The sequence below is a fragment of the Azorhizobium sp. AG788 genome (assembly GCF_943371865.1).
Lineage (GTDB): Bacteria > Pseudomonadota > Alphaproteobacteria > Rhizobiales > Xanthobacteraceae > Azorhizobium.
The window spans coordinates 1-40,911 of sequence record NZ_CALRWL010000057.1 but is presented as its reverse complement, the minus strand read 5'-3'; the positions used below and the strand labels follow the sequence as shown (position 1 = coordinate 40,911).

Here is a 40,911-nt window from a genome sequence, read left to right as displayed (position 1 = left end):
GCCGCGCCGCCGGCCCAGATGGTAGATGAACGGCGCCAGCCCTTCGGAATTGAACCCGAAGCGGTTGATGACGCCTTCGTCCTCATCCAGGCGGAACAGCCGCGGCTTGGGATTGCCGGGCTGCGGGCGCGGCGTCACCGAGCCCGCTTCCACGAAGCCGAAGCCCAAAGCCAGCAGCGGATCGATGACTTCCGCGTCCTTGTCGAACCCTGCCGCCAGTCCGATGGGGTTGGGGAAGGCGAGGTTCCACACCCGCGTGGCCAGCACGGGATCGTCCGGCGTGCGGTCGGTGGGCACCAAGCCCTTCTTCAGCGCGCGCACCACAAGTCCATGCGCCCGCTCGGGCGAGATCAGCGGCAGGAACGGGCGGACGAGGGGGTAGAGATCCATGGTGGTGCGACTACTCGCTCAGCTGCGCCGCGCCGCCATGGGCCTTGGACCAGGCGTGCGGAGCGTTCAAAAACGACTCGATTTCATCCACCTGCTTGGCTTCGAAGCGGCTCATGGTCTTCACCGCGGCGAGGATGTCCCACCAGGTGCACAGGTGATGCAGTTCCAGCCCCGAGTCCTTCAGGATGGTCTTCGATTCCTGGAAGATGTCGTAATAGAAGAAGACGAAACAGTGGCCGCACTCGGCGCCCGCATTGCGCAGGGCATGCACGAAATTGACCTTGCTGCGGCCGTCGGTGGTGAGATCCTCCACCAGCAGCACCCGCGAGCCGGCTTCCAGATGGCCCTCGATCTGGGCGTTGCGGCCGAAGCCCTTGGGCTTCTTGCGCACATATTGCATCGGCAGCATCAGCCGGTCGGCGATCCAGGCGGCGAACGGGATGCCCGCGGTCTCGCCGCCGGCCACGGTGTCGAACTGCTCGAAACCGATTTCCCGATAAATCGTCGAAATGCCGAAGTCCACCAGCGTCTGGCGCACCCGCGGGAACGAGATCAGCCGGCGGCAGTCGATATAGACCGGGCTGGCCCAGCCGGAGGTGAAGATGAAGGGCTCGCCGTCGGAGAAGCGCACCGCTTCCACTTCCAGCAGCATGCGCGCCGTGAGCTGGGCGACGGTGGCTTTGTCGGTGAAAGCAGTGACATTGGTCATGGAGCGCGGCGCCTCGTTCAAGCATGTAGCGAGGCGCATATATCAGAGCCGGCGGCGGGGAACACGTCTTTGCGCGGCTTTGGCGCACTTTCCCGTCTGGCGACCGCCACCCATCGGGGCGGGACGCGCGTTGCCGCCCGGTGGGTGGCGTGCGGTGGCCAGCCTCAGGAGGCCCTGACGCGTGCCAGAAAGGCGCCCATTTCCGCCGTAAGCGCAGCGCTAAGGCTGGACAATTCCTCCGCAGCGGTCAGCACCTGGGCGGTCACCGCGCTGAATTCCTGATTGACCGCGTGGACGCCGGAGATGTTCGCGAACACCGTCGAGGTGCCGCTGGCGACCATCTCCACGCTTTGGGCGATCTCGCGGGTGGCGGTTCCCTGCTCGGTGACAGCCGCGGCGATGGCGGTGGAAATCGCCGCGAGGCCTTCGATGGTGGCGTTGATGCCCTGCACCGCGCTCGCCGCCTCGGAGCTGGAGCCCTGGATCGAGCCGATCCGCTCCCGGATCTCGGCGGTGGCGCGGGTGGTCTGCTCGGCCAGTTGCTTCACCTCGCTCGCCACCACCGCGAACCCCTTGCCGGCCTCGCCGGCGCGGGCGGCCTCAATGGTGGCATTGAGCGCCAGCAGATTGGTCTGGCCGGCGATGGCATTGATCAGATCCACCACGCTGCCGATGGTGCGGGTGGCTTCGGAGAGGCCGTGGATCTGCACATTGGTCTGTTCCGCATCGGCCACCGCCCGCGCGGCCATGTCGGTGGATTGCTGCACCTGGCGGTCGATTTCGCGAATGGAGCTGGAGAGTTCCTGGGTCGCGGCGGCCACGGTCTGCACATTGTCGGAAGCCTGCGAGGCCGCGGCGGTCACCGCCTCCGTCTGTTCCGACGCCTGCCGGGACGAGACGGCGAGGCCATGGGCGGAGCTTTCCAGCTCCTTGGCTGCGGTCGCGACCTTCAGCACGATACGGCTGACGGTGGCTTCGAACGAGGTCGACAGGTCGGCAAGCATTTCCTGGCGCTGCTGCATCGCCAGGCGGTCGCCCGCCTGCTTTTCCGCCTGGACCTGTTCGATGCGCGCCAGCGCGGTGCGGAACACTTCCACCGTCGCGGCGATCTTACCCAATTCGTTGTTATAGTCGCCGAACGGAATGGCCGAGGTGATATCGCCCCCTGCCAGTTCCTCCATGCGCTGGACGATGCGCCCGATCCCGGCCTTGATGCGGTAGCCGATGAGGGCGGCCAGGAGAAAAATGGCCACGCAGACCGCGACGCCCAGGCTGACCTGTCGCCATAAATTGGATTGGAAGCCGTCGATCCGCTCCGTGAGCAGCCGGGACAATTCAGCGGCGCCCGCGGTCCAGAACGGCTCTGCGGCGGCGTTGATGGCCGCGTGGGCCGCATCGATCAGACGGATGTCGGCGGCGAGATCGCCGCTGCGGCCGGCGGAGAGGGCCTCGTCCACGGCCACCAATGCGGCGACGCGCTCCTTCAGTGTCGCGGCGGCGGGGGTCATGACTTTCCCCAGCGAGCCATCGCCATGGGCGGCGACCGCAGACGCGGTCGCGTTTTGGACGGCGCCAGAGGCCGCGAGGAGGCGCGCCTTGGCGGTGACGGCGGCGACGCGGGTTTCGAAGCGAGGCGCCGCTTCGGCCCGGAGCGCGGCCGCGGCGTCGCGCATCGCCCGCGCCGACGCCACCAGTTCCGGCAGCTTCACCGTGGTGGCGTCCATCAGGTAGAAGCTGTCCAGGTCGGGATCGAGGGTCAGGTTGGAGCCGTCGTCCACCTTGGCGATGAGGGTGAGGGCGGCTTGCCCGATGGCCGCGCCCGAGCGGCTCTCGATGGCGGAGAGGAGGTCCTTGCGGGCGGCTTCGGTCTGCATGATGCCGTCATTGGCCGCTCCCGCCCGGCGCAGGCCTGCAGTCACGTTTTCCGGGATGGCGATCGGCCCCGTGCCGCCGCTCATGGCCAGCGACAGCGCCGGCCAGATCTGCCCCAAATAGGCCACACCGTCGCGCTCGCGCTCGGCGAAGCCGATGTCTTTGTTGGATTGGGAAACAAAGAGATGGCCGAACAAGCCGATCGGCAAGAGAAAGAGCGCGCAGATCGCAGCGATCTTTCTGCCGATGGGTTGGCCGTCAAGGGCGTGCACGATCTGGGACATGGTGGTTTTCCCTAAAAGCGCCGTCCCGTACGTCTCCTGCGCTAGGGTGCTGGCGATTTTCTATGGTGGTCTGATTTGAACTTTTGATAATAGTTGATAATACATCGATAAATAGAAGTAATTGTTTAAACGATAATTTTTTAATCTGGTTCAATTTCGCTAAATGACATATTTATTACGTCTAATCAAAGTCAGACGCATCCAAAATGGATATCTTGATCGGATACGCGCCCATCGTGCCCGGAGCGGTGGCAAGCGGCTGATAAGACTGGCGCCGGCGGTGGCCGCTGCCGCATAAAGCTGCCGACGGCGTGGGCGAGCCCATGGCGGATGCGGCCGGCAAGGAGAAGGCAGCGTGGCGGACGACATCTGGCAGGTGGTGGATTCGTCGACCGTCGGTGGCATCGAGACCCATATTGGCGTCCTGGCCCGGGCCTTGATTGCCCAGGGCGTGGCGGTCCGGGTGATGCGCCTGGCCGACCACGGCCCCAATCCCTGGCTGGGACAGCTGGATGCGGCTGGCGTCCCGCACGGCGTGATCGGCGGCGGGGTCATGGGCCTGGTTAAGCGGCTGCGGCGGGAGCGGCCACGCCTCATCCACACCCATGGCTACAAGGCCGGCATTCTCGGGCGGTTGGCGGCACGGCTGGTGGGCATCCCCTGCGTCTCCACATTCCATGCGGGCGAGCGGGGGCCGTTTCCGGTCTCCCTCTATCAGGGGCTGGATGCCCTGACCTCATGCCTTGCCCCGCGCATCGCGGTCAGCGCGGCCATCGCACAGGGCCTGCCGTTCGGGGCCACGGTGATCGGCAATTTCGTGCCGGTGCCGGCGACGTCGCCGGTCGTGGCGCGCCCAAACGTGGTGGGCTTTGTCGGTCGCTTCAGCGTGGAGAAGGGGCCGGACCTGTTCTGCGCCTTGGCCGAACGCCTTGCGGGGCAGGGTATCGCCTTCGAGGCGTTCGGCGACGGCGCGCTGCGGCCCGAGCTGGAGGCCCGCTACGGTTCGGTGGTGCGCTTCCATGGCCTGGTGACCGATCCGTCTGGAATCTGGCCGCGCCTGGGCCTGCTGCTGATGCCCTCGCGGGCCGAGGGACTGCCGCTGGCGGCGATCGAGGCCATGGCGGCGGGCATACCGGTGGCGGCCAGCGCGGTGGGCGCATTGCCGGAGCTGATCTCCAACGGCCGCAACGGCTGGCTGTTTCCTGCCGGCGATCTCGATGCCATGGCCGGTGCGGTTGCGGCGTGGCGCGCGCAGGAGGACGCGGCGCGAGCGGCCATGGGCGATGCGGCGTGGCATACGGCGCGGGAGGGCTTTGCGGTGGATGTGCTGGTGCCGCAGGTCCGGGCGGTCTATGCGGCGGCGGGTGCGCGCCTGCCGGCGCCCTGAGGACGGGGTTGCCTCGTGCGACACGCATGAGATGTAGTAGACTGTTGGAATACCACCGAAACGATGCGGCGTTGAGGCGAAGCGTGACCGAGGGCAGTTCTTCACAGGCCCGCCACTCCGCGCCCATGACGCCGGAGCGGCAGGGGCACTGGGTCCAGATTTCCATCGCCTTGGCGGTGGTGGGCGTCATTTCCTATGTGTGGTTGACCACGCCCGGCGTGGAGCTGCCGCTGGGCATCTCGCTGGGCCTCACCATGGTGGTGCTGGCCTTCAAGCGCCCATCGGTGCCGTGCATCATCTTCGTCTGCTTTTCCTTCCTGCGCATCCATGAGGCGTTTCCCTTCCTGAGCCCCATGCGCATTCCGCAGCTGCTGGCGCAGCTGACGATGGTGGTGATGTTCTGGCATCTGGTGCTGATGCGGTCCGTGAAGCCGTTCTGGTCGAAGGAACTCACCGCCTATGCGGTCTTCTTCATGCTCTGCACCGCCTCGGTGGCCACCTCCAGCGGCCGGGACCTGTCCATCACCTTCTGGTCCGACACCTTGGTCAAGGTGGCGCTGATGACGGTGCTCATCGCCTGGACCACGCGCACCGCGGCGGATCTCCAATTGGCGGTGCAGACCTTGATCCTGGCCGGGATCGCCGTGTCCTGCGTCGCCATCTACAACAAGGTCAACGGCATCGGCCTGGTGGAGGGCACCCGCGTCACCATCGGCCGTGCGGTGGGCTCGGTGCTGGGCGACCCCAATGATCTGGCGCTGGCGCTGCTGTTCCCCTTGAGTTTCGCCGGGGCGTTGGCGGTGGCGCGCACCGGCATCTTCAACCGCATGCTCGGGGTGATCGGCTTTGCGGTGGTGGTGGGGGCGATCGTCTGCACCCAGAGCCGGGGCGGCCTGCTGGGCATGGCCACCGTCGCCGCGGTGCTGGGCAGCCGCTACGTGAAGAACAAGATGCTGCTGCTGGGCGTCGGCGCCGTGGCGGTGATGCTGCTATTTGCAGTGGCGGGCATCTCCGGCCGATCGTCCGGCGGGGCGGCGGAGAGCGGCATCGACGAATCGTCCGAGGGCCGCCTCATCGCCTGGACCACCGCTTGGAACATGGCCAAGGCGCATCCGCTGCTGGGGGTGGGCATCAACACGTTTCCCGCCAACTATTTCTATTATACCGAGGCCTGGGACGGGCACGAACACGCGGTGCATTCCACCTGGTTCGGCGTGTTGGCGGAGACCGGTTTCCTGGGCTTCGGCGCCTTCATCACCATGGTGGTGATGATGATCCGCCGCGCCCTGAGAAACCTGGAAGCGGCCATGGCGCCGGGGACGGATCCCCGGCTTCAGACCGCGGCGCTGGCGCTGGCCTCGGGGCTGGCCAGCTTCTGCGTGTCCGGCACCTTCCTGACCCAGGGGCTGGCGTGGCCGCTCTATGTGATGCTGGGCATGACCGTGGCGCTGTCGCGGCAATTGAGCCAGTCCCAGGCCCCGCCGCAACTGGAACGCATGCCACCGCCCTACATCTCCAGCCTCCCCCGCACCTCGGGTGCGGACCTGCGGGCCGGCACATGAGCGCTGATCTGGTGGTCTTCGGCGAGGATTGGGGCGCCCATCCCTCCTCCACCCAGCATCTGGTGGCGCGCCTCGCCCGGCGACGGCGGGTACTGTGGGTCAATTCCATCGGCCTGCGCCGTCCACGGCTCGCCATGGGCGATATGCGCCGGCTGGCCGGCAAGCTGGGCGCGGTGGCGGGACGCGGGTCCAGGAGCACCGCCGGAACCGCACCGGCATTGACGGCGCCGGACGGCCCGGTGCGCATCCTCTCGCCTTTGGCAGTGCCGTGGCCGGGCAGTGTCCTGGCGGAACGCGCCAACCGCATGCTGCTGGGCCGGCAGGTCCGCCGTGCCATGGAGGCGGCGGGCATCACGCGGCCGATCCTGTGGACCTCATTGCCCAGCGCCATTTCCGTGGTCGGGGCCTTGGACGAGCGGGCGGTGGTCTATTATTGCGGCGACGATTTCGGCGCCCTGTCCGGGGTGGACCATGCCCCGGTGCTGGAAATGGAGCAGCGGCTCGCGGCCAAGGCGGATCTGATCGTGGCGGCCAGCTCGGTCCTGGCGGCGCGGTTTCCCGCCGAGAAGGTGTTGTTGCTGCCCCATGGGGTGGATTGCCGCCTGTTCAGCACCCCGGCCCCGGCGCCGGGCGATCTGCCGGAAGGGCGGGTGGCCGGCTTCTACGGCAGCATTTCCGATTGGCTGGACCTGGGCATGATTGCCCGCGCCGCGCGGACGCTGGCGGATTGGCGCTTCGTATTCGTGGGGCCGGTGCGCACCGATGTCTGCGAACTGGAGGCGCTGCCCAATGTGCTGTTCCTCGGACCGCGCGCCCACGGGGAACTGCCGGGCTATGTGCAGCATTGGGACGTGGCCTTGATCCCGTTCCGCGACACGCCGCAGATCCGCGCCTGCAATCCGTTGAAGCTGCGGGAATATCTGGCCAGCGGCACGCCCATCGCCGCCACGACGTTTCCGGCCCTGCTTCCGTACGAGCATCTGGTCTCGGCGATCCCGCCGGGGGGCGATCTGGCCACGGCCATCCTGGCCGCCGTTGGCAACGGCGGCGCCGCGCGGCGTCGTGCGGCGGTGGCGGCGGAAGACTGGGATGCGCGGGCGGCAACCCTTGATGCCGCCCTTGACCGTCTCTAGCGACCCATCGGTCGGCCTCGGAGGGCCAGGCCGAGGGCGCGGCTCAACCGTTTACTGCGCCGGCTGCGCCTGCGGCAAGGGCTGCGCCTGCGGCAAGGGCTGAGGCTGCGGCGCGGGGGTGTTGGTGGTCGAGGTGGTCGCCGGGCTGGGGCTCGGGGTGGAGCCGGGGCCGGTGGACGGCGGGGTGGCGGGGGCCGGAGCAGTCGATGGGGACGTGGCCGATGCCGGGGTGGCGGACGTGGGCGCCGCGGTGCTGGTGGTGGTTTTGGTGGCCTTGTTTTTCTTGGCCGTGGTCTTCCTGGCCTTGTGCGGGGTGGTGTTCTGCGGCACGCCGAGGACGCCCTTGACGCCGCCGACCACACCGCCTGCAACGCCGCCGACGGCGCCGCCCACCACGCCACCCACGGGGCCGGCCACGTTATTTCCGGTGGCGGCACCCTCCTGCGCGCCACGGACCACGCCTTGGGCCGAAACCGGCCCGGCGCAGACCGCGAGCCCGATCAGGGCGATCATGAGTTTGGATGTCACGTTGCTGCATTCCATGGCGTAGCTCCTCTTTCGGAGACAACGGACAGAAGCCGCGCCAGTTCCGTTCCGCAGCGGTAAAGGCGAGATCCGATGATTACCGTCGCGAAAAGCGCGCGGCCACCGCTTCCACCACGCGCTGCGCCAGTTCCGCCTCCCCGCCCTGGGCTTCGGCATAGGCCAGGCCGGCGGCGGCGGTGCGCTGCCGCAAGCCGTCATCGTGCCAGGCGCTGTTGATCATCGCCGCAAGCGCGGCCGGGTCTTCCGCCGGCACGGTCAGCACTTCGGTGGAGAAAATGTCGGACATGCCCGGCCCCTCGCTGCCGATGACGCATTTGCCCAGCCGCATGGCATTGAGCGCGGTGGAGATGCCCGAGGCGACGATGGACGACTTCAGTACCGGGATCACCACCAGTTTTGCCCGCGCCAGCATATCCCGTTGCGCCCGGGGCGTGCCGTCATCCTTCAACTGCCGGACATTGGCGGGCAAGGCCGCCAATGGGCGGGTGAAGCGGGCGCCGTGGCGCTGAAGCTCAGCCGGGTCCACCTGGGCGATGGCGCCGGGCAGCGGCAAGGTGGCCATGGCGTCGAAGAAGGTGTCGAAATCCCGCAGGGAGCGGCCAAAGCACAGCACATAGTCCTCGGCGCGCGGCGCACCGGCCACCTCGGAGGGGGACAGATTGACCTTGAACGGCACGAACACGCACCGTTCCGGCGCGATGCCGTAGACCTCGGCGAGACCTGTGGTGTCGCTGAACAAATTGATGACCAGATCCACCCGCGCCAGCAGGGCGCGCTTCACCACATGCAGCAGCCGCGCCTTGGCGGTGGCCGGTCGCCGCAGCACCAGGTCGAACGCCGCCACCGGGCGGCGGGCGGGCGGCCAGATCAGGCCCGCCAGCACCAGCCCCATGGTCAGGTCCGGGTCGCAATTGGTCACGAACACCGTGTCCTTGGGCCGGCCGGCCTTCAGGCTCGCCCACACTGTGTGGGCGAGGCTGCGGGCGCCGGTGCGGCCATCGCGGGCGCGCCAGGGGGAAGGGATCGCCGCCATGTTGGTCACGATGTGCACAGGTCGGGGCCTCCTTCACGCATGCCGTTCGCCGGCCCAGGGTAGGGGGGACGCATGACCCTGATCTTACCGGGTTTGGCTTTTGGCCTCATCCAGCCATGGCGGCAGGCTGGCCTTGAGCGGGGGCGCCGCGCCGGGGGTGCAGGTGCCCGCCCGGTGCCACAGGCAGGCGGGGCCGCGGGTGCCGTTGGCGTAGCATTGGCCCTTCTGGTAGCCGAGAGCGGAAAAATCCTCCAGCGGCTCACCGGGCAGTTCACTGGTGGTGAGGATGTGGGTGAAGGCGGCGCTCCTGGCCTTGAAGTCCGGGTCGCCAGCGCTGATGCCGTAGAGCCCCTTGTCGGCATTGAGATAGACATAGCCGCCGCTGAGCCACCAATTGCTGCCCGGCGCGATGGCAAGGCCGCAGGCGGCGGGGTCGGCATTGACCGCGCGGGTGGCCAAGATGGTGCCGCGCCCCAGGGAGAAGGTGGCGGCGAAATAGCCGAAGCCGCCCAGCAGGGCCGAGGTCAGCGCCACGAAGACGAAGCCGATGGCCGCGATGCGGCGGAGGGGAACCTTGCCCTCCCACAGCCGCAGCGCCAGGATCGATCCGCCCAGGCCCGCCAGCACCAGCACGAACGGCACCCCCGGATAGAGATAGCGCGGGTGCTTCATGGCGATCAGTTCCAACACCGCCAGATTGACCACCGGAATGGCCAGCAGCAGCGGCAGGCGCGGCGCCGCCAGCAAAGCGGTGAGGGCAATCAGGGCGAAGGCGCCGGACCAATAGGCCAGGATCCAGGCCGGGTAGTGATACCAGGGCACGAAGCCGAAACGGCCGTCGCCGGTCTCGCCGATGCTGGAGGACTGGTATTTCACATATTTGATGATCGACTGGAACGGCAGGCCCCAGGTGGCCCAGTCCAGCGCGCCGAGAAACAGCAGCGGGCCGATGCCGCCGAGGATGAAGGCGGCGTAGGCGCGCACATTCAGCCGCGCCACCCAGATGCCCACCAGCAGCACGATGGGCCCGAGCTGGATGCGAAACGCCAGCGCCGCCCCCAGCACCAGACCCGCCAACACCAGCCGGCGGAAGCTATGGGCCGGGCCATCGGGATAGGCGAGGTAGACGCCGGGCACCAGGAGGAAGGTGGCAATGGTGTCCTGGAGCGGCTGGCCGGCATAATAGACCGTCTCGAACCAATAGGCGCCCAGCGCGCCGCAGACCACCGCGCCCACGGTGCCGGCGATGCGCCAGCCCCACAGGAAGCAGGGCGGGATCACCAGCAGCGAGACCAGGCTGCACACGGCGGCGGCGCCGAAGATCTGCGCCTGCGCGGCGCCGCCCAGCGCGCGGGCCAGTTCCATGCCCGGCAGGATCAGGCCGGGCACCAGCCAGGGGCGGGCGCCGGAGACGAATTCCCACGGCAGCAGGCCGCGCCCGTACATCAGCCGGTGCGCCTGTTCCAGATATTGGAAGGTGACATCCGCATAGCTCATGTTCGGCTGCCACCAGAACACGAACAGCTTCACCGCGTAGGAACTGACTAGCAGGGCGACCAGCACAAGAATGAGCGCAGCCGGGAGGGGCGCGCGCTGTTCAGTCCCCGCAGAAGTCACGCTTGCCATGCCGTCCGCCTTTGTCCCGCTCGAAAGTCGTGCGGCGGGCACCCGCCCGCTCATGCCTGAGGTGAAGCATGTTCGCCGCCCGGCGCAAACCCCAGATCGGCATGGTCGCGGGATACACCCACCAGGGCGGTCGCAAAATCCCCGTGTTTGGGCGACACTGACGCCGGGTGAGTCGCCTGGTTCGCCGTCCCTCGTGCCAACCGTTTCAGGGCCATTGCCAATGTCTACCGGCGTCGTCGCGCATCGCCGCCCGAGCGCGCCCGTTCAGATCCTTAGCCTCTCCCGCCTGGCGCTGCTGCTCATGGGCGCCGGCGTGCCGCTGCTGACCGGCTGCACCACCACGCAACAAGACCCCATTGCGATGATTCCGCCGGACATCCAGGCCAGCGTCATCGCGGAAGAACATATGCGGCAGGCGCGGGAGGCGGCCAATGCGGGCGATCCCAATGCCAAGCCCACCAGTGTCCAGGCGATCCTGGCCCGCGCCCGGGCGGCGGAGGCGACATCCCCGACCGCTGAGGCCGCTGCCGCGGGCCCGGCGCCAGCGGGGGCGGCACCGCCGCAGCTGACGGCGGCGGAGGCAGCTGCCGCGACCACCGGGTCCATCGCGCCCGCCGGCGCCGCCCGTGCCGCCCCGCCGAAGCGCACCGCCCCGCCGCGCGAATTTGAGGTCACCTTCCAGGGCGCCGAGGAGACGCCGGGCGGAGCGGAGGCCGCGGCCTTCGCCAAGGCGTGGCAGGCCGGAAAGGTGCCTGCTAAGGCCCAGGTAATGATAACCGCAGGTCCCGGCCCCGGCGCGACGGCTTTTGATCAGGCCCTGCTGGCGAACAAGCGCCTGCGCACTGTAAGATCCCTGCTGCCGGCGGATCTCGACGCCAAACAGCTTTACGACCCCGACATGATCCCGGACACCGTCCGGATCGTGGTGGGGGCACCGGATTGACGACCCATGTTTGAAACCACGTCGGATACCTTCGCCTACATCGTCCAGGTGGCCTGGCGGCGGCGGTTCCTCGCGGTCATCCCCGTGCTGCTGCTGCCGCCGCTGGCGCTGGTCGCCGCGACGCTGGCGCCGGCGCGCTATGAGGCGCGCATGACGCTGCTGGTGCAGGAGCCGTCCAAGCTCAACCCGATCCTCAACGACATCGCCGTCAATCCGAACCTGAAGGAACGCATGTCGGCGCTGATCGCCCTGGCCCATTCCGAAGTGGTGCTGGGCCGGGTGCTGGAGGATATGGGCCGCATCACCCCCGCCACCGACGCCAAGACCCGCGACGATCTGGTGAAGGCGCTGTCCGCGGTGGTGAGCATCCAACTGGTGGGAACCGACATCATCGAGATGCGGGTGCGCAGCCTGGATCCGAAGTCGCCGTCGGAGACCTTGCTGGCGCTGTCCCGCCGCTTCGTGGAGCGGCTGGTGTCGCCGGAGCGCACAGCGGTGCAGGACAGCGAGCGCTTCCTGAAAGAGCAGATGACCGAGCGCCGGGTCTCCCTGGACACCGCCGAACGGGCCAATCTGGCGTTCAAGAATGCCAATGCGGACAAGCTGCCGGCGCTTTACAACTCCACCGTCTCGCGGCTGGCGGCGCTGGAGCAGCAGCTCGAGAACAAGCAGATGGAGCTGAGCACCGCCGGCGCCACCATGGAGGATCTGCGCAAGCGCCTCGCCACCACCAACCCCCTGGTGGGCCGGATCGAGGACAGCATCGTCCAGGCCTCCAGCGAACTGGCGGGCCTGCGCTCGCGCTATACCGATCAGCACAGCCTGGTTCAGGCGGCTGAATGGCGCCTGCAGCGGCTGGAGGAAGAGCGCCGCCATCTGCTGAACGACAGCCACGCCATCGATGCCTCCGATCTCGACCGGCTGTGGAACCTGGCGGCCGGCATCGGCGGCGGCCAGCAGAAGGACGGCGAGAACCGCAACGCCACCCCGTTGCTGGTGTCTCAGCTCCAGCGCCTCCAGGAGGCCCAGGCCAAGCGCGTCGGCCTGGAGAATGAGGTGGACCAGCTGAAGAAGGTCATTATCACCCTGCAGCGGGACATTGCCGAATTCGGTCCCATCGAGCAGCAGCAGCAGCAGTTGGAACGCTCGGTGACGCTGGCGCGGGAGAATTATGAATCCCTCGCCAAGCGCTACGAGATGGCGCGGGTGACCGGCGCGCTGGGCCTGTTCGAGGCCCCCGAGCGGGTCAAGGTCCTGGAGGCGCCGGCCGAGCCGGCGTCCAAGGTGACGCCGGGCTATATCCTGTATCTGCTGGCGGGGGTGTTTGCGGGCTTCTCCGTGGGCGGCGCCTTGGCGGCGGCGAGCGAATTGCTGGATACCCGCCTGCGCCGGCCGTCCGACTTCGCCCGCATCCTGGGGGTGCCGGTGATCGCCCGCATTCCCCGCATCGAGCCCCAGGTCAATTTCCGCGCGGCGGCATAGCGCGTTTTCGAGCGAAGTGGATCCCGGTTCGCGTGAAGAAAACGCGATAAAACAAATAGATAGAGCATTTCACCGATTCAAAGAAACGGGGAAATGCTCTGACGGCGCCATCGGCGCGCCTGGGCCGGGAGGTGGGGGCCGACTAGAGTTTGGTGTTCAGCAGGCGGCTGGTGCGCACCATGTGGATGAAACGCTCCACCAGCCCCGGAGCCAGTGGCACGAATCGCTCCATCTCGTCGACGATCTCTTCGCCGGGCGTGGGATTGAAGCGGTCGTTGACCACGATGCCCTGCAACGGCGCATTGGCCTGGCGCAGGGCGGTGGCGGCGCGGTTCAGCGCGCTGCGGGTGACGCGGCCCGCCAGGCACACCACCACCACGCTCTCGCAGGCGGAGGCGATCGCCGTCACCGGCACGGCCACGCGTTCGCGGGGATCCACCGGGGCGAGGTCGAGGACGATGGCGTCATAGCTGCGCAACAGGCCGTCCAGCATGTTGCGGATGGCGATGGCATTGCGGAAGGCAAAGCTGACATCCGGCATGGGTGCGGCGGTCAGCCGGTCGAAGCCGCGGGGATCGGAGACGATGAACGGGGTCAGGTCCGGGTCTTCCGGCGTCCAGGTGGTGGCCTGGGCGGGGACTGCGGCGGTGGGATCGGCAAGGCCCACCAGCAAGGTCCGGCCTTGACGCTTCGCGCGCTCTGCCAGCGCCGCGGCCATGGTGGACACGCCGCTGTCGCTGACAACCGCGGTCACGCCGACCACCCGCGCCCCCTGGCCGAACGTGGCGAGGAAGACCGTTTCAACCTCGCGTAGACCTCTGCCCCACATGCGTTTCCTCCAATCCGGCAGACCGCGGAGCGGCTCCGGGCGGGGCTGCCACCATTGGGACAAGCTGCCCGTGCAGCCCATCCCCCGCTGCCAGGAGACCTGAAGACCCCGGCCCGCCTGGCGCGGCCTGCCGGTATCCATGATGCGGGCGGGCGCACGTGGCCCGGCCGGGAGGGCGACCTAGCCGCCGGACAGGTAGGCGATCAGCGAGATGATCGGCAGGACGTTCTGGATGCCGTCCACGAAGATCTTCCAGCCACTCTGCGAGGTGGTGGGTACATAGACCGTATCGCCCTGCTGCACCACCGGCAGGAGCCGGATGTCGCCAGTCTTGGCGAACTGGATCAGATCGAAGATCCGCGCCTGTTCACGACAGCAGCCGAGATTCACCACCACGATCTTCTGCTGATAGGCATCGTTGGTGGGGCCGCCGGCTTCCGCCAGCAGGTCCAGCAGCGTCATGTCGTTGGAGAAGCGGTAGCGTCCGGGCTTGGCGACGGCGCCCAGCACCCGCACGGTGCTCTCCTTGCTGTCGTCGAACCAATCCTTGTTGGTGCGGTCGGGCACGAAGATCACGTCGCCGGTGCGCACCTTGGGCAGCAGCTTCTCGTCGCCAGTGGCGAAATACTGGCCCAGATTGAGCTGCGTCACCTTCGAGCCCGGCAGGCCGCGGTGGGAAATGCGCACATTGCGCAGGTCCGCGGTGCTGGTGGGGCCGTTGGCGGCGGTGAGGATGTCCAGGAAGCTCATGTTCTTGTTGAACGCGTAGCGACCGGGGATCTGCACCTGCCCCATGATGTAGATGACGTCTTCCTTCGCCATCTGCACCCACTTGGCCTTGTTGTCGATGGGCGATTCCGGCAGCGAGGGCATGCGGATCACGTTGCCGGCGCGGATCTTGGGCAGTTGCGACAGCGGGCCGCCGGCGGACAGGAACGCCTGGAGGTCGAAGTTCCGCGGCGTCGCGGTGTCCTTCTCCGATTGCAGGATCTGCAGATGGGCGATGTCGGCGCGCTGGTTGGGGCCGCCGGCCTCGCCCAGCAGGTCCATGAGGCTCATCTCGTCCGACCATTCATAGCGGCCCGGCTTGTTCACCTCGCCGATGACCTGAACGGCGCGGGACGGCGGGATCTTGAGCCAGGACGGGCGGTCGGAGGCTTCGATCTTCTCCGGCACGAAGATGGCGTCGCCGGGCATGATCGCCGGCAGCGGTGCGCGGTCGCCCTCGGTGTAGGACACCAGGTCGAAGCGCTGGGTTTCCCCGTCCGCCTTGAGCACGCGGATCTGCCGCGAATCCGCATAGCGGGTGGGGCCGCCGGCATTGGCGAGAATTTCGATCAGGCGGGCATCCGGCGGGGATTCGATGGCGCCGGGGCGGTTCACTTCGCCCATCACATAGACCGTGCGCACCGAGCGGCGGATCTCTTCTTCCTGCTTCGGCACGAAGATGGTGGCGCCGGGCCGCAGCGGCGGCAGCAGCTTGTCATCGCCGGTGTCGAGATAGCGGCGCAGGTTGAAGACGATGGGTTCGCCGCCATTGATGACCCGGATCTGCTCGATGGAGGCATAACGGGTCACGCCGCCGGCGCGCATGATCATGTCGACGACGCTCAGGCCTTCCTTATAGCCGAAGGTGCCGGCGCGGGTGACCTCCCCGAACACCTTGACGGAGCTGGTGCTGTCCGCCGCGTCGCCCTGGTCGGCCAGGGTGCGGGCGTCGAAATTGATCTGCACATTGCCGGTGGCCGGGGAGGACGGCACGAAGATGACGTCGAGCGGCTGCAACTGCGGCACGATGCGGGCATCGCCCGTATCGAGATATTTCTTATAGTCGAACACCGTGGTGCGGTTGCCGCGGCGCAATTGCAGCTTGTCCAGCTGCGCGCCCTGGTTCAGGCCGCCGGCGGCGGTGATGGCCTGCTGGATGCCCGCGTCTCCGGGCAGATTGACTTCGCCCGGGGTCGCCACATAGCCCAGCACCGTGACCAGGAGGCGGCGCTCCTTGAGGGCCACCGTGAGGCGGCCGAGATCGCGGAACGCCTTGCCCAAGGCATCGCGCAGCAGCGTGGTGGCCTCCGGCAAGGTGCGGCCGGCCAGATCCACGTCGCCCACTTCGGGCAGCGACACCCGGCCGCTGCGATCGACGAGGAAATCCTTGTTGAAGGCCCCTTCCCCCGGCAAGGCGATGGTGAGGACATCACCCACCCGCAGGCGCAGGGCCGGGTCGGTGACGGCAGCCTGCTGCGCCGCCACCGGCGCGGGCAGGGCGAAGATCAGCACCGCCAGGAAGGCGGTGAGGAGCGACAGCAGGGCGCGCGGGATCATCTCATTTGCTCCCGCTGGCGGTATGGCGCGGGAGCTGGCGCTCAATGGCGTCCATTTTCTGCTTCAGGCGGGCGATATTGATCTCGGCATCCTCGCCGAAGGTGCCTTCCGATTCCCGCCGAATCTGGATCAGCAGGCGTTCCGCCTCATAGGTGTCCGCTGCCGCGTAATAGCGGGCGTTGCGCGACACCAGGCTCATCAGCCGTTCGGACAATTGGTCGATGCGCACGTCGGTGGAGGGCCGGCGTTCGGCCAGGCCCCCGGTGCCCGGCTCGGGCCAGGGCAACATCGAACTGCTTTCGCAACCGGCGAGGCTGAGAGCCAAGGCGATGGCCGGCAGCCGGCCCAGCAGGCGGCGGCGGCGGCTCTGGCGGGTGGCGAGGCGTGGGCTCCGGCTCACGGGGCAGATCCCTCATCCACGAGGTCGGACAGGCGCAGATGGGTGAGCAGCTGAAGTGGTTGCCCGCGGGCCCCGGACAGGCGCAGCTTGCAGCCGGCCACGCGCAGACGCTTGTAGAGAAACACGATGCCACCGACGCCGGATGAATCCATGAATTCGACCTGGCCAAGGTTCAGCACCACGTCTTCGGCGCCGCTCCCCAGCGCCTCGAAGGTCGCCTTGAGCTCCGCCATGGCCGCAGCGTCCATGTCTCCGGCGATCTCCACCACTTTCGGCATGGAAGCCCTCATGAACGGGCCGTCGCCGCAGCAACTGACGCCATCGAAACCAGCGACCGTTGCCTGTCTGCATCAGCGGTGAATCACCGGTTGCCGGGTGATTCGGGCGATGCTTGGGGCCTTGGCCTTAACCATCGCCAGAACAAACCATTTACCTTAAGAACGAGTAAAACATCGCGTGCATACAATGTCCGCGGCATAACGGTGTTGACGGTGGCCAGGGGAAAGGGACGCGCTTTTGCCGAACGGCATCGTGCAGATCGTGCAACGTCTTCGCCCCGGCGGGATCGAGGTGCTTGCGCTTGAGCTCTCCAGCCGACTTGCTGGTCAGAACGCCATCCTGAGCCTGGAATGGACACCGCTGGAGATCGTCGGCAACTGGCCGATGCTCGCGGGCCTGCCGACCCTGATTGTCGGCATGGCGAAAAAGCCCGGCGTCCGCCCCGGGCTGCTGCTGCCCCTGCTGCGGCGCATCCGGGCCCTGGCCCCGCGTGCGGTCATGACCCACCACATCGGCCCGCTGCTCTATGGCGGCCTTGCGGCGCGGCTCGCGGGTGTCCCGATCATCGTTCATGTGGAACATGACGTCTGGCACTACGCCAATCCCAATCATCGCCGGCTGGCGCGCCTGGCGGGCGTCCTGGTGCATCCGCACGTGGTGGCCGTGTCGGAAACCGTGGCCCGCACCATGCGCGAATTGATGCCCTCCGCTCACGTTTCCGTGATCTCCAATGCGGTGGACACCGACCGCTTCATTCCAGGCGACCGCGCCGCCGCCCGTCGCCGCCTCGGCCTGCCCCTGGACCGCCCGATCATCGGCGCGGCGGGGCGGCTGGAAGAGGTGAAGGGCCAGGACGTGTTGTTGCGGGCGGTGGCGGCGATCCCGCAGGCCCTGCTGGTGTTGGCGGGCGATGGCACGCAGGCTGCCGTCCTGAAGCAAATGGCCGCGGAGCTGGGCATGGCGGAGCGGGTGGTGTTTCTCGGCTACCGGGACGACATGGACACCATCTATCCGGCGTTCGACGTGGTGGCGCTGCCGTCGCGCAATGAAGGTCTGCCGCTGTCGGTCCTGGAGGCGCAGGCCTGCGATATTCCGGTGGTGGCCAGCGACGTGGGCTCGGTGCATGAGGCCATCTGCCCGCAGGGCAGCCGGCTGGTGCCGCCGGACGACCCGGCGGCGCTGGGTGCGGCGCTGAGCGCCATGCTGGAGACGCCGCCGGCCATCAAGCCGCGCGCCTTCGTGCTGGAGCGCTTTTCCTGGGCGCGGACGGTGGCCGCCTATCAGCGCATCCTGACGTCGCCGAACCCATGAGCCGGCCGTGATGCTCCTGCTCCAAGCGCTGTTCTGGCTCAGCCTCGGCGCCATCGTCTATCACCATGCGGTGTTTCCGGTGCTGCTGCGGGCGTTGGCGCGCCGGCGCGGCACGCGGCCGGCGCCACCGGCGCTTGCGACCGACGCATTGCCGAACATCACCGTGGTCATCCCGGCCTACCAGGAGGCCGGCTTCATCGCCGCCAAGCTCGCCGATTGCGCCGCCCTGGATTATCCCCGCCACCGGCTGAAGGTGATCGTCGCCTGCGACGGCTGCACCGACGGCACGGAACGGCGGGCCGCAGAAGCCCTGGCGACGCCCGCGTGCGCCGGGCTGGACGTGGAGATCCGCGCCTTCCCGCTCAATCGCGGCAAGGTGGCGGTGCTGAACGACGTGATCGGCGCCTTGCCCCCGGGTATCGTGGCGCTGACCGACGTGTCCGCCAGCCTGTCGGTGGATGCGCTGCGCCGGGCCGCCGCCCATTTCACGAACCCGGCGGTGGGGGTGGTGGCCGGCACCTATGCGCTGCGCCAGGCGGGCAGTGCCGGCGAGGCGGGCTATTGGCGCTACCAGACCGCCATCAAGGCCGACGAGGCGGCGGTGGCGGCGCCCATCGGCGTCCATGGCGCCTTCTATCTGTTCCGGCGCGAATTGTGGCGCCCGCTGCCGGCGGACACCATCAATGACGATGTGATCCTGCCCATGGCCATCGTCGCCGATGGCGCCGAGGCGGTCTATGACCGGGCCATGGTGGCCACCGAGGAGGAGCGCACCCAGCGCGCCCAGGAATTCCGCCGCCGGGTGCGCATCGCCTCCGGCAATGTGCAGCAGGCGCTGCGGCTGTGGCGGCTGGGCGATCCGCGCCGCCCGCGCCTGGCATTCGTGTTCCTGTCCGGCAAGGCGCTACGGGCGTTCGCGCCGCTGCTGCTGGGGGTGATGTTCGCCAGCAATCTGGCCCTTGCCTTCTCCGGCCCCGTTCTATACCGCCTGCTGTTGCTGGGGCAGGTTGCTTTTTACCTTCTGGCCTTGGCCGCCATCGCCCGCCCGGCCGCGAATTGGCCCCGTGCCATGCGGTTTGCCGGGTATTTCGTCGAGGGCCATGGGGCCGGTCTGGTGGGCGCGATGCGCCAGCTCTCCGGCCGCGATAAGGGCCGCTGGAGCCGAGCGGCGGAGAGTACGGGGGCCATGGACGAGGATTACGTGCATCCGCTGGTGCGCATCGGCAAGCGCGCCTTCGACATCATCGTCGCCCTGGCGGCGTTCCTGGTGTTGGCGATTGCCTTCGTGCCGGTGGCGCTGGCCATCAAGCTGACCTCCAAGGGGCCGATCTTCTATCGCCAGATCCGGGTCGGGCGCTCCACCGCCACCCATACGGATCTGTTCTATCTGTTCAAGTTCCGCACCATGTATGTGGATGCGGAAGCCCGCACCGGCCCGGTGTGGGCCACCGCCAATGATCCGCGCATCACCCCGGTGGGGCGCTTCATGCGCAAGACCCGCATCGACGAGCTGCCGCAGGCGATCAATGTGCTGAAGGGCGACATGTCCATCGTCGGCCCGCGGCCGGAGCGCCCCGCCTTCTTCCAGAAGCTGGAGAAGGAAATCCCCTTCTATACCGAGCGCACCCACGGCCTGCGCCCCGGCATCACTGGCCTTGCCCAGGTGAACCAGGGCTATGACGGCTCCATCGAGGACGTGCGCTCCAAGGTGGGCTACGACCACGCTTACGCCATGCGCCTGCTGGACCCGTGGGACTGGTTCAAGACCGACGTGTGGATCATCCTGCGCACCTTCTCCGTGATGGTGCTGGGCAAGGGCCAGTAGGTTTGGGGCAGTGGCCTCAGGCGTCCGCCGCATAGCGGAACGGATCGCCGGTCCGCCCCCGCTCATAGACGCGGCGCCCGGCCACATAGGTCGCCGCCACCGCCCGGTCATCGCCCAGGGTCATCAGCGCGAACAGCATGTCGGTGATGTCGGCGCTTTGGGCGGTGCGCAGGGCCAGCAGATCGGTGGCTTTCAGATCCAGCACGCAGACATCGGCGGCATAGCCCGGCGCCAATTGCCCGAGCTGGTGGTCGAGGTGCAGCGCATGGGCGCCGCCCAAAGTGGCGAGATAGAAGCCCTTCAGCCCATCCAGCCGGTTGCCGCGCAGGGCCGCGGTCTTATAGGCCTCGCCCAGCGTCATGAGCTGGGAGAAGGAGGTGCCGGCGCCCACGTCGGTGCCCAGGCCGACGCGCACCGGGCGGCGGATGTCCTGGGTCTCGAACAGGCGGAACAGACCGGAGCCCAGGAACAGGTTGGAGGTGGGGCAATGGGCCAGCGCCGCGCCGGTCTCGTGGCAGGTGCACAGATTGCCCTCGTCCAGATGGATGCCGTGCCCCAGCACGCTGCGCGGCCCGATCAGGCCCGCATGGGCATAGACATCCAGATAATCGGCCCGCTCGGGAAACAGCTCGGCGATCCAGGCGATCTCGGCCAGGTTCTCGCTGACGTGCGTCTGCATGAACAGCCCGTCGTGGCGCTGGAGCAGATGGCCGGCGGCTTCCAGTTGCGCGGCGGTGCTGCTGCCGGCGAAGCGCGGCGTGACCGCATAGAGCTGGCGGCCGCGGCCATGCCAGCGGGCGATCAGGGCTTCGGTCTCGTCCATGCCTTGGGCGATGGAGGCATCCAGCAGGCCGGGCGGGGCGTTGCGGTCCATCAGCACCTTGCCGGCGATCATCAGCGTGTCGAACCGTTCGCTCTCGGCGAACAGCGCCTCCGCCGAATGGGGATGGACGGTGCAATAGACCATGGCCGTGGTGGTGCCCGCGCGCAGCAGTTCGCGCAGGAACACTTTGGCGATGCGCTGCGCATAAGCGGGGTCGGCGAACTTCAGTTCGGTGGGAAAGGTGTAGCGCTCCAGCCACTCCAGCAATTGCCCGCCGAAGGCGCCGATCATCTCGGTCTGCGGATAATGCACGTGGGTGTCGATAAAGCCGGGGCACAGCAGCGCGTCGGGAAAGGCGGTGATCGCCGTGCCCTCCGGCAAGGTGGGCTTCACCGCCTCATACGGCCCGAACGCGGTGATCGTCCCGCCGGCCATCACCAGCAAAGCGTCGGGCTCATAGGTGAAGCAGTCCTCCGCCGGGGCATGGAAGGGATTGCCCCGGAAGGAGATGGCCCCGGCGCGCAAGACGGTGAGCGGGCCGCTCACCCGGCGGCGCCTTCATAGACATATTTGAACACGAACACCGCCGCGATCAGCCACACGATCCACTTCACCTCCCGCGCCCGCCCGGTCAAAAGCTTGAGCCCCGCATAGGAAATGAAGCCGAACGCGACGCCATTGGCGATGGAATAAGTGAAGGGCATCATCAATGCGGTCACGGCGGCCGGGATGACTTCGGTGATGTCCTCCCAATCCAGCTCGGTGAGATCCCGCAACATCAGGCAGGCCACATAGAACAGCGCCGGGGCGGTGGCGTAAGCGGGCACCGAGCCGGCCAGGGGCGAGAGGAACAGGCAGGCCAGGAACAGGCCCGCCACGGTCACGGCGGTGAGGCCGGTGCGCCCGCCCTCCTGCACGCCGGAGGCGCTTTCCAGATAGGCGGTGGAGCTGGAGGTGCCCAGCATGGAGCCGATGAAGATGGAGGTGCTGTCCGCCAGCAGCGCCTTGTTGAGGCGCTCCATCTTGCCGTCCTTCAGCAGCCCGGCGCGGCGGGCGACGCCCATGAGCGTGCCGGTGGCGTCGAACAATTCCACCAGGAAGAACACCAGCACCACATTGAGGATGCCCGCGTTCAGCGCGCCGGGAATATCCAAGGCGAACAAGGTCGGGGAGATGGACGGCGGCAGCGACACCAGGCTGGAGATGGCATTTCCGGCGAAGAAGAAGCTCAGCGCCGTCACCCCAAGGATGCCCAGCAGCAGCGCCCCCTTCACCTCAAGCACCGAGAGCGCCGCCACCGCGAAGAAGCCGATCACCGCCAGCACCACGCTGGGCTTATGCAGATCGCCCATGGTGACGAAAGTGGCCGGGCTGGCGGCGACGATGCCGGCATTCTTCAGCGAGATGATCGCCAGGAACAGCCCGATGCCCACGGTGATGGCGATGCGGATGGAATGGGGGATGCCGTCGACGATGGCATCGCGGATGCGGAAGATCGTCACCAGCATGAAGCAGACGCCGGAGATGAACACCGCCCCCAGCGCCACCTGCCATGTGTAGCCCATGCTGAGCACGACCACGTAGGAGAAGTAGGCGTTGAGCCCCATGCCCGGCGCGATGGCGATGGGGTAGTTGGCATAGAGCCCCATGATGAGGCTGCCCAGAGCGGCGATCAGGCAGGTGGCGACGAACACCGAGCCCTTGGGCATGCCCGCATCCGCCAGGATCGCCGGGTTGATGAAGATGATATAGGCCATGGTCAGGAAGGTGGTGACCCCTGCCATCACCTCCGTCCGCACGGTGGTGCCGTTTTCCTTCAAGCCGAAAAAGCGATCGAGCATTGGCCTACCCCCTCAGGTGGCTGATGAAATCGTTTGGGTCGCGACGCCGGCCGCTGCCAGCGCCCGGTAAACGGTGTCCGGTGTGAATGGTGGCGCGGTGAGCCGCACGCCGGTGGCATCGCGCACCGCATTGGCCAGCGCCGCCGCCACCGGATTGAATGGGCTTTCGCTCATGGACTTGGCGCCGAACGGCCCGAGCCGGTCATAGGTGTCGGCGAACAGCACCTCGGTCAGCGGCACGTCGGCGAAGGCCGGGATGTGATAGTGCCGGAAGCTGGGATTGACCACGGTGCCCTGCCCATCGATGCGCAGGTCCTCATAGAGCGCCGCCCCCAACGCCTGCGCAGCGCCGCCTTCCACCTGCCCCCGGCACTGCATGGGATTCAGCACCCGGCCCGCATCGGCCGCCTGCACGCTTTTGAGGATGCGGATTTCCCCGGTGTCGGTATTCACCGCCACGCTGAAGCCGTGGACATTGAAGGCCACCGAGCGGGGTGAGCCATTGGCGGTGCCGCGCGCCTCCAGTGGCGCCTGGGCGTGGTGGGCGATCTCCGTGCGGGACAGCAAAGGCCCGCCCGTCACCTGCACCCCGTCCGCCGTCAGCCGGCAGCGCTCCGGCGGAACGCCGTGCTGCTGGGCGGCGGCGGCCAGGATCTTCTGCGCCAAGGCTTCCGCCGCGCTCTGTACGGCCCGCCCGGCCACCACCAGCCCGGTGCTGCCATAGGCGCCGGTGTCATGCTCCACCACATCGGTATCGGCGCTGCGCAGGCGGATATCGGCAGGGCGGGCCGACAAGGCGGTGGCGGCGATCTGCACATGGCCGGTGAGGCTGCCGTTGCCGAATTCCGCCGTGCCCACGCTCAGGATGAACGTGCCGTCCGCTGCCAGAGCGATGCGGGCGTCCGCATGGTGGCCACGGGGGGGAATGGTGTCGATCAGGGCCTGCGCCATGCCCTGGCCCAGGCGCCACGGCGCCTCCAAGGACGGCGGGGCGAAGTCGCTCAAGGCCTGCTCGGCCAGATCCAGGCACTGGTCGAGGCCGTAGCTGCCATATTCCACGTCATGGGGGTTGAGGTCATAGGCCACCATGGGCACGCCGGGCCGCACGCTGTTGCGGCGGCGCAGCTCGAACGGGTCGAGGTTCAGCCGCCGCGCCAGTTCGTCCATGGCGGATTCGATGGCGAAGATGGTCTGGCTGAGGCCATAGCCGCGGAAGGCGCCGGAGGGCAGGGTGTGGGTATAGACCGCCTGTCCCGTCACCTTCTTGTTCGGGCAGGCATAGAGCGCGACCGACTCGTTGCAGCCGTGAAACAGCGTGCCGACGCCGTGATTGCCATAGGCGCCGGTGTTGGACAGCACGTCCATCTCGAAGGCGGTGAGCACCCCCTCGGCGGTGGCGCCCAGCTTCACCCGCACCCGCATGGGATGGCGGGTGGTGGTGGCGGAAAACTGTTCTTCGCGGCTCAGTTCCCATTGCACCGGGCGCCCGGTCTTCAGCACCGCCAGCCCCACCAGATCCTCCAGCAGCATCTCCTGCTTGCCGCCGAAGCCGCCACCCACCTGCTCGCACAGCACCCGCACCTGCGCCCGCTCCAGGCCCAACAAGTCGGCCAGCGCATCGCGGGTGAGGAACGGGGTCTGGGTGCTGGAGCGGATCACCAGCCGGCCGTCCTCATCCCGCCAGCCGATGGCGCAATGGGTCTCCAGATGGGCGTTCTGGAGCCGCTGGGACTGGAACGTACCCTCATAGGTGACGGTGGCGGCGGCAAGGCCCGCCGCTACGTCGCCCACTTCGCCCGAGAGCGCGGCCACCAGATTGCGGCCGGGATCGGCGATGCGGCTGTCCGGCCCCTTGTCGCCATGCACCAGAGGCGCGCCAGGGGCGAGGGCTGCGTCCGGGTCGAGCACGGCGGGCAGGAGGTCATAGCTGACGGCGAGCCGGCGGCAGCCTTCCTCGGCGGCGGCCACCGTCTCGGCCACCACGGCGGCGACCCGCTGGCCCACATGGCGCACCACGTCGTCCAACAGGCGCAAATCGTCCACATCGTCGGTGGCGTGATGGTGGCGGGCGGAGGAATAGAGCCGGTCGGGTGCGTCCCGATGGGTCAGCACCGCCAGCACGCCGGGCACCGCCAGAGCGGCGGTGGTGTCGATGGCGCGGATGCGGGCGTGGGCATGGGGCGAGCGCAGCACCTTCATGTGGGTGAGCCCGGCCACCGCGACGTCCAGCGTATAGCGCGCCTTCCCGGTGACGATGCCGGGGCCGGCGGGGGCCGGATGGTTGTGGCCGCAGGCGTCGCCGGCAAGGCCCGGTTCCGCATGAGGGATGCCGGCCACCGCATCGGCGATGGCCCGATAGCCGGTGCAGCGGCAGAGATTGCCCTTCAGCGCGGCAGGCAGATCGGTGCGTTGGGCCTGATTGAGGGCGGAGACGGTGAGGATCATCCCGGCGGTGCAATAGCCGCACTGGAAGCCCTGGGCGGCCAGGAAATCCTGCTGCACCGGATGCAGTTCGCCCTCCGTCGCCAGCCCTTCGATGGTAGTGACAGCGCGGCCCTCGGCGCGGAAGGCGGGGGTGATGCAGCTATGCACCGGCGCCCCATCCACCAGCACGGTGCAGGCGCCGCAATCGCCCGCATCGCAGCCGCGCTTGACCCCGAAGCAGCCCTGCTCGCGCAGAAAGGTGCGCAGGCATTGGCCCGGGCGAGGCTCGGCGGTGACCGGCTGGCCGTTGAGGAGGAAGCCCGTCATGGTCGGGCGCCTTGCGCCAGCTCGGCGCGGATCTGTTCGGCGAACAGGGCCGTCATGTGCCGGCGCCACTCCGGGGCGCCATGGACATCGTCATGATAGAGCGGCGGCGGGATGTCGGCGGCCAGCCGGGCGGCCAGATCCTCCGGCGCCGGCAGCGCTGTGAAGCGCAGCCGCACTGGGCGGCGGGTGGACGCCGTGACGGTGAGGGCGAAGGCGCCGTCGTGATCCCGTGTGCCGATCAGCAAGGCAGCGGACCGGCCCAGCGGGTTCAAGGCGATGCGGCGCATAGCGGTGCGCCGCTGCAATGCGGGGGCGGGGATGAGAATGCTGCGCAGCAAATCCCCCGGCCCCAATGTGGTTTTGCCGGGGCCGCAGATGAGGTCGAGCGCGTCCAGGCACCGGCTGCCGCCCGCTTGGGGCCAGATCGTCGCCACCCCGTCCAGGGCCACCACCAGTGCGCTCATGGGGGCAGCGGGCAAGGCGAGGCACAGATTGCCACCCACGGTGGCCGCCGCCCGCACCTTGAACGAGCCATAGAGCGCCTGGCAGCATTGGGCGATGAGGGGCAGGGCCGGGGTGTCCGGCGGCAGCGTCGCCTCTTCCAGTTGCGCCAGGGTGCAGGTGGCGGCGATCTCAAGACCGGCGTCGGTGAGGGTGAGCGCCGGCCAGTTCAGCGCCGCCAGATCGATCAGGCGGGCGAGCTGCGGCTGCGGCTCGGAGAACAGCGCCGTTCCGCCCGCCAGCCATGCATCGCCCGCCGCATGGGGCGGGATCGCCCCCCGGTGGGCGGGGCGGCAGAGGGCGGTGACGGTGTTGAGATCCATGCGGCGGCGCTGGCCTTGATTCGAAACGGGCAGGGAGGCCCGGCATGGTGCCGCCCAAGGTGGGGTCGAAGCAAGAAGCGCGCCGGGAGCGCCGGATGCGGGCGCCCCTCCAGCTCTACCCGCGCTTGAGGCGGCGTCGAATGAAGTCGGGCAGTTCGTCCGGGTCCATGGCGGGCAGGAGGCGCAGCTTCCAGGTCATGGCCGCGATCACCGCCAGCACGACCGCGCCGCCCAAGGGCATTACCAGCGGCGGCAGCAGCGCATAGCTCAAGGCGGTCAATGCGGCGGCCACCAGGGTCACCCCGGCCAGGGGGCCGAAGCGGTAGGGGATGGGTGCGTAGTATCGAGATACCAGATATGTGATAAACACACGGACACTCTGTGCCATCAGTGTTGCACCCACTGCTCCGGCCACGCCGTAGCGGGGAATTAGGGTATAATACAAAACGATGGCGAGACCGGCGCCGATCAAATTGATGATCAGCGGCGCGAAGCCGTCCTTGCGCAAATAACAGCCAATTTCCAACAGGCTGCCAGTTTCCTGGATGGCATAATTCAGGGCGATGAAGGCGATGAAGGCACTCGCCCCCCAATAGGCCTCGCGGGTGAGGATATGCACCGCGAACGGGCCCCCGAGACTCACCACCACCGCCGCCGACAGCACGATCAGATAGCCCAGCGCGACGATATCGGCGCTGCGCTCGGCGCCCCGGTCTTCGGCTAACACGATGAACCGCTTGGGAAACCACCACATGTGGAACGGCTGCAGCAGCACCGCGGTGAGCCCGCCCAAGCGCCCGGCGACGCCATAGAGCGCGATCTGCTCCGGGCTCACATCCAGCACCAGAACCCAGCGGTCATAAGATCCCAGCACAAACGCCGCCAAGGCCGAGAGCAGCAAGGGACCACAGTAAAAGACCATCTCCCGCCAGCGGGCGAAGCGGATGGAGATGCCGCAATCCCGCGCCAGATAGGCCAGCATGGCCGCCCCCTGGGCCAAAGCGGCGCTGGCCGAGGCGATCAGCACCCCCTCCACCCCGAACCCCAGCGCCAGCAAGGTGCCGGACAGCACCGCCTGGGCCAGCGCGCGGGTCAGGCTCATGATCAGGAAGGTGCGCGCCGCTCCCCGGATGCGCATCCAGGTCAGCCCCACCCCCAGCACGCCTTCCACACAGATCGCGCCCAGCAGCAGCAGGAATTCCGTGCGGCTCACCGCCTCCGGCAGCAGGCCCATGATCGGCGCGGAGAAGATGGCCCCCAAGGCCACCAGCGTGCCGGACACCAGCAGCGCCAGCCCGGCATATTCGGCGCACACCGCCTTGCGCGCCTCCCAGGTCTCCACCGTGCCCACGAAGCGGGACAAAGCGGCGGGCAAGGCGAGGCCGAACAGTAGCGCGCCCACGTCGATGAACGACAGCAGCACCTCCAGCCGGCCATATTCGGCGCTGGAGAGAAAATACGTGTTGACCGGCAGCATGACGAGGCCGATGGCCCGCAGCACCACCAGACCCACGGTGTAATAGAGCGTTTCCTTGATCGCGCCCGCCACCGCCTGCCTCCCGCACCCCCGTCCGGCATGGCCGATCCGGCGGGCGAAGTCTACCGTCCGCCCGGTTCCGCGCGCCGCGCGGGCCTGCCTTGTGCAACAATTCTTTGATTCGGCGCCCGTCTCCCGCTACAGGTCGCCGCGATCGCGTGGTTCCCATGACAGAACGTGCCCAGACCCCTTCCCTCGCGGACCTCCGTGCGGATATCGACCGCATCGACGAGACGATGCATCGCCTGCTCATGGAGCGCGGCGAGATCATTGATCGCCTGGTGGCGGTGAAGCGCAACCAGACCGAGGGCTCCGCCTTCCGTCCGGCCCGCGAGGCCGCCATGATGCGCCGCCTGGTGGAACGCCACCACGGCCTGCTGCCGCTCGACACGGTGGAGAGCATCTGGCGCGTCATCATCTCCACCTTCACCTATGTCCAGGCGCCCTATGCGGTGCATGCGGACCTCTCGGTGGGCGAGCCCTTGATGCGCGACAGTGCCCGCTTTCATTTCGGCTTCACCACCCCGTTCGTGCCCCATGTGGGCGCGCGGGGCGTGGTGGATGTGGTGGCCGCCTCCAAGGGCGACCTCGGCCTGCTGCCCGCCGCCATGGTGCCCGGCAGCGACCCCTGGTGGACCGCGCTGGAGCCGGCCAATGCGCCGAAGATCATCGCCCGCCTGCCGTTCGTGGACCGTGCCGACCATCCCGCCGGCCTGCCGGTGTTCGTGGTTTCCCACCCCATCAATGATGCGGCGGTGACCGAGGTGGAGATGTTCTCGGTCCGTGTTGCCGGCTGGAGCGCCAAGGCCGCCGCCGCGGTCTCGCCGCTGGCCGATGTGCTGGCGGTGTCCGACGGCGCCCTTGATGGTGCCGCTTTGCTGGTGTCGGTACCCCATGGCGGCGCCCGCGACGCGGTGCTGGATGCCCTGCGCCAGAGCGGCGCCAGCGTCCGGTCCTTCATTCCCGTGGGCAGCCACGCCGCCCCGTATCGCATCGGTCAGGGCAATGCCGGCAGCGCCGGGTCCTGAGTTGGAGTTGAGTATGTCCGTTCCCGCGCAAGACAATCGCCGTCCCACCCGTCCCGAGCCCCGCCCCGGCGTCATGGCCATCTCGGCCTATGTGCCCGGCAAGAGCCATGTGGAGGGCGTGGAGAAGGTCTATAAGCTCTCCTCCAACGAGACCCCGATCGGGCCGAGCCCATTGGCGGTGGCGGCCTATCAGGCGGCCGGCGCCAATCTCCAGGACTATCCCGACGGCTCCGCCACCGTGCTGCGCGAGGCCATCGGCAAGGCCACCGGCATCAATCCGGCCCGGATCATCTGCGGCGCCGGCTCGGACGAATTGCTGAACCTCATCGCCCACACCTATGTGGGCGCGGGCGACGAGGCGATTTTCAGCGCCCACGGCTTCCTGGTCTACAAGATCGCCACTCTGTCCGCCGGCGGCACGCCCATCGCCACGCCGGAGACCGAGGGCCTGGTGGCGGATGTGGATGCCATGCTGGCGGCGGTGACCCCGCGCACCAAGCTGGTGTTCCTGGCCAATCCCAACAATCCCACCGGCACCTATCTGCCGTTCGAGGAGGTGCGCCGCCTGCATGCGGAGCTGCCGCCGCACGTGCTGCTGGTTCTGGATGCCGCTTATAGCGAATACGTCCGCCGCAACGATTACGAGGCCGGGCTGGAACTGGCGCTGACCGCCGAAAACGTCATCATGACCCGCACCTTCTCCAAGATCCACGGCCTCGCGGCCCTGCGCATCGGCTGGGCGGTGGGATCCGAGGCGGTGATCGATGCGCTGAACCGGGTGCGCGGCCCGTTCAACATGAATGCCCCGGCCATCGCCGCCGGTGCCGCCGCCATCCTCGACACCGCCCATATGGAAACGGCGGTGGCGCACAATGACCAGTGGCTGTCCTGGCTCACCGCCGAGATCGGCGCTCTGGGTCTGAAGGTCACCCCCAGCGTCGGCAACTTCCTGCTGATCCACTTCCCCGAGACCGCCGGCCGCACGGCGCCGGAAGCGGATGCCTTCCTCAACCGGCGCGGCATCGTGCTGCGGCAGGTGCGGGCCTATGGCCTGCCCCATGCCCTGCGCATGACGGTGGGTTCGGAAGAGGCGAACCGTCTGGTGGTACAGGCGCTGAGCGACTTCCTCGCCGGGGCGGCGCAATGAGCGCGCCCTTGGTGGGGCGCCTTGCGATCATCGGCGCCGGCCTGATCGGCTCGTCCATCGCCCGCGCGGCGCGGGAGAAGGGACTGGCCGGGGTGGTGGTGGTCAGCGACCGCGACGCCGCGGTGCGGGCGCGGGTGCGCGAGCTGGGCTTTGCGGACGAGGTGGCCGAGACCGCCGCGGACGCTGCCCGCGACGCCGATATCGTCATTGCCTGCGTGCCCGTGGGCGCGTCGGGGGCGGTGGCGGCGGAGGTGGGCCCGGTGCTGAAGCCCGGCGCCATCTTGTCCGACGTGGGCTCGGTGAAGGCCTCGGTGGTGGAGCAGATGGCACCTCTCGTGCCCGCCCATGCCCATCTGGTGCCGGCCCATCCGGTGGCGGGCACCGAATGTTCCGGCCCCGATTCAGGCTTTGCCAGCCTGTTTGCCAACCGCTGGTGCATCGTCACGCCGCTGGAGGGCAGCGACCCGGTCGCGGTGGAGCGCCTGTCGGCGCTGTGGCGCGGCATGGGAGCCAATGTGGAGACCATGTCGCCGCAGCACCATGATCTGGTGCTGGCGATCACCTCCCATCTGCCGCATCTGATCGCCTACAGCATCGTCGGCACGGCGGAGCATCTGGAACAGACGCTGACCTCCGAGGTGATCAAATTCTCCGCCGGCGGCTTCCGCGATTTCACCCGTATCGCCGCATCGGACCCCACCATGTGGCGGGACGTGTTCCTGAACAATCGCGAGGCGGTGCTGGAGATGCTCGGGCGGTTCACCGAGGATCTGAGCGCGCTGCAGCGGGCGATCCGCTTCAGCGACGGCGACGCGCTGTTCGAGCATTTCACCCGCACCCGCGCCATCCGCCGCTCGATCATCGAGCAGGGGCAGGAGACGGCGGCGGCGGACTTCGGCCGTCGCTCCATTCCCACCGAGAAGGCACCTCAACCCTGAACCGAAAACGGCACCCGGCGCTGTCGCCGGATGCGGTCGTCTGGATGCGCCTTGCGGGAGAAGCGGCGCCTATTGGGCAGGTGTCGTTCCAATGGCAGGTGGTGGCGGTGGGGGCGGCGGCGGGAGCGCCGAGAACAGCGGCGGCACGATGCCCACTGGGATCTTGCCCAGCTTGAGGGCGCCCTGGTCGAAGCCGATCGAGAAGGTAACGCCATTCTTGCGGCCGGCCACGTCGCCGCGCTTGCCGGCCATGGCCAGTGCCCCGACGATGGGCACATATTCCTGCGGCACCAGGCCGGCCTTGCTCAGATTCTTCAGCACATCCTCGATGCCGGCAAAGCCCAACTGCAACTGACCGTTGAGGCGGCCCTGGGCGTCCAGCAGCAAGGCGCCGGTGGCGCTGGCGGCGGCCTTGGGGGTGGTGACCGCGAAGCCCTGCAATTGCATCATGCCCCCGGCCATGGACCAGGCCCGCAGCCGGTCCTGCACCGACATAGGGCGCAGATCCTCCAGCGCGGTGATGGTCACCTGCAGCGCCAGGTCCAGCGGCCCCGCGCTGCCGGCGGCGGCCAGTTGCGGGCTCTCCGCCCCATTGAGCGATATGGCGAAGTCCACGCCATCCTTGGCGCCGGCATCTCCCGGGCGGCGTCGGGCATGGGTTTCCAGATGCTTGGCGGACAGCATGGGGGTGGCGCTGGCATTGCCCAGCGCCTGTTCGATCATCGGATTGTTCACCGCCACATCCAGGCGCACCGGGCGGCCGGTGCTGTCGCCCACGCCGCTCATCTGGAACAGCGACCAGGAGGCGGTGAACACCTGCCCGGTGGCGAGATTCTCGATCCGTGCCGGCGAGGCGAATTCCGCAACGATATGGGAGGGATCCCACACCTGCGCCACCGCATGGGCGGCCGCGGCGGAGATCTTCAGGCTGTCGCCCCCCTGGGTCAGCAGCACCGGATCACGGCACATCAGTTCGAAGCGGAACGGAAAGCCTTCCAGGCTGCGCTCGGAACAGCTCCATTGGCGGCCCACGAATTTCTCGCGTGCGATCCAGGCGTCGATTTCCGCATCGGCGCGCTGGGAGGCATAGACCCAAAGTCCGCACCAGCCGAGACCGAGCAGGACAAGGAGAGCGAGCGGCAGGACGATGATCCAGGTCCGCCGGCGCCGCGGCGCGGGTTGGATGTCAGTCATACTTTCCCTTCATGGCTCGCGCTTGCGAGGGGGATAAGGCGCTGTTAGAGCATGTTTGGGGTCAGTTGAAGACCCCTGCGCAAATCAGGTGCCGCACCTTTGATGCGCGTTGCCGCAGGACGTTCGGTCCGCTCGCGCGCCGGTGTTGAGATCGCTCTCCGAGACGTCGTAATCGCCCGATGCCCAACTCGCCTTTCTCGCCATCCGCGCCCGCGCACACCGAAGCTGCCGCAGAGCGCGACCATTGGGTCTTCGCCTATGGCTCGCTGATGTGGAATCCGGGCTTTGCCTTTGTCGAGCGGGTGGAGGCGACGCTGGTGGGGGCGCACCGGGCGCTGTGCATCTATTCCTTCCATCATCGCGGCACGCCGGAGCATCCGGGGCTGGTGCTCGGCCTCGATTCGGGCGGTTCCTGCCGGGGCATTGCCTACAAGGTGGCGGCGGCGGACTGGCCGCAGACCCATGTCTATCTCACCGAGCGGGAGCAGATTTCGGGGGTCTATCGCGAGACCACGCGCCGGGTGAATCTCAAGGATGCCGCCCGCACCAATGCGCCAGCGGTGGCCTATGTGGCCAATCGGGCGCATCCGCAATATGCCCGCGGCCTTGGGCTGGAAGACCAGTTGCACATGGTGCGGCGCTCGCACGGCCTGTCCGGACCCAATCGGGACTATGTGCTGGCGACGGTGGACGCGTTGGCGGCCATGGGCATCGTCGATTCCGGCCTGTCCTGGATCGCCCATCGTTTGCGCGACGGCCAGGGCTAGTCCCGCGCCTGATCTCTGCGCGCGCCGGACCGCAGGTCCGGCTTGCGAGGATCGGGCGATCAGGCGGCGCGGCGGCTCTGGGTGGTCTCGCGCATGGCGTCCGTCCGGGGGGCGGGCAGGGCCAGGGGATCGGTGGCGGGGTCGCGCGGCAGCAGGAAGCCCGTCAGGCTGGCGGGCGGGGCATCGCCGAACACGTGGATGTGAATCTCTTCCGCCTGGTAGCGGCGCGCCGCGCGCTTGGCGGCCTCGCCCGGAAGCCCGGCCCAGAGAGCGATGGAGCCGGCGGGCGTGCGGCGCACCGCGATGGCCAGAGCGTCGGGATAGTCGGGCGCGTCTGCGGCGGGATACACCGAAAACACATGGCGAAGGCCGTCCTGATCGCGCCAGAAGCGGAAACGCGCACCGAGCGCGCCATCCGTCAGGCCGCTCAGCCGACCGGCGTCGTACAGGGGAATGAGGAGCGAATCAGTGGCGTTCATGAGAACGAAACTAGAACGCCCGATTCGACGGATCAAGACTTTTCCACAGGGTATGGTTACGGGGATAACACCGTCGGCCCCTTGCCCGCTCAGGGCCGGTCCATCCCCAGCTCCGCACGTCCCTTCACAAGTAGGCGATCGCTGGCGGTTTCGATCTCGGTTTGCAGGCGGGCGAGGAAGACCTCGCGCGGCAGGCCCGGCGGGATCGGCGGCAGGATTTCCACCCGGATGATGCCGGGCCGGCGCACCAGCGCGTTGCGCGGCCAATAAAGGCCGGAGTTCAGCGCCACCGGCAGGCAGGGCACGCCGAACGCCGCATAGAGATGGGCCACCCCGAACTTGTAGGCGGGCGGTGCGCCGGGCGCGCGGCGGGTGCCTTCGGGAAAGATGATGATCTGGCGGTTGCCCGCCAGTTCCTCGCGGGCGCGCTGGGTCATGCTCTTCAGCGCCGCCGCGCGGGCACCGCGATCGATCGGGATCACCCGCCCCTTGCGCATGTACCAGCCGAACAGCGGCAGCCAGGTCAGCTCGCGCTTGAGGATGAAGGTGGCGTCGCTGAACAGCGGCAGCAGCGCCAGGGTCTCCCAGGCCGACTGGTGCTTGGAGGCCACCAGCAGCGGGCCGGCGGGGATGTGCTCGCGGCCGATGATCTCCACCTTGGTGCCGGCGATCACCCGCAGCAGGAAGCCGGTGACGGCGACCCACGGCAGCACGATGGCGCGCCACATCACCTGCCGGGAGATGAACGGCAGGATGGGCAGGCACACCAGCATGTAGAGGATGGTGAAGGCGTAGAAGAGCAGCTGGAACAGCGCAGAACGCAGCAGGGTCACTCTGGCTTCCTGTCGGGCCCATGGAGCGGTGCCGACACCGAGGCCTGCGCCCCGGCATTAGGGACGGGGGCGGGCTGGGTCTTGGGCGCGACCGCCTGGGCCGGACGGATCTTCGCCTGGGCCATCATGTACTTCAAATATTCCTTGAGGAGGAGCTTCACCGTCTGGGTGTCGGTCCACCAATTGGGGGCCTGCATGCGGTCGGTGACCACCGGATAGGCCACCAGTTCCACGTCCGGCAGGGCGCGGCCCAGTTCCACCAGCGCGCGCGGCATGTGCCAGGCGGAGGTGACCACCACCAGCGAGCGGAAATGCTGCGAGCGCGTCCATTCCGCCGCCTCGATGGCATTGCCGAACGTGTTGAGCGCCCGGTGGCCCAGATCGACGCAGCAGTCCAGCAGATGCTCGTTGTCCGGCAGGGTGCGGCGGATCTCGTCGGGGGAGGTGGTGCGGTTGACGCCGGTGATCAGCAGCCGCTGGCCATGGCCGGAGGCGAGCAATTGCACCCCGTCGGCGATGCGCGAGGCGCCCCCGGTGAGCACCACGATGCCATCCGCCGGCTTCAGTCCGGCCGGCTCCTGGGGGGCGATGGCGGCGGTGAAGACCACAAAGCCGATGACGAACAGCAACCCCACGCTGCCCACCGCAAAGGCGAACACGGTGGCCATCCGCCGGGCCCAGATCCAGGCCCCGCAGCGCTGCGATGGTTCCACCCGCTGTGCCGGCCTGACCTCGCAGGCCCCTTCAGTGCCAGTCATGGTGTCACAATGCCCGAGAAATACGGCAGGCGCGAGGACGCCGCGCGCGGCCCCCGCCCGGCCCCGGGGCTCATGTGATCGTCCTCAACGTCCGGTAAACGGTGATGCGCGAGGTGATGGCGGTGACCAGCGCGATCACCACCACCGCCAAGGCGATGCCGCCGAAGCCGAGCCAGCCGGGATCGAGCCAGCTCAGAATGGTGGGATTTTCCGGGTCGGTCTCGAAGCCGAAGCGCGGCAGGCTGATGAGGACGCCGAACAATCCCGCCGCCGCCAGCCCGCCCAGGAGGCCGCCCTGGGTGCCGATCTTGAGGAAGTGGCGCTGGAACTGGGCGGCGATGAAGCCGTCCCGCGCGCCGACGAAATGCAGCACCTCGACCACGGCGCGATTGGTGGCCACGGCCGCGCGGGTGGCGAACACCACCGACAGCACGGTGGCGGCGCCCACCAGCGCCACCAGCGCGAAGCCGGTGAGCATCACCCCTTCCGCCATGGCGCCGAGGCGGCGCGACCAGGTGCGGTGATCGTCCAGAGCGGCGGTGGGGATGCGATCGGTCAAGGTGCGGCGCAGCTTGGCCAGGTCCGGCGGCGTGGTGGCGTCGAGCCGCAGCACCACGATGCGCGGCACCGGAAGGTCAGAATAATCGAGGCCAGCGCCCAGCCAGGGCTCCAGCAGCCGGCTGGTTTCCTCATCCGTGAGCACATGGGCTTCGGCGATGCCCGGCGTCTGGCGGGCGAGATCCACCGCGGTGCGCACCTGGCCGTCAGTCACCGCCTTGTCGCCGGCGCGGATCTGAATGGTGACCTCCCGCGTCACGTCACTGCGCCAGGCGCCGGCGGTGGTGCGCACCGCCATCACCGAGCCGATGGTGAGCGCAGCGAGGAAGGTCATGATGGCGACCACGGCGATCAGCGCCCGTCCGGCCACGGTCGCGCCCGGCACGATGGGGGTGATGGGCGCGGCCTTTGGCTTGGCGGGAGCCTTTGGCTTGGCTTTCGCCGCCGTGGGGGGCACCGCCGGGGCGGCGGCGGGGGGAAGGCCCGGTTCAGTCGTAGACATAGAGGCGTCCATCGGCGATCACGAGGCGGCGGGCGTCGAACTGGTCCATGAGCGCGATGTCGTGGGTGGCCAGCAGCACCGAGGTGCCCGAGCGGTTCAGTTCCACGAACAGGCGCAGCAGGCGGCGGGCGAGGGTCGGGTCCACATTGCCGGTGGGTTCGTCCGCCAGCAGGAATTCCGGCCGGCCGATCAGCGCGCGGGCGATGGCCGCGCGCTGCTTCTCGCCGCCGGACAGCACCGGGGGCAGCACGTGCATGCGATCGCCCAGGCCGACCCAATGCAGCAATTCCGTCACCTCGGCGCGGTAGCTGGTTTCTTCCTTGCCCAGCACCCGCAGCGGCAGAGCCACATTCTCATAGGTGGTGAAATGGTCCAGCAGGCGGAAATCCTGGAACACGATGCCGATGCGGCGCCGGATCACCGCCACCTCGTCGGGATCCAGCGAGGACACGTCACGCCCGAACATGGTGATGAGCCCGCGGGTGGGCTTCATGGAGAGAAACAGCAGGCGCATCAAGGTGGTCTTGCCGGCGCCGGAAGGGCCGGTGAGAAACTGGAACGAGCTCGGCTCGATGCTGAAGGTGACGTCCTTCAGCACCTCCGGCCCCATGCCATACCTCAGGCCCACATTCTCGAACCGGACCACGTTCTTCACCTTCCCCGAATCGGGCATGCCGTTGCGCGCCACCATAGAGCCGGAACGCATCGGCTTGAATCAAGCGGATGCGTCACCGGCACGGTGAATCAAAGGGGGAGAGCAGGTCTCCCCGGCTTCTGAGGCCGCCCCCCGGTGGAGAGGGGGCGGCACGGTCCTCCAAGCTGGACGCTGGAGGCTTCGCACGTCATGCTCGGACATCACGGAGGAACCATGTCCTTGCCACCCGTTAAAGTTCTGTTCGATGAGAACCGCATTGCCGCCCGCAATCGCGAATTGGCCAGTGAAATCGCCGCCGCGGGGCTGGAACAGCTTCTGGTGGTCGCGGTTCTGAAGGGCTCGTTCATTTTCGCGGCCGATTTGCTGCGGGCGATGCACGCCTCCGGCCTGGCGCCGGAAATGGAGTTCGTGCATCTCTCCAGCTATCGCGAGGCGCAGGTTTCCTCCGGTCAGGTGAACATCCTGCGGGATGTGGAAAGCGACGTGCGCGGCCGCGACGTGCTGCTGGTGGACGACATCCTGGAATCCGGCCGCACCCTGGCCTTTGCCAAGGACCTGCTGATGGCGCGCGGCGCGCGGCGGGTGCTGGTGTGCGTGCTGCTGGAAAAGCCCGGCAAGCGGGCGGTGAATGTGGACCCGGACTATGTGGGCTTCGTCTGCCCGGACCTGTTCGTGGTGGGCTACGGCATGGATGTCGCCCACGCCTTCCGCCAATTGCCGTTCATCGGCCATATCGAGGGGCTGGAGTAGCGGGCTCCGCTGACATTGTGCGCCGGGCCCGCCGGACGGCGCCGGACATCAGCTTCCATTGCATGCTCTGCAATGTGACGTAGCGGAATCCTGTTGCCAAGTTCCCGCTTTGTTCTAGATTGACCGCCATGGGCTCGTGACCCGCGAGCCTCCGCTGGGGGGCGGCCATGTCGATGGAAAGCCATGTGCTGTTTCGCGGGCCCTTGCCCGCGAAAGCGGCGGTGAATGCCGTTTTGCGTGAGCTGGCATTGCCCTTTTCCATTTCGGGGCGCGGCAAGCTGGAGGGGCACCACGGCTTCATGCCTATGAAGCTGCGGCGCGCGGAGACCGGCGTCGAGTTCGACGTGTTTGACGATGCGGAATTGCTGGCCCAGTTCGCCGGCCAGATCGACCCGGCCTTCGACCGCACCGCCTCGCTGCGCTGGGGCGGGGACGAAGATCAAATGCTGGCCGGTCTCTGCGTCGCCGCCGCGCTGGCGCGCCTGCTGAATGCTTCGGTCTTCGACGAGGCGGAAGATGCCCTGTTGGATGCCGACGGCGCCGTTGCTGTGGCCCGGAAAAACCTGCAGGCGGTGGCCGACAGCATTGAGGCGGAGAAGGCGCGCGGCCGCACCCGCGGCACCCGGCCGGCGGATATCCGGCATTATCTGAAACCGCTGCTGAAGATGCGGCCGGACTTGCTGCTGCGGGGCCGGATGCTGGTCGTCCGGCCGGTGCGCCACATCCTGCGCGGCGCCTATCTGGACCGCAGTTCTGACCGGTTCTCGTTTAATATCCAGCGCTATCTCATCCCGCTTTACGGCCCCGCCAACAGCCTGGGCGGGGCCGACCAGCTGTCTGGGAACTGGCACGTCTGGGAACCCGACTTCCAGGCGCAGCTGATCGACAAGCTGGCGGACGCGATGTTTGCGCCATTTGGGAAAGTGTCCACCCTTGCCGATTTTGCCGAGACCATGATCGCCTTCGCCCGCAAGGAAGGCACGCACATGCAGTTCGAGGCGCCCGTGACCGCTTTCATCCTGGCCGGCGAGCCGGACAGGGCGGCGGCCTATCTGGATGATCTCGAACGCCGCTATGCGGACCATCGCCACATGCTGCATTTCGCTCGCCAGATGCGGGCGGAGCTGGACCGCGATGTCAGCGAGCTGTGCGCGGAACATCATGCCAAGGAAGCGGCGACCGCGGCGGCATTGGAGCTGGAAGACGATTGGGAGCCGACACCCTTCCCGGTGGAAGTGCCGAAGGCGTCGCGCGTGGCGCGATGCGCCGATGGCGTCTTTACCCCGGCGCCCTGGATGGTTCCCCCGGATGGGCTGTTCCAGGATCTGCCGGAGCAGCTCGGTGAGGTGTGTTTCGCCATAGACTGGACCCGCCGCCAGGGACGGCAGATGCTTGTGCATCCGCTGACCCGCGCGCAGGCGCAGGACAAGCACCAGAGGGGGGAAAGCTATTACCTGGCGGTGCGTTTGCCGCTCGGCGATGTGTCTGTCTTCGTCCACTATTGGGGCCTGAATCCAGCAGATCCCGATCCCCACCTCAACCGCGATCGGGCCTCCTATTCGTGGATCCGCCTTTCAGTTCTCACGCCGACCGGGTATCTAGGCACCGATTTCCATGTCGATTGGGACCACCCTGATCGGCTGAGCGCCCTGAGCGCACACGTCGATTCCCCAATCTCTAGGGACACCATCTGGCGGTCCTTTTTGAATGCGCGGGAGGGACGGCGATCGGAACACGATTTCCGCCGGGAGCCGGGCTATGCGTCCTATGACATGACGGAGGCGGAGATGGCGCCCCACCTCACCTTTACGGCGGTGTTCGGCGACGCCCACGGGTTGTTGCGTCGAGCCGCGGACTTCATCCGGATGACCGCCTATGGCCATCTGCTGGAGGAGGTGGGCCTGCACGTCTGACCCGGGCGCCTCAAGCGCGGGGCCGCCGCCGGTTCAGGCCAGGCGCGGGCCTTGGGCGGTGCAAGGACCCGTCGCCATGCAAAGCCACGTCGGCTGTGGTGCCGAGGCGCCGGCGTGAGTGGTGTCAGGCCGGGAGCCGCCAGTGAGCCGACGCGCGTCCGCCGGCACGCTCTCTGCTGATAGGGGCTGCTCGAGCAGCGGGGCACGCGCGCGGTGAACGAGGGCTTGTACGATATGGGCTTCGTCTGCCCGGACCTGTTCGTGGTGGGCTATGGCATGGATGTGGCCCACCCCTTCCGCCAATTGCCGTTCATCGGCCATATCGAGGGGCTGGAGTAGAGGTCCTAAGCGGCGCGCTTCCAGCCAGCGGCGAGTAGGCCCGCTCCGACCAGCAGCCCGCCGCCGGTGCGGTTGATCGCCCGATGCACCCGCGCCGAGCGGACCAGTCCGCGGGAGGCCGATGCCATGGCCGCATAGGCGCTGGCATTGGCCCCTGCGAGCACCAGGAAGGTGGCTTCCAGGACGATCATCTGCGGCAGCAGCGGCCGGGATGGGTCGAGAAACGGTGGCAGAAAGGCCAGGAAGAACACCAGGCTCTTGGGATTCAGCGCCGTCACCAGGAACGCGTGGGCCAAGATGCGGGCGGCATGGACCTGGCGGCTGGAAATGGGCGTCGTCTCGTCCTGCGCCACCGGCGCGCGCCAGAGCTTGATGCCGAGATAAATCAAATAAGCGGCGCCGATCCATTTGACCGCGGTGAACAGCGCTGCCGAGGTGGCCAACAGCGTGCCGAGTCCCAGCAGAGAGGCGGTCATGGCGGCCATGTCGCCCAGGACCACGCCGGTCACCGTTGCGGCGGCGACGCGCCGTCCGCAGCTCAAGGCATAGGACACCACCAGCAGCACGGTCGGGCCGGGAATGGCGAGCATGATGGCCGCGGCCAGGGTGAATGCGAGCCAACTGTCCAGCGCCATGACGATCCTCACATAGAGCGAGGATCAATCCATAGACGTCGCGTTGGCGCAAGCGCCATGCCTCCGGCTCCGGGCGAAAGCGATCGCCCGGACCTCACTCAGCGCTTGACCGGAGATCATCCTCTCAGAAATTGCGCAGCAGGCGCTCGATATAGTCCAGTTCCTGCTGCGGCCGCTCGGTCTGTTCCAGGCGGCGGCGCAGTTCTTCCAGCACTTGGCGGGCGCGCTGGGCGTCCACCTCGTCCGGCACCTTCACCGAGAAGTCGTCGCCATAATCCTGGGTGCGCATGGGCCGGCCCAAAGGATCGGTGCGCTCCGCGCTTTCGCCCGGAGTGCCGCCGGGGCCGGGGCCGTTCTGATCGCCCTGCTGGCCCTCGGCCATGGCCTGGGCGCCCTGGCGCAGCGCCTGCAGCGCCCGGCCCTGGGCATCGAGCGCGCCCTGTCCGTTGCCCTCGCCCAGCGCCCCCTCGGCGTCGCGCATGGCCTGCTCGGCCCGGCCGAAGGCTTCGCCGGCGCGGCCGGACGGGTCGCCCCCTTCGCCTTCGCCCTGACCCTGTTGTCCCTGTCCCTGCTGGCCTTGCCCACGGCCCTGGCCCTGCTGCTGGCGCTTGAGTTGCTCCAGCATCTGGCCCAGGCGACGGCGCAGCTCCTGCTGGCCCTGTTGCAGATCGCCGAAGGCGCCTTCGCCCTCCTGCCCGTCCTG

35 protein-coding genes and 2 pseudogenes are annotated in these 40,911 nt (G+C 68.0%); 14 read left to right on the top strand and 23 right to left on the bottom strand.

The window, feature by feature from the left end:
* From AAG816_RS23840 to AAG816_RS23830, 3 genes and pseudogenes are all read right to left on the bottom strand, one after another.
* Positions 1-390: pseudogene (locus AAG816_RS23840) on the bottom strand (dihydroorotate dehydrogenase (quinone)); the annotation flags it as partial.
* 10 nt (positions 391-400) lie between these two features.
* Positions 401-1,099 (bottom strand): orotate phosphoribosyltransferase, encoded by a 699-nt coding sequence (locus AAG816_RS23835; protein ID WP_341992193.1) that lies wholly within the window; start codon positions 1,097-1,099, stop codon positions 401-403.
* Positions 1,100-1,263: 164 nt separating this feature from the next.
* The gene (locus AAG816_RS23830; RefSeq protein ID WP_341992192.1) at positions 1,264-3,255 is read right to left on the bottom strand and encodes a methyl-accepting chemotaxis protein; all 1,992 of its coding nucleotides are present in this window, start codon (positions 3,253-3,255) and stop codon (positions 1,264-1,266) included.
* A 355-nt stretch (positions 3,256-3,610) separates the two neighbouring features.
* On the opposite strand from AAG816_RS23830, the gene AAG816_RS23825 reads away from it, so the two are divergent.
* The 3 genes from AAG816_RS23825 (at position 3,611) to AAG816_RS23815 (ending at position 7,337) form a co-directional block, all read left to right on the top strand.
* The gene (locus tag AAG816_RS23825) at positions 3,611-4,642 is read left to right on the top strand and encodes a glycosyltransferase family 4 protein (protein ID WP_341992191.1); all 1,032 of its coding nucleotides are present in this window, start codon (positions 3,611-3,613) and stop codon (positions 4,640-4,642) included.
* An 83-nt stretch (positions 4,643-4,725) separates the two neighbouring features.
* On the top strand, positions 4,726-6,204 hold the full coding sequence (locus tag AAG816_RS23820) for an O-antigen ligase family protein (protein ID WP_341992190.1): 1,479 nt from the start codon (positions 4,726-4,728) through the stop codon (positions 6,202-6,204).
* Positions 6,201-7,337, top strand: coding sequence for a glycosyltransferase (locus AAG816_RS23815; protein WP_341992189.1), 1,137 nt, complete (start codon positions 6,201-6,203; stop codon positions 7,335-7,337). Before AAG816_RS23820 ends, AAG816_RS23815 begins: the two co-directional genes overlap by 4 nt.
* A 51-nt stretch (positions 7,338-7,388) precedes the next feature.
* Here the strand turns inward: AAG816_RS23815 and AAG816_RS23810 are convergent, their stop codons facing one another.
* The 3 genes from AAG816_RS23810 to AAG816_RS23800 all read right to left on the bottom strand — a co-directional run bounded on the left by AAG816_RS23810 (position 7,389) and on the right by AAG816_RS23800 (position 10,542).
* The gene (locus AAG816_RS23810; protein WP_341992188.1) at positions 7,389-7,880 is read right to left on the bottom strand and encodes a hypothetical protein; all 492 of its coding nucleotides are present in this window, start codon (positions 7,878-7,880) and stop codon (positions 7,389-7,391) included.
* Positions 7,881-7,959: 79 nt separating this feature from the next.
* A complete protein-coding gene (locus AAG816_RS23805) occupies positions 7,960-8,934 on the bottom strand; it encodes a glycosyltransferase (protein ID WP_341992187.1) in 975 nt (324 codons plus the stop codon).
* Positions 8,935-9,000: 66 nt separating this feature from the next.
* The gene (locus tag AAG816_RS23800; protein ID WP_341992186.1) at positions 9,001-10,542 is read right to left on the bottom strand and encodes a hypothetical protein; all 1,542 of its coding nucleotides are present in this window, start codon (positions 10,540-10,542) and stop codon (positions 9,001-9,003) included.
* Positions 10,543-10,762: 220 nt separating this feature from the next.
* On the opposite strand from AAG816_RS23800, the gene AAG816_RS23795 reads away from it, so the two are divergent.
* Together AAG816_RS23795 and AAG816_RS23790 are read left to right on the top strand one after the other, a co-directional pair.
* Positions 10,763-11,485: a hypothetical protein gene (locus AAG816_RS23795; protein WP_341992185.1), complete on the top strand. Its 723-nt coding sequence runs from the start codon at positions 10,763-10,765 to the stop codon at positions 11,483-11,485.
* A gap of 6 nt (positions 11,486-11,491) precedes the next feature.
* Positions 11,492-12,967: a hypothetical protein gene (locus AAG816_RS23790; protein ID WP_341992184.1), complete on the top strand. Its 1,476-nt coding sequence runs from the start codon at positions 11,492-11,494 to the stop codon at positions 12,965-12,967.
* A gap of 142 nt (positions 12,968-13,109) precedes the next feature.
* Here AAG816_RS23790 and AAG816_RS23785 read toward each other — a convergent pair whose 3' ends face one another.
* The 4 genes from AAG816_RS23785 to AAG816_RS23770 all read right to left on the bottom strand — a co-directional run bounded on the left by AAG816_RS23785 (position 13,110) and on the right by AAG816_RS23770 (position 16,799).
* The gene (locus AAG816_RS23785; RefSeq protein WP_341992183.1) at positions 13,110-13,796 is read right to left on the bottom strand and encodes a hypothetical protein; all 687 of its coding nucleotides are present in this window, start codon (positions 13,794-13,796) and stop codon (positions 13,110-13,112) included.
* A gap of 180 nt (positions 13,797-13,976) precedes the next feature.
* Entirely contained in the window at positions 13,977-16,121 is a 2,145-nt protein-coding gene (locus AAG816_RS23780; protein ID WP_341992182.1) for an SLBB domain-containing protein, read from the bottom strand.
* 1 nt (position 16,122) lies between these two features.
* On the bottom strand, positions 16,123-16,521 hold the full coding sequence (locus tag AAG816_RS23775) for a hypothetical protein (protein ID WP_341992181.1): 399 nt from the start codon (positions 16,519-16,521) through the stop codon (positions 16,123-16,125).
* A complete protein-coding gene (locus tag AAG816_RS23770) occupies positions 16,518-16,799 on the bottom strand; it encodes an STAS domain-containing protein (protein WP_341992180.1) in 282 nt (93 codons plus the stop codon). The genes AAG816_RS23775 and AAG816_RS23770 overlap by 4 nt, the downstream gene beginning before the upstream one ends.
* 238 nt (positions 16,800-17,037) lie before the next feature.
* Between AAG816_RS23770 and AAG816_RS23765 the strand changes: the two genes are divergently transcribed.
* Together AAG816_RS23765 and AAG816_RS23760 are read left to right on the top strand one after the other, a co-directional pair.
* Positions 17,038-18,111, top strand: coding sequence for a glycosyltransferase (locus AAG816_RS23765; protein WP_341992179.1), 1,074 nt, complete (start codon positions 17,038-17,040; stop codon positions 18,109-18,111).
* A gap of 10 nt (positions 18,112-18,121) precedes the next feature.
* Positions 18,122-19,936 carry a sugar transferase gene (locus AAG816_RS23760; RefSeq protein ID WP_341992195.1) on the top strand — a complete coding sequence of 605 codons (1,815 nt, stop codon included), beginning with the start codon at positions 18,122-18,124 and terminating at the stop codon, positions 19,934-19,936.
* A 16-nt stretch (positions 19,937-19,952) separates the two neighbouring features.
* On the opposite strand, the gene guaD is transcribed toward AAG816_RS23760, so the two are convergent.
* The 5 genes from guaD to AAG816_RS23735 form a co-directional block, all read right to left on the bottom strand.
* Positions 19,953-21,305: a guanine deaminase gene (gene guaD, locus AAG816_RS23755; RefSeq protein WP_341992178.1), complete on the bottom strand. Its 1,353-nt coding sequence runs from the start codon at positions 21,303-21,305 to the stop codon at positions 19,953-19,955.
* A complete protein-coding gene (locus tag AAG816_RS23750) occupies positions 21,302-22,600 on the bottom strand; it encodes an NCS2 family permease (protein ID WP_341992177.1) in 1,299 nt (432 codons plus the stop codon). Before AAG816_RS23750 ends, guaD begins: the two co-directional genes overlap by 4 nt.
* A 12-nt stretch (positions 22,601-22,612) precedes the next feature.
* A complete protein-coding gene (locus tag AAG816_RS23745; protein ID WP_341992176.1) occupies positions 22,613-25,351 on the bottom strand; it encodes a molybdopterin cofactor-binding domain-containing protein in 2,739 nt (912 codons plus the stop codon).
* The gene (locus tag AAG816_RS23740; protein ID WP_341992175.1) at positions 25,348-26,175 is read right to left on the bottom strand and encodes an FAD binding domain-containing protein; all 828 of its coding nucleotides are present in this window, start codon (positions 26,173-26,175) and stop codon (positions 25,348-25,350) included. The genes AAG816_RS23745 and AAG816_RS23740 overlap by 4 nt, the downstream gene beginning before the upstream one ends.
* Positions 26,176-26,290: 115 nt before the next feature.
* A complete protein-coding gene (locus AAG816_RS23735; RefSeq protein WP_341992174.1) occupies positions 26,291-27,724 on the bottom strand; it encodes an oligosaccharide flippase family protein in 1,434 nt (477 codons plus the stop codon).
* Positions 27,725-27,879: 155 nt separating this feature from the next.
* Between AAG816_RS23735 and AAG816_RS23730 the strand changes: the two genes are divergently transcribed.
* From AAG816_RS23730 to AAG816_RS23720, 3 genes are read left to right on the top strand one after another with little or no spacing between them, the layout of a single operon-like run.
* On the top strand, positions 27,880-28,740 hold the full coding sequence (locus AAG816_RS23730) for a chorismate mutase (protein ID WP_341992173.1): 861 nt from the start codon (positions 27,880-27,882) through the stop codon (positions 28,738-28,740).
* A 13-nt stretch (positions 28,741-28,753) separates the two neighbouring features.
* The gene (gene hisC, locus AAG816_RS23725; protein ID WP_341992172.1) at positions 28,754-29,887 is read left to right on the top strand and encodes a histidinol-phosphate transaminase; all 1,134 of its coding nucleotides are present in this window, start codon (positions 28,754-28,756) and stop codon (positions 29,885-29,887) included.
* Positions 29,884-30,825, top strand: a complete 942-nt coding sequence (locus AAG816_RS23720; RefSeq protein ID WP_341992171.1) for a prephenate/arogenate dehydrogenase family protein — start codon at positions 29,884-29,886, stop codon at positions 30,823-30,825. The genes hisC and AAG816_RS23720 overlap by 4 nt, the downstream gene beginning before the upstream one ends.
* Positions 30,826-30,894: 69 nt before the next feature.
* Here AAG816_RS23720 and AAG816_RS23715 read toward each other — a convergent pair whose 3' ends face one another.
* Positions 30,895-32,019, bottom strand: a complete 1,125-nt coding sequence (locus AAG816_RS23715) for a DUF2125 domain-containing protein (RefSeq protein ID WP_341992170.1) — start codon at positions 32,017-32,019, stop codon at positions 30,895-30,897.
* Positions 32,020-32,198: 179 nt separating this feature from the next.
* On the opposite strand from AAG816_RS23715, the gene AAG816_RS23710 reads away from it, so the two are divergent.
* Entirely contained in the window at positions 32,199-32,786 is a 588-nt protein-coding gene (locus AAG816_RS23710) for a gamma-glutamylcyclotransferase (RefSeq protein WP_341992169.1), read from the top strand.
* A gap of 59 nt (positions 32,787-32,845) precedes the next feature.
* Here AAG816_RS23710 and AAG816_RS23705 read toward each other — a convergent pair whose 3' ends face one another.
* The 5 genes from AAG816_RS23705 to ftsE all read right to left on the bottom strand — a co-directional run bounded on the left by AAG816_RS23705 (position 32,846) and on the right by ftsE (position 36,562).
* Positions 32,846-33,265: a hypothetical protein gene (locus AAG816_RS23705; RefSeq protein WP_341992168.1), complete on the bottom strand. Its 420-nt coding sequence runs from the start codon at positions 33,263-33,265 to the stop codon at positions 32,846-32,848.
* Positions 33,266-33,354: 89 nt separating this feature from the next.
* Positions 33,355-34,098: a lysophospholipid acyltransferase family protein gene (locus AAG816_RS23700; RefSeq protein WP_341992167.1), complete on the bottom strand. Its 744-nt coding sequence runs from the start codon at positions 34,096-34,098 to the stop codon at positions 33,355-33,357.
* Complete coding sequence (locus AAG816_RS23695) at positions 34,095-34,766, bottom strand: YdcF family protein (RefSeq protein ID WP_341992166.1); 672 nt, start codon at positions 34,764-34,766, stop codon at positions 34,095-34,097. The genes AAG816_RS23700 and AAG816_RS23695 overlap by 4 nt, the downstream gene beginning before the upstream one ends.
* Positions 34,767-34,926: 160 nt before the next feature.
* Positions 34,927-35,916, bottom strand: coding sequence for an ABC transporter permease (locus tag AAG816_RS23690; RefSeq protein WP_341992163.1), 990 nt, complete (start codon positions 35,914-35,916; stop codon positions 34,927-34,929).
* A complete protein-coding gene (gene ftsE / locus AAG816_RS23685; RefSeq protein ID WP_341992194.1) occupies positions 35,903-36,562 on the bottom strand; it encodes a cell division ATP-binding protein FtsE in 660 nt (219 codons plus the stop codon). The genes AAG816_RS23690 and ftsE overlap by 14 nt, the downstream gene beginning before the upstream one ends.
* A gap of 222 nt (positions 36,563-36,784) precedes the next feature.
* Between ftsE and hpt the strand changes: the two genes are divergently transcribed.
* The 3 genes and pseudogenes from hpt to AAG816_RS23670 form a co-directional block, all read left to right on the top strand.
* Positions 36,785-37,321 (top strand): hypoxanthine phosphoribosyltransferase, encoded by a 537-nt coding sequence (gene hpt / locus AAG816_RS23680; RefSeq protein WP_341992162.1) that lies wholly within the window; start codon positions 36,785-36,787, stop codon positions 37,319-37,321.
* Between the two features lie 362 nt (positions 37,322-37,683).
* Positions 37,684-39,234, top strand: a complete 1,551-nt coding sequence (locus tag AAG816_RS23675) for a hypothetical protein (RefSeq protein ID WP_341992161.1) — start codon at positions 37,684-37,686, stop codon at positions 39,232-39,234.
* 186 nt (positions 39,235-39,420) lie between these two features.
* Positions 39,421-39,573, top strand: a pseudogene (locus tag AAG816_RS23670) (hypoxanthine phosphoribosyltransferase); the annotation flags it as partial.
* A 5-nt stretch (positions 39,574-39,578) separates the two neighbouring features.
* On the opposite strand, the gene AAG816_RS23665 reads toward AAG816_RS23670, so the two are convergent.
* Both AAG816_RS23665 and AAG816_RS23660 read right to left on the bottom strand, forming a co-directional pair.
* Positions 39,579-40,208 (bottom strand): LysE family translocator, encoded by a 630-nt coding sequence (locus tag AAG816_RS23665; protein ID WP_341992160.1) that lies wholly within the window; start codon positions 40,206-40,208, stop codon positions 39,579-39,581.
* A gap of 124 nt (positions 40,209-40,332) precedes the next feature.
* On the bottom strand, positions 40,333-40,911 hold a 579-nt coding region (locus AAG816_RS23660; RefSeq protein ID WP_341992159.1), incomplete at its 5' end, for a DUF4175 family protein.

What these genes read in the sequence shown, in the direction of transcription:
- AAG816_RS23710 (WP_341992169.1), top strand. Translation starts at nt 32,199, where the DNA reads ATGCCCAACTCGCCTTTCTCGCCATCCGCGCCCGCGCACACCGAAGCT.
- AAG816_RS23690 (WP_341992163.1), bottom strand. Translation starts at nt 35,916, where the DNA reads ATGTCTACGACTGAACCGGGCCTTCCCCCCGCCGCCGCCCCGGCGGTG.
- AAG816_RS23835 (WP_341992193.1), bottom strand. Translation starts at nt 1,099, where the DNA reads ATGACCAATGTCACTGCTTTCACCGACAAAGCCACCGTCGCCCAGCTC.
- AAG816_RS23785 (WP_341992183.1), bottom strand. Translation starts at nt 13,796, where the DNA reads ATGTGGGGCAGAGGTCTACGCGAGGTTGAAACGGTCTTCCTCGCCACG.
- AAG816_RS23740 (WP_341992175.1), bottom strand. Translation starts at nt 26,175, where the DNA reads ATGGATCTCAACACCGTCACCGCCCTCTGCCGCCCCGCCCACCGGGGG.
- AAG816_RS23745 (WP_341992176.1), bottom strand. Translation starts at nt 25,351, where the DNA reads ATGACGGGCTTCCTCCTCAACGGCCAGCCGGTCACCGCCGAGCCTCGC.
- AAG816_RS23830 (WP_341992192.1), bottom strand. Translation starts at nt 3,255, where the DNA reads ATGTCCCAGATCGTGCACGCCCTTGACGGCCAACCCATCGGCAGAAAG.
- AAG816_RS23695 (WP_341992166.1), bottom strand. Translation starts at nt 34,766, where the DNA reads ATGGCCACCGTGTTCGCCTTTGCGGTGGGCAGCGTGGGGTTGCTGTTC.
- AAG816_RS23795 (WP_341992185.1), top strand. Translation starts at nt 10,763, where the DNA reads ATGTCTACCGGCGTCGTCGCGCATCGCCGCCCGAGCGCGCCCGTTCAG.
- AAG816_RS23815 (WP_341992189.1), top strand. Translation starts at nt 6,201, where the DNA reads ATGAGCGCTGATCTGGTGGTCTTCGGCGAGGATTGGGGCGCCCATCCC.
- hisC (WP_341992172.1), top strand. Translation starts at nt 28,754, where the DNA reads ATGTCCGTTCCCGCGCAAGACAATCGCCGTCCCACCCGTCCCGAGCCC.
- AAG816_RS23810 (WP_341992188.1), bottom strand. Translation starts at nt 7,880, where the DNA reads ATGGAATGCAGCAACGTGACATCCAAACTCATGATCGCCCTGATCGGG.
- AAG816_RS23715 (WP_341992170.1), bottom strand. Translation starts at nt 32,019, where the DNA reads ATGACTGACATCCAACCCGCGCCGCGGCGCCGGCGGACCTGGATCATC.
- AAG816_RS23730 (WP_341992173.1), top strand. Translation starts at nt 27,880, where the DNA reads ATGACAGAACGTGCCCAGACCCCTTCCCTCGCGGACCTCCGTGCGGAT.
- AAG816_RS23780 (WP_341992182.1), bottom strand. Translation starts at nt 16,121, where the DNA reads ATGATCCCGCGCGCCCTGCTGTCGCTCCTCACCGCCTTCCTGGCGGTG.
- AAG816_RS23790 (WP_341992184.1), top strand. Translation starts at nt 11,492, where the DNA reads ATGTTTGAAACCACGTCGGATACCTTCGCCTACATCGTCCAGGTGGCC.
- hpt (WP_341992162.1), top strand. Translation starts at nt 36,785, where the DNA reads ATGTCCTTGCCACCCGTTAAAGTTCTGTTCGATGAGAACCGCATTGCC.
- AAG816_RS23800 (WP_341992186.1), bottom strand. Translation starts at nt 10,542, where the DNA reads ATGGCAAGCGTGACTTCTGCGGGGACTGAACAGCGCGCGCCCCTCCCG.
- AAG816_RS23750 (WP_341992177.1), bottom strand. Translation starts at nt 22,600, where the DNA reads ATGCTCGATCGCTTTTTCGGCTTGAAGGAAAACGGCACCACCGTGCGG.
- AAG816_RS23770 (WP_341992180.1), bottom strand. Translation starts at nt 16,799, where the DNA reads ATGCCGAAAGTGGTGGAGATCGCCGGAGACATGGACGCTGCGGCCATG.
- AAG816_RS23705 (WP_341992168.1), bottom strand. Translation starts at nt 33,265, where the DNA reads ATGAACGCCACTGATTCGCTCCTCATTCCCCTGTACGACGCCGGTCGG.
- AAG816_RS23665 (WP_341992160.1), bottom strand. Translation starts at nt 40,208, where the DNA reads ATGGCGCTGGACAGTTGGCTCGCATTCACCCTGGCCGCGGCCATCATG.
- AAG816_RS23720 (WP_341992171.1), top strand. Translation starts at nt 29,884, where the DNA reads ATGAGCGCGCCCTTGGTGGGGCGCCTTGCGATCATCGGCGCCGGCCTG.
- AAG816_RS23760 (WP_341992195.1), top strand. Translation starts at nt 18,122, where the DNA reads ATGCTCCTGCTCCAAGCGCTGTTCTGGCTCAGCCTCGGCGCCATCGTC.